Source organism: Paraburkholderia sp. 31.1 (assembly GCF_014397645.1).
Taxonomy (GTDB): domain Bacteria; phylum Pseudomonadota; class Gammaproteobacteria; order Burkholderiales; family Burkholderiaceae; genus Paraburkholderia; species Paraburkholderia tuberum.
Genome location: NZ_VZQN01000001.1, coordinates 1 through 57138, shown reverse-complemented (window position 1 = coordinate 57138; position 57138 = coordinate 1). Strand labels below are relative to the sequence as shown.

General features: G+C 65.6%; 52 protein-coding genes and 1 pseudogene (1 of these 53 only partly in view). 35 read left to right on the top strand and 18 right to left on the bottom strand.

Annotated elements, in window-relative coordinates; translation table 11 throughout:
• The 6 genes from F6X37_RS00265 to F6X37_RS00240 all read left to right on the top strand — a co-directional run.
• Positions 1-8, top strand: partial view of a DUF2889 domain-containing protein gene (locus F6X37_RS00265; RefSeq protein WP_187609924.1) — the 3' portion only. 667 nt of this gene lie to the left of the window's left edge; the window shows 8 of its 675 coding nt (coding positions 668-675); its start codon lies off the left edge, out of view; the stop codon is at positions 6-8.
• Positions 9-63: 55 nt separating this feature from the next.
• Positions 64-1233: an ADP-forming succinate--CoA ligase subunit beta gene (gene sucC / locus F6X37_RS00260; protein WP_013090442.1), complete on the top strand. Its 1170-nt coding sequence runs from the start codon at positions 64-66 to the stop codon at positions 1231-1233.
• 130 nt (positions 1234-1363) lie between these two features.
• A complete protein-coding gene (sucD, locus tag F6X37_RS00255) occupies positions 1364-2245 on the top strand; it encodes a succinate--CoA ligase subunit alpha (RefSeq protein WP_013090441.1) in 882 nt (293 codons plus the stop codon).
• Positions 2246-2410: 165 nt separating this feature from the next.
• A complete protein-coding gene (locus F6X37_RS00250) occupies positions 2411-3115 on the top strand; it encodes a TerC family protein (RefSeq protein ID WP_184006616.1) in 705 nt (234 codons plus the stop codon).
• A 157-nt stretch (positions 3116-3272) separates the two neighbouring features.
• A complete protein-coding gene (locus F6X37_RS00245) occupies positions 3273-3896 on the top strand; it encodes a pilin (protein WP_187609923.1) in 624 nt (207 codons plus the stop codon).
• Between the two features lie 163 nt (positions 3897-4059).
• Positions 4060-5844 carry a PglL family O-oligosaccharyltransferase gene (locus tag F6X37_RS00240; protein ID WP_187609922.1) on the top strand — a complete coding sequence of 595 codons (1785 nt, stop codon included), beginning with the start codon at positions 4060-4062 and terminating at the stop codon, positions 5842-5844.
• A 53-nt stretch (positions 5845-5897) separates the two neighbouring features.
• Here the strand turns inward: F6X37_RS00240 and F6X37_RS00235 are convergent, their stop codons facing one another.
• The gene (locus F6X37_RS00235; protein WP_184051401.1) at positions 5898-6248 is read right to left on the bottom strand and encodes a nucleotide pyrophosphohydrolase; all 351 of its coding nucleotides are present in this window, start codon (positions 6246-6248) and stop codon (positions 5898-5900) included.
• Positions 6249-6279: 31 nt separating this feature from the next.
• A complete protein-coding gene (gene moaC, locus F6X37_RS00230) occupies positions 6280-6759 on the bottom strand; it encodes a cyclic pyranopterin monophosphate synthase MoaC (RefSeq protein ID WP_187609921.1) in 480 nt (159 codons plus the stop codon).
• 373 nt (positions 6760-7132) lie between these two features.
• Between moaC and F6X37_RS00225 the strand changes: the two are divergent.
• A pseudogene (locus tag F6X37_RS00225) lies at positions 7133-7519 on the top strand (M48 family peptidase); the annotation flags it as partial.
• Positions 7520-7549: 30 nt separating this feature from the next.
• Here the strand turns inward: F6X37_RS00225 and F6X37_RS00220 are convergent.
• From F6X37_RS00220 to F6X37_RS00195, 6 genes are all read right to left on the bottom strand, one after another.
• Complete coding sequence (locus tag F6X37_RS00220; RefSeq protein ID WP_187609920.1) at positions 7550-8125, bottom strand: DUF2946 family protein; 576 nt, start codon at positions 8123-8125, stop codon at positions 7550-7552.
• Positions 8118-9170, bottom strand: a complete 1053-nt coding sequence (locus F6X37_RS00215; protein WP_187609919.1) for a hydrolase — start codon at positions 9168-9170, stop codon at positions 8118-8120. Before F6X37_RS00215 ends, F6X37_RS00220 begins: the two co-directional genes overlap by 8 nt.
• A gap of 52 nt (positions 9171-9222) precedes the next feature.
• On the bottom strand, positions 9223-9669 hold the full coding sequence (locus tag F6X37_RS00210) for a nuclear transport factor 2 family protein (protein ID WP_018421709.1): 447 nt from the start codon (positions 9667-9669) through the stop codon (positions 9223-9225).
• Between the two features lie 165 nt (positions 9670-9834).
• Entirely contained in the window at positions 9835-10860 is a 1026-nt protein-coding gene (gene waaF, locus F6X37_RS00205) for a lipopolysaccharide heptosyltransferase II (RefSeq protein WP_184058338.1), read from the bottom strand.
• Positions 10861-11106: 246 nt separating this feature from the next.
• Positions 11107-11301: a zinc-finger domain-containing protein gene (locus F6X37_RS00200; RefSeq protein WP_008920434.1), complete on the bottom strand. Its 195-nt coding sequence runs from the start codon at positions 11299-11301 to the stop codon at positions 11107-11109.
• 73 nt (positions 11302-11374) lie between these two features.
• On the bottom strand, positions 11375-12298 hold the full coding sequence (locus F6X37_RS00195; protein ID WP_184058336.1) for a branched-chain amino acid transaminase: 924 nt from the start codon (positions 12296-12298) through the stop codon (positions 11375-11377).
• A gap of 225 nt (positions 12299-12523) precedes the next feature.
• Between F6X37_RS00195 and F6X37_RS00190 the strand changes: the two genes are divergently transcribed.
• The 9 genes from F6X37_RS00190 to F6X37_RS00150 all read left to right on the top strand — a co-directional run bounded on the left by F6X37_RS00190 (position 12524) and on the right by F6X37_RS00150 (position 22207).
• On the top strand, positions 12524-13279 hold the full coding sequence (locus F6X37_RS00190) for an AzlC family ABC transporter permease (RefSeq protein ID WP_184051416.1): 756 nt from the start codon (positions 12524-12526) through the stop codon (positions 13277-13279).
• Positions 13276-13599: an AzlD domain-containing protein gene (locus tag F6X37_RS00185; protein WP_018421704.1), complete on the top strand. Its 324-nt coding sequence runs from the start codon at positions 13276-13278 to the stop codon at positions 13597-13599. The genes F6X37_RS00190 and F6X37_RS00185 overlap by 4 nt, the downstream gene beginning before the upstream one ends.
• Before the next feature lie 278 nt (positions 13600-13877).
• A complete protein-coding gene (locus F6X37_RS00180) occupies positions 13878-15071 on the top strand; it encodes a phosphoglycerate kinase (protein WP_187609918.1) in 1194 nt (397 codons plus the stop codon).
• Positions 15072-15558: 487 nt separating this feature from the next.
• Complete coding sequence (pyk, locus tag F6X37_RS00175) at positions 15559-16995, top strand: pyruvate kinase (protein WP_018421702.1); 1437 nt, start codon at positions 15559-15561, stop codon at positions 16993-16995.
• Between the two features lie 187 nt (positions 16996-17182).
• A complete protein-coding gene (fba, locus tag F6X37_RS00170) occupies positions 17183-18247 on the top strand; it encodes a class II fructose-bisphosphate aldolase (protein ID WP_187609917.1) in 1065 nt (354 codons plus the stop codon).
• Positions 18248-18380: 133 nt separating this feature from the next.
• Positions 18381-19271 (top strand): phosphoribosylaminoimidazolesuccinocarboxamide synthase, encoded by an 891-nt coding sequence (locus tag F6X37_RS00165; protein WP_187609916.1) that lies wholly within the window; start codon positions 18381-18383, stop codon positions 19269-19271.
• Positions 19272-19327: 56 nt separating this feature from the next.
• The gene (gene purE, locus F6X37_RS00160) at positions 19328-19846 is read left to right on the top strand and encodes a 5-(carboxyamino)imidazole ribonucleotide mutase (protein ID WP_018421699.1); all 519 of its coding nucleotides are present in this window, start codon (positions 19328-19330) and stop codon (positions 19844-19846) included.
• A gap of 104 nt (positions 19847-19950) precedes the next feature.
• A complete protein-coding gene (locus F6X37_RS00155) occupies positions 19951-21147 on the top strand; it encodes a 5-(carboxyamino)imidazole ribonucleotide synthase (RefSeq protein WP_184023007.1) in 1197 nt (398 codons plus the stop codon).
• A 10-nt stretch (positions 21148-21157) separates the two neighbouring features.
• Entirely contained in the window at positions 21158-22207 is a 1050-nt protein-coding gene (locus F6X37_RS00150) for an L-threonylcarbamoyladenylate synthase (RefSeq protein ID WP_184051424.1), read from the top strand.
• Positions 22208-22358: 151 nt separating this feature from the next.
• On the opposite strand, the gene F6X37_RS00145 is transcribed toward F6X37_RS00150, so the two are convergent.
• From F6X37_RS00145 to dacB, 3 genes are all read right to left on the bottom strand, one after another.
• Positions 22359-23582, bottom strand: coding sequence for an SGNH/GDSL hydrolase family protein (locus F6X37_RS00145; RefSeq protein ID WP_184058320.1), 1224 nt, complete (start codon positions 23580-23582; stop codon positions 22359-22361).
• A 95-nt stretch (positions 23583-23677) separates the two neighbouring features.
• Positions 23678-24595 (bottom strand): sterol desaturase family protein, encoded by a 918-nt coding sequence (locus F6X37_RS00140; protein WP_187609915.1) that lies wholly within the window; start codon positions 24593-24595, stop codon positions 23678-23680.
• A 188-nt stretch (positions 24596-24783) separates the two neighbouring features.
• Positions 24784-26367 (bottom strand): D-alanyl-D-alanine carboxypeptidase/D-alanyl-D-alanine-endopeptidase, encoded by a 1584-nt coding sequence (gene dacB, locus F6X37_RS00135; RefSeq protein ID WP_410451180.1) that lies wholly within the window; start codon positions 26365-26367, stop codon positions 24784-24786.
• A 317-nt stretch (positions 26368-26684) separates the two neighbouring features.
• Between dacB and F6X37_RS00130 the strand changes: the two genes are divergently transcribed.
• The 6 genes from F6X37_RS00130 (at position 26685) to F6X37_RS00105 (ending at position 32394) form a co-directional block, all read left to right on the top strand.
• Positions 26685-27347: a response regulator gene (locus tag F6X37_RS00130; RefSeq protein ID WP_027198735.1), complete on the top strand. Its 663-nt coding sequence runs from the start codon at positions 26685-26687 to the stop codon at positions 27345-27347.
• A gap of 4 nt (positions 27348-27351) precedes the next feature.
• Positions 27352-28650 carry an ATP-binding protein gene (locus F6X37_RS00125; protein WP_184051432.1) on the top strand — a complete coding sequence of 433 codons (1299 nt, stop codon included), beginning with the start codon at positions 27352-27354 and terminating at the stop codon, positions 28648-28650.
• Positions 28651-28818: 168 nt separating this feature from the next.
• Entirely contained in the window at positions 28819-30336 is a 1518-nt protein-coding gene (locus F6X37_RS00120; protein WP_184051652.1) for a DegQ family serine endoprotease, read from the top strand.
• A 278-nt stretch (positions 30337-30614) separates the two neighbouring features.
• Positions 30615-31109 (top strand): carboxypeptidase regulatory-like domain-containing protein, encoded by a 495-nt coding sequence (locus tag F6X37_RS00115; RefSeq protein ID WP_187609913.1) that lies wholly within the window; start codon positions 30615-30617, stop codon positions 31107-31109.
• A gap of 147 nt (positions 31110-31256) precedes the next feature.
• Entirely contained in the window at positions 31257-31637 is a 381-nt protein-coding gene (locus F6X37_RS00110; RefSeq protein WP_090801710.1) for a DUF427 domain-containing protein, read from the top strand.
• A gap of 34 nt (positions 31638-31671) precedes the next feature.
• The gene (locus F6X37_RS00105) at positions 31672-32394 is read left to right on the top strand and encodes a CoxG family protein (RefSeq protein WP_018421687.1); all 723 of its coding nucleotides are present in this window, start codon (positions 31672-31674) and stop codon (positions 32392-32394) included.
• A gap of 107 nt (positions 32395-32501) precedes the next feature.
• Here the strand turns inward: F6X37_RS00105 and F6X37_RS00100 are convergent, their stop codons facing one another.
• Positions 32502-33497 (bottom strand): helix-turn-helix domain-containing protein, encoded by a 996-nt coding sequence (locus tag F6X37_RS00100; protein WP_187609912.1) that lies wholly within the window; start codon positions 33495-33497, stop codon positions 32502-32504.
• A gap of 171 nt (positions 33498-33668) precedes the next feature.
• Here F6X37_RS00100 and F6X37_RS00095 point away from each other — a divergent pair, with 171 nt between their 5' ends.
• Complete coding sequence (locus F6X37_RS00095) at positions 33669-34307, top strand: cysteine hydrolase family protein (RefSeq protein WP_090801705.1); 639 nt, start codon at positions 33669-33671, stop codon at positions 34305-34307.
• 92 nt (positions 34308-34399) lie between these two features.
• Here the strand turns inward: F6X37_RS00095 and F6X37_RS00090 are convergent, their stop codons facing one another.
• The gene (locus F6X37_RS00090) at positions 34400-35041 is read right to left on the bottom strand and encodes a TetR family transcriptional regulator (protein ID WP_187609911.1); all 642 of its coding nucleotides are present in this window, start codon (positions 35039-35041) and stop codon (positions 34400-34402) included.
• A gap of 428 nt (positions 35042-35469) precedes the next feature.
• Here F6X37_RS00090 and F6X37_RS00085 point away from each other — a divergent pair, with 428 nt between their 5' ends.
• Genes F6X37_RS00085 through F6X37_RS00075 form a run of 3 tightly spaced genes read left to right on the top strand, consistent with a single transcriptional unit; the run spans position 35470 to position 41464 of the window.
• Positions 35470-36693: an efflux RND transporter periplasmic adaptor subunit gene (locus tag F6X37_RS00085; RefSeq protein ID WP_187609910.1), complete on the top strand. Its 1224-nt coding sequence runs from the start codon at positions 35470-35472 to the stop codon at positions 36691-36693.
• Positions 36694-36711: 18 nt separating this feature from the next.
• Positions 36712-39942 carry an efflux RND transporter permease subunit gene (locus tag F6X37_RS00080; RefSeq protein WP_187609909.1) on the top strand — a complete coding sequence of 1077 codons (3231 nt, stop codon included), beginning with the start codon at positions 36712-36714 and terminating at the stop codon, positions 39940-39942.
• 1 nt (position 39943) lies between these two features.
• Complete coding sequence (locus tag F6X37_RS00075; RefSeq protein ID WP_187609908.1) at positions 39944-41464, top strand: efflux transporter outer membrane subunit; 1521 nt, start codon at positions 39944-39946, stop codon at positions 41462-41464.
• A 115-nt stretch (positions 41465-41579) separates the two neighbouring features.
• On the opposite strand, the gene F6X37_RS00070 is transcribed toward F6X37_RS00075, so the two are convergent.
• On the bottom strand, positions 41580-42989 hold the full coding sequence (locus F6X37_RS00070; RefSeq protein WP_187609907.1) for a nucleobase:cation symporter-2 family protein: 1410 nt from the start codon (positions 42987-42989) through the stop codon (positions 41580-41582).
• A gap of 466 nt (positions 42990-43455) precedes the next feature.
• Between F6X37_RS00070 and F6X37_RS00065 the strand changes: the two genes are divergently transcribed.
• The 3 genes from F6X37_RS00065 (at position 43456) to fghA (ending at position 47115) form a co-directional block, all read left to right on the top strand.
• Positions 43456-44922 carry a xylulokinase gene (locus tag F6X37_RS00065; RefSeq protein ID WP_187609906.1) on the top strand — a complete coding sequence of 489 codons (1467 nt, stop codon included), beginning with the start codon at positions 43456-43458 and terminating at the stop codon, positions 44920-44922.
• A gap of 219 nt (positions 44923-45141) precedes the next feature.
• Positions 45142-46248 (top strand): S-(hydroxymethyl)glutathione dehydrogenase/class III alcohol dehydrogenase, encoded by a 1107-nt coding sequence (locus F6X37_RS00060; RefSeq protein WP_187609905.1) that lies wholly within the window; start codon positions 45142-45144, stop codon positions 46246-46248.
• 15 nt (positions 46249-46263) lie between these two features.
• Entirely contained in the window at positions 46264-47115 is an 852-nt protein-coding gene (gene fghA, locus F6X37_RS00055) for an S-formylglutathione hydrolase (RefSeq protein ID WP_187609904.1), read from the top strand.
• A gap of 82 nt (positions 47116-47197) precedes the next feature.
• Here fghA and F6X37_RS00050 read toward each other — a convergent pair whose 3' ends face one another.
• The 4 genes from F6X37_RS00050 to F6X37_RS00035 all read right to left on the bottom strand — a co-directional run bounded on the left by F6X37_RS00050 (position 47198) and on the right by F6X37_RS00035 (position 50498).
• A complete protein-coding gene (locus tag F6X37_RS00050; RefSeq protein ID WP_090801692.1) occupies positions 47198-47980 on the bottom strand; it encodes a metal ABC transporter permease in 783 nt (260 codons plus the stop codon).
• Positions 47973-48923, bottom strand: a complete 951-nt coding sequence (locus tag F6X37_RS00045; protein WP_187609903.1) for an ABC transporter ATP-binding protein — start codon at positions 48921-48923, stop codon at positions 47973-47975. The genes F6X37_RS00050 and F6X37_RS00045 overlap by 8 nt, the downstream gene beginning before the upstream one ends.
• A complete protein-coding gene (locus F6X37_RS00040) occupies positions 48920-49909 on the bottom strand; it encodes a metal ABC transporter solute-binding protein (protein ID WP_187609902.1) in 990 nt (329 codons plus the stop codon). Before F6X37_RS00040 ends, F6X37_RS00045 begins: the two co-directional genes overlap by 4 nt.
• Positions 49910-50000: 91 nt before the next feature.
• On the bottom strand, positions 50001-50498 hold the full coding sequence (locus F6X37_RS00035; RefSeq protein WP_187609901.1) for a Fur family transcriptional regulator: 498 nt from the start codon (positions 50496-50498) through the stop codon (positions 50001-50003).
• 298 nt (positions 50499-50796) lie between these two features.
• Here F6X37_RS00035 and F6X37_RS00030 point away from each other — a divergent pair, with 298 nt between their 5' ends.
• From F6X37_RS00030 to F6X37_RS00005, 6 genes are all read left to right on the top strand, one after another.
• Positions 50797-51576, top strand: a complete 780-nt coding sequence (locus F6X37_RS00030) for an L-iditol 2-dehydrogenase (RefSeq protein ID WP_184006440.1) — start codon at positions 50797-50799, stop codon at positions 51574-51576.
• 97 nt (positions 51577-51673) lie between these two features.
• Positions 51674-52996, top strand: a complete 1323-nt coding sequence (locus F6X37_RS00025; RefSeq protein ID WP_187609900.1) for an ABC transporter substrate-binding protein — start codon at positions 51674-51676, stop codon at positions 52994-52996.
• A 168-nt stretch (positions 52997-53164) separates the two neighbouring features.
• Positions 53165-54100, top strand: coding sequence for a carbohydrate ABC transporter permease (locus F6X37_RS00020; protein ID WP_026226016.1), 936 nt, complete (start codon positions 53165-53167; stop codon positions 54098-54100).
• Positions 54097-54972, top strand: a complete 876-nt coding sequence (locus tag F6X37_RS00015) for a carbohydrate ABC transporter permease (protein WP_187609899.1) — start codon at positions 54097-54099, stop codon at positions 54970-54972. Before F6X37_RS00020 ends, F6X37_RS00015 begins: the two co-directional genes overlap by 4 nt.
• Positions 54969-55670, top strand: coding sequence for an HAD family hydrolase (locus F6X37_RS00010; protein ID WP_187609898.1), 702 nt, complete (start codon positions 54969-54971; stop codon positions 55668-55670). The genes F6X37_RS00015 and F6X37_RS00010 overlap by 4 nt, the downstream gene beginning before the upstream one ends.
• Before the next feature lie 87 nt (positions 55671-55757).
• Complete coding sequence (locus tag F6X37_RS00005; RefSeq protein ID WP_184058275.1) at positions 55758-56867, top strand: ABC transporter ATP-binding protein; 1110 nt, start codon at positions 55758-55760, stop codon at positions 56865-56867.
• Positions 56868-57138: the final 271 nt, after the last annotated feature.

Here is a 57138-nt window from a genome sequence, read left to right as displayed (position 1 = left end):
CGGCCTGAACGGCGGCAACGGAATCGAAGTTCTATCCAACTCTCAGACTGAAGGGAATCACGCATGAAGATTCACGAGTACCAGGGTAAGGAAATCCTGCGGAAATTCGGCGTCGCGGTACCGCGCGGCAAGCCGGTCTTCTCGGTGGATGATGCGGTCAAGGCCGCGGAAGAGCTGGGCGGCCCGGTGTGGGTCGTGAAGGCTCAGATCCACGCGGGTGGCCGTGGCAAGGGCGGCGGCGTCAAGGTCGCCAAGTCGCTGGAACAGGTTCGCGAGTACTCGAACCAGATCCTCGGCATGCAGCTCGTCACGCACCAGACCGGTCCGGAAGGCCAGAAGGTGAACCGCCTGCTGATCGAAGAAGGCGCCGACATCAAGAAGGAACTGTATGTCGGTCTCGTGATCGATCGCGTTTCGCAGAAGATCGTCGTGATGGCGTCGAGCGAAGGCGGCATGGACGTCGAAGAAGTCGCGGAAAAGACGCCTGAGCTGATCCACAAGGTCGCCGTCGATCCGTCGACTGGCCTGAAGGACTCGGAAGCAGACGACCTCGCGAAGAAGATCGGCGTGCCCGACGCTTCGATCCCGCAAGCTCGCGCGATCCTGCAAGGCCTGTACAAGGCATTCTGGGAAACCGACGCATCGCTCGCCGAAATCAACCCGCTGATCCTGACCGGCGACGGCAAGGTCATCGCACTCGACGCGAAGTTCAACTTCGACTCGAATGCGCTGTTCCGTCACCCGGAAATCGTCGCGTACCGCGATCTGGACGAAGAAGATCCGGCTGAAATCGAAGCGTCGAAGTTCGACCTCGCGTACATCTCGCTCGACGGCAACATCGGCTGTCTGGTGAACGGCGCCGGCCTCGCAATGGCAACGATGGACACCATCAAGCTGTTCGGCGGCGAACCGGCGAACTTCCTCGACGTCGGCGGAGGAGCTACGACCGAGAAGGTCACCGAAGCGTTCAAGATCATGCTGAAGAACCCGAACCTGACCGCGATTCTGGTCAACATCTTCGGTGGCATCATGCGCTGCGACGTGATCGCGGAAGGCGTGATCGCGGCGTCGAAGGCCGTGTCGCTGAAGGTGCCGCTCGTGGTCCGCATGAAGGGCACGAACGAAGACCTGGGCAAGAAGATGCTCGCCGAATCCGGCCTGCCGATCATCTCGGCGGACAGCATGGAAGAGGCGGCTCAGAAGGTCGTCGCGGCTGCTTCGGGCAAGGCGTAAGCCAGCTGTCCACGGCGCATTTACCAGCTCATTTGCCAGGTTTACGAGTGGCGGCGCGCAAGCGACACAGGCGTGAAGCATCGCGCCGAGTGGCGCTACCGCGCGACGCCAAACGAACAGAGGTCAATACATGTCGATTCTGATCAACAAAGACACCAAGGTCATCACGCAGGGCATCACCGGCAAGACCGGTCAGTTCCACACGCGTGCTTGCCGTGAATACGCAAACGGCCGCGAAGCGTACGTCGCGGGCGTGAACCCGAAGCGCGCCGGCGAAGATTTCGAAGGCATCCCCATCTACGCGAGCGTCGCTGAAGCCAAGGCTGAGACGGGCGCGACCGTGTCGGTGATTTACGTTCCGCCGGCAGGCGCTGCCGCCGCAATCTGGGAAGCAGTCGAAGCCGACCTGGATCTCGCAATCTGTATCACGGAAGGCATTCCCGTCCGCGACATGATCGAGATCAAGGACCGTATGCGTCGCGAAAACCGCAAGACGCTGCTGCTCGGACCGAACTGCCCGGGCACGATCACGCCGGACGAGCTGAAGATCGGCATCATGCCGGGTCACATCCATCGCAAGGGCCGCATCGGCGTCGTGTCGCGTTCGGGCACGCTGACGTATGAAGCAGTCGGCCAGCTGACCGCGATCGGCCTCGGCCAGTCGTCGGCAGTCGGTATCGGCGGCGACCCCATCAACGGTCTGAAGCACATCGACGTGATGAAGATGTTCAACGACGATCCGGATACGGACGCCGTCATCATGATCGGCGAAATCGGCGGTCCGGACGAGGCGAACGCCGCGCACTGGATCAAGGACAACATGAAGAAGCCGGTGGTTGGCTTCATCGCTGGCGTCACGGCGCCTCCGGGCAAGCGCATGGGCCACGCCGGCGCGCTGATCTCGGGCGGTGCGGACACCGCCGAAGCGAAGCTGGAAATCATGGACGCGTGCGGTATCAAGGTCACGAAGAACCCGTCGGAAATGGCGCGTCTTCTGAAGGCGATGCTGTAAATCGAATTCGCGTGCCGTTGGCGCGCGATTTTGATACGCTTACGAACTCCTTTCGTGAGCTGGCGGTCCCAAAAAGCGGGGGAGTGCAGACTCCCCCGTTTTTTTTCGTCCGCGCTTGCGCCGCGGTTCTGCCCGCGCGGTCGATTTTTTCTTATGCTTTTTTCCATGCTCGAATTCTTCACGACCCTCCATTGGGGCTCGGTCTTTCAGATCATCGTCATCGACGTTCTGCTCGGCGGCGACAACGCGGTCGTGATCGCGCTCGCCTGCCGCAATCTGCCGCAGTCGCAGCGCATGCGTGGGATCGTGTGGGGGACCGCCGGCGCGATCGCGCTGCGCGTCGTGCTGATCGCGTTCGCGGTCGTGCTGCTCGACGTGCCGTTCCTGAAGTTCGCGGGTGGCTTGCTGCTGCTGTGGATCGGCGTGCGCCTGCTCGCGCCGGCGCACGACGCTCACGACAACGTGAAGCCGGCCGACAAGCTGATCTCGGCGGTGAAGACGATCATCATCGCGGATGCGGTGATGAGCGTCGACAACGTGATCGCGATCGCGGGCGTGGCCGAAGCCGCGGAGCACGAGCACCGGTTGGCTTTGGTGATCTTTGGCCTCGTCGTGAGCATTCCGCTGATCGTGTGGGGCAGCCAGCTGATTCTGAAGCTGCTCGATCGCTTTCCGGGCATCGTACTGTTCGGCGCGGGCCTGCTCGGCTGGATCGCGGGTGGTCTGATGGTCAACGACCCGGCCGGCGACCGCTGGCCGATCCTCGACACGCCAGTCGCCGAATACGGGATGAGCATCGCGGGCGCGCTGTTCGTCGTGATCGTCGGTTATCTGTTGAAGCGCCGTAACGCGAAACGTGCGGCGGTGTGAGCATGGTGCTGACGGTGCATCGCTGCCTGATTCGTGATGCCGTCCGAATGCAAGCCTGGCCATCCGGCTGACTGTGACGCGCGAGCTTCGCTCGCTACGATTGAAACGCCTGTTCCCGATCCACGGGCCAGGCGTTTCTCGTATCAGGAGTCTGCCGATGATCGTTACCCTGCCATATTCCCCTTACTCTCAATCGACGCAATCCCCGCGTAGGTCGCGCCGCGCACGCTGGCGCGCGAGCTGGTTCGCGCGCATCTGCCGCCGCTGCGGCGTCGGCTTCACGCTGATCGAGTTGATGATCGTGCTCGCGATCGTCGGCGTGATCGCGGCCTACGCGATTCCCGCGTATCAGGACTATCTGGCGCGCAGCCGGGTCGGCGAGGGCTTGTCGCTCGCGGCGTCGGCGCGGCTCGCGGTGGCCGAAAACGCCGCGAGCGGCAACGCGTTCAGCGGCGGTTATGCGTCGCCGCCCGCCACGCGCAACGTCGAGTCCATCCAGATCGACGACGACACTGGTCAGATCACGATCACGTACTCGACGCGTGTCGCGCAGGCCGGCGCAAACACCATGACGCTGGTGCCGTCGGTCCCGGACAACGTCGATGCGCCGAGCGCGCGAGTCGCGTTGAGCAAGGACGCGGTGCAGACCGGTGCGCTGACGTGGGAATGCTTTGCGAGCGGCAAGAGCGCGTCGTCGTTGCCGGCGCCCGGTTCGGGGCCGATGCCAAGCGAGGCGCCGACGCTCGCCGCGAATCTGGCGCCGCCCGAATGCCGTTCATAAGGGGCAAAATGAGTGAGTGAACGAGACAGCAGCCGAGCGCTGACTGGATGAGTCGAAGCCACAACGTAAAGGGCTGATTTTCAGCCTATTTCGGCCGGACCGGCGCACAGTGCAACGAAATTTTTGTATAGTGCGCCGGTTGCTGACGCCCACTGTTGATTCGATGCCCACCCCTTTCGCGCGCTACCTGTCTCTCGTACTGCTGGCTCTTGCGTTGATCCTGCCCTACGCGGTTGCCAACCATACGTATCCGATCCCAACCTTCTACGCCGAATTCACCTCGCTCGCGCTGTTTCTGCTGACCGGGGCGGCCGTCGTGCTGCTGGTCGCGACCACCCGGCCGCGCGTGAGCTTCGCGTCGCCCACGGTCGCGCTCGTGCCTTTGCTGTTCGGCCTCGTGCTGGTCGTGCAGACGCTGGTGCTGCCGGTCGCGGAGCCATCGATGAACTGGCTCGGCGCGGGCTTCCTGCTCGCTGCGTGGATGGCCGTGCATGTGGGCTACGGCTTCGCGCGCGTGAAGCTCGACGAGACCGCGTTGCGCTGGGCGGCGGGGGCGTTGATCGTCGGCGGTCTGTTCGCGGTGTTCAGTCAGGTGATCCAGCTGTTTCACCTCGAGGCGCGCGTGGCTCCGCTCGTCGTCGCGTATAACGTGACCGTCGAGCGCCGGCCGTTCGGCAACATGGCGCAGGCGAACCACCTCGCGACGTATATCGCGTTCGCGATGGCGGGCGCGCTGTATCTCGTGCAGACGCGCCGCATCGCGGTGCCGATCTGGCTGCTCGTGTCGACGATTTTCTCGGTCGGCCTCGCGCTGACCGTGTCGCGGGGTCCGTGGCTGCAGATGGGCGTGATTGTCGTGGCCGGCTTCTGGATGGCCTTCGCGCAGACTCGCAACGAAGCGCAATTGCGCCGTAGCAACCGTGAATGGCTGGTGCCGATCGCGCTCGCGGTGCTGTTTTTCGTGGTCAATGCGCTGATCCGCTGGGCCAACGTGCGCTATCACCTCGAACTCGGGCAGTCGGCGGCCGAGCGCTTCCAGGATGCCGGCCAGATCGCGCCGCGCCTCGCGCTGTTGAAATACGGCTGGACGATGTTCAAGCAGCATCCGCTGCTCGGCGTCGGCTGGGGCGAATTTCCGAGCCATCAGTTCGAGCTCGTCAAGCAGCTTGGCGGCGTCGAAATCGCCAACAACTCGCACGACATTTTCGTCGACCTGCTCGCGAAAACCGGTCTGATCGGTCTCGCGATCGTGCTCGTGGGTCTCGTCGCGTGGCTCGTGCGCGTCGCGCGTGCGCCGCAAAGCGCCGCGCGCGTGTTCGGCATCGCGCTGATCGGCGTGCTGACGATGCATGCGCTCGTCGAGTATCCGCAGCAGTACATGTTCTTCCTGTTGCCCGCGATGTTCGTGTTCGGCCTGCTCGAAACGCGGCCGTTGCGCGCGGTGCCGGCGAATCTGTCGCTCGGCGCGTTCGCGGTGGTGGTGTTCGGCGGACTCGCCGCGCTGTATCCGGTGTATCGCGACTATGCGCGCGCCGAGGTGCTCTACTACGGCGCGCGTCCGGCCGAGCAGTACGGCGCCGATCCGTCGTTCCTGTTCGGCGCGTGGGGCGAATACGGTCTCGCGACGCTGCAGCCGATGAATCCGCTGAACCTGCAGCGCAAGCTCGCGATGCACAAGCAGGCGATCGCGCTGTTGCCGGGCGAGACGGTGCTGCGTCGCTACGCGGTGCTGCAGGCGCTGACCGGCGATACCGCGGCGGCGCTCGATACGGTCGAACGCTTGCGGATCTTCGCCGAGGAATTGAAAGACTGGCCGGCGCAGCTCGGTTATCTCTACCAGCTCGTCGACGAGCAGAAGTCGCTCGCGGGCTTCAGGCAGCAGTTGGTGAAGCGCTACGGCACACCGGCGGCCGATGCGACGCCGGATGACGACAGTGACGACGATTGATCGGACCGCGGAAGCTTAGGCGTGCTGGCGCCGCGGCTTCCTCCCTTCAAAGTTCAAAGCTCGGAATACTTCGCGGCCGTGCCTTTTGCCTTGTCGACGGGGTAGCGCGCTTCGTTCAGCTTCAGTTTTTCCGCTGCCGCGTCGACGAGATCGAAGCCGGCGGTATGGGCGACCAGCAGCAGGTACATGAACACGTCGGCGCACTCGTGCCTGAGGTTCGTCGATTGCGCGGGATCGCCGAGCAGCGCGTCGATCTGCGCATCGGTCTTCCACTGAATCGTCTCCAACAGCTCACCGGCTTCGATGCCGGTGGAGACGATCAGGTTGCGCAGCGTGTGAAACTGCCGCCAGTCGCGCGCGTCGCGAAACGCCAGTAGCTGCTCGAGCAGTTCGTCGATGGTCATGTTGCTATCCGGATAGTTGTCGAACCGCACGTCAAGCTTGCGCGACCCAATCCCCCGACTTCCCGCCATGCTTTTCCATCACCTTCACATCGGTGATGGTCATGCCGCGATCCACCGCCTTGCACATGTCGTACACGGTCAGCAGCCCGATCTGCACGGCGGTAAGCGCCTCCATTTCGACGCCCGTGCGTCCAAACGTCTCGACCTGGACCGTGCAATGCACGCCGGGCATCTGCTCGTCGAGTTCGAAATCGGCCTTCACGCGTGTCAGCGCGAGCGGATGACAGAGCGGAATCAGATCGGCGGTGCGCTTCGAGGCCTGGATCGCCGCGATCCGCGCGACGCCGATCACGTCGCCCTTGTTGGCGTTGCCGTCGCGGATCAGCGCGAACGTGTCGGGCAGCATGCGGATCGAGCCACGCGCGATCGCGATGCGCCTGGTCTCCTGCTTGCCGCCGACGTCCACCATATGCGCGTCACCGGCCGCATCGAAATGAGTGAGTTCAGGCATGGTTGACTCCTTCAGAGGGCGCCTATCATAGCAGTGCGGCGCGGCCTCGAATCGTCGCGGCGACTGATTACATTTGCGCTGTGTCGTGCTCTGAGTTTCGCCTCGTACGCGTCCTGCGACGCCCTTGCCCGTTATCTTAGTCCGGGCCACGGGCGGCGTTTTTCGACTTCGTCAGACCGGCTTCGCGTTGCATCGAAAACGATTCCTCGCTGCGTCGCTATCCGTCGCGCATCGTCCGAGGCGCCGCTCGCGAGCGGCCCGAGCGACGCGCATGCCGATCCGATCCTGCCGCCCGACATCGCGCGCGGCGTGTTCGGCACCTACGGCGGCGCGCAGAGCCGCTTTTCCAATGGCGGCGGTAGCGGTCGCACTGGAAGCCGCGCGTCTCGCCGAGCTCGCGCAAAAGCGCTGGCCGCAATCGAACGCGGCGATCGACATGCATATCCGCACGCGGTTGACGCTGCATCGCTTCACCCACGCGCAGGCGCTCGCGAAGCAGGAGACCCGGGCGCATCCCGATCAACCCGCGTGGTGGCTCTATCTCGCGCAGGCGAGCGCGGGCAGTGGCGATGCATTGACGCAGCATCGCGCGATGGCGGAGAAGTTCGCGCTGGAGGGCGGGTGGCCATCGGCGATTCGGCAGCTGAAGGACGCGCGCGACCTGAAGACGATCGGCTATTACGACCTCGCGACCGTCGACGCGCGCCTGCACGAGCTGGAGAGCCGCTACAAGGACGAGCGGCTCGACGAGAAAGGGTAGGGTGGACGTGAACGCGCGCCGCTGCGCGCGTCAGACTTGCGCCGCCGGGCTCGCAACGAAGCCAAAGCGCGCGGCCACCTGATCGCGTCGCACGCTTTGCAGCGGCAAGGTGCGCTGAACACTCCAGTGGAACGCACCGCTCAATGAGCCATCGTCGGCGAGCGTCGCGTGATCGGAGAAGAGCTCGAGGTCGTGATCGTGCAGCACCGCGATACGTGCTGGCTGCGAGCGATCGGCAAACAGAATGCCGCCGTCTTCATCCGCGAACACCGCCGCCGGCTCGAACGCGCCGCCGCCCTGGTCGTGCAGCGCGAGCGTTCCATCCGCGTGCGCGGACAATCTGACCACCCACGGCGTATAAGCCAGCTCGACATACACGCGCTGTGGTCCGTTCTGAAAAAACCACTGCCCGCGCTCATCGGCCTCGTAGTTTCGGTTGATGAAGCCAAGCAGCGCCTCATGCCGGATCGGCACGCCGGGCGCGCCGCTCGCCTGGGCCGCTTCGTCGCGCATGCGCCAGTTGCCGCGCCGGTCGAGCATCAGCCAGCCGGTGCAGCTCGGCACGTTCGGCCATTTGGCGAGCGCCTGTTTGACGATGTCATCCATGATCGACGTGTCGCTCCAGATAGCCGAACACGCGCCGCGACAGCCAGTCGATGCGGCCCGGGAACGGCCCGGTCATGAAGCCCGCGTGGCCGCCGTGCTCAGGCTGATAAAGCTCGACCGCCGCCGACACCTCGTGCCGCGACGGCAGCGCTTCGGCCGGCAGGAACGGGTCGTTGCGCGCGTTGAGCACGAGCGTCGGCACCTGAATGTGCGGCAGCAGCGGGCGGGTGGTTGCGGTGCTCCAGTAGTCGTCGGTATCGCGAAAGCCGTGCAGCGGCGCGGTCACGACGTTGTCGAACTCGTACATCGTGCGGCTCGCGAGCATCGCGTCGCGATCGAACAGGCCCGGGAACTGCTCGAGCTTCTGGTTGGCCTTGTGTTTCAGCGTCTTCAGGAAGCTGCGCGTGTAGACGAGGCCGAAGCCCTGCGACAGCGCGCGGCCGCCCGCATGGACGTCGATCGGTGTCGAAATCGCGGCAGCGGCGGCTACCACCCGCGCCGCATCGGCCTGCCGCTCACCGAGCCAGCGCAGCAGCACGTTGCCGCCGAGCGACACGCCCGCCGCGACCACCGACCCGCGATGCGCGGCGCGCAGGCGGCGCAGGATCCAGTCGACCTCGTTGCTGTCGGCGAGATGGTAGAAGCGCGGCAGCCGGTTCAGCGGGCCGCTGCAACTGCGAAAGTGCGGCACCACGCCGTGCCAGCCGTATTCGCGCGCGGCGGCCATCAGCGCGACCGCGTAGTGCGACGACGAACTGCCTTCCAGGCCGTGAAACAGCACGAAGAGCGGCGCGGTGTCGGTGGGCGGAGTATCGTGCGCGACCCAGTCGAGATCGATGAAATCGCCGTCCGGGGTGTCCCAGCGCTCACGGCGAAACGATACCGCGGGGCGGCGCGCGAACAGCGACGGGACGATCGTCTGCACATGCCGGTTCGGCAGCCAGAGCGGCGCGCGGTACAGCAGCTCGACGGCCGCCTCGACGGCGGCCGCCACCTTGGCGGGGGCCGTACCGGAGGAAGCGGGTTTATGTGGCGTCGAACTCATACCGGCGGAAAAGCGAGAAAACGTGATTCTGAATCTGTCGTGGTGCCGCGCGTCAGTGCAGCGGGCCCTGGCCATGCCGCATCTTCGTTGCGAACTGGCTGGCGGTCTCGTTCGGCATCGGGCTTGCGTGAATATGCGCAATGCGCCATTCGCCGCGTTCATGGACCATCACGTAGGTGGTGAAGACCATCGCGGGCGTGGCGGTCGGGTCGGCCGGACGATGTGCTTCGGCAATCGCATAGACGACGGTGCCGAGGCTGTCGTAGACGCGGATGTCGAGCGGCTCGATCGACACCGGCAGCGCTTCGAGCTGGACCTGCAAGCCATTGCGGATGCTCTCGAGGCCGTGCAGATGCGAGCCGTCCGCGCAGATGCAGCTGACGAACTCCTCGTCGATCCACAAGCCCATCAAGCTGTCGATATTGACCTCGGCGACGGCCTGATAGTAGGCGTTCAGGGTATCGGCGGCGGCTTCGAAGATGTGGGCAAAACGTGGCATGGCTTGTCAGTCTCTTGTGCGCGGCGCGCGGTTGCGGGTCAGCGGTAGCGGGACGGTCCAGAGCGCCGGACCATCGCCCCCGGCGTCAGCTTGCCCGTGCCGCAAGGCGCGAACATGACGCGACGCGCTCGGGGCGTGCGGTGTTGCGTGCAAGTACCAGTCGGCTCAGCGCTGCGCGAGCAGCATGCCGCGCAAATCGCCGAAAACCTGCTCGGCGCTCAGCTGCTTCAGACAGTTCAGATGACCGAGCGGGCACTCGCGCTCAAAACAGGGGCTGCATTCGAGATGAAGCCATTGTACCTTCGCGAGCTCGGACAAGGGCGGGGTGTGGCGCGGATCGGTCGAACCGTAGACGGCCACGAGCGGGCGGCGCAGCGCGGCGGCGACGTGCATCAGTCCGGAGTCGTTGGTGACGACCGCGTTGGCCCGCGAGATCAGCGCGCAAGCCTCGCCGAGTGCAGTCTGGCCGCACAGGTTGCGCACGTTCGGCGCTTTCTCGGCGATCGCCTGCGCGAGCGGCGCGTCTTTCGGCGAGCCGAGCGCGACGATTTGCGTGTACGGGAACGACTGGCCGACCATCTGCGCGAGCGACGCGAAGTGCTCGGGCGGCCAGCGCTTCGCGGGACCGTATTCTGCGCCGGGGCAGAACACCAGCAGCGGCACGCGCGTATCGAGATTGAAGCGCGCCGACACGCGCGAGGCCTCGTTCAGGTCCGTGTCGAGGCGCGGCATCGGCAGATCTTCGGGGACCTTGGCGGCTGGCGCGTAGGCGAGGGCGGCGTAGTGGCCGACCATCGGCGGGCGGGCGTCCTTGCGCGGATTCGCGTGACGCACGTTCAGCACGCCGTAGCGACTCTCGCCGGTGTAGCCGATGCGCAGCGGAATGCCCGCCAGCCACGGAATCAGCGCCGACTTGAACGAATTCGGCAGCACGTAGGCCGCGTCGTAGCCGACGTCGCGCAGATCGCTCGACAGCTGCCAGCGGCGCAGCATCTGCAGCTTGCCGTGGGCGAGATCGGTCGCGTAGACGTCGCGGATTTCCGGCATGCGTTCGAGCACGGGTGCGACCCAGCTGGGCGCGACCGCGTCGATGACGATGCGCGGATGCAATTTCACGAGGCGCGCAAACAGCGGCTGCGCCATCAATGCGTCACCGATCCAGTTCGGTGCGATAACCAACGCGCGACGCATCAGAGTGAGTGTCCGGTGTCGATAACAAGCGCCGCGCGCGCGATGCGCGCGGCACTCGAATAGGTAAATGGGGAAAGCGGAGAGCCGCACGGCGCGATGCCGTTTGGCCACACGCGCCGCGATGGCGGCGCGGCGGCGGTGCGGCCGCACGGGTCGTGCGGTCGAGCCTGCGGCGCGGCGAGCGCGTGATTCAAAACGCGCGCCTCGTGCCGTGCAAGCTGGCTCAGAACCGCTCGATGCGTTGGATCAATGGCCCTTGATCACTTCGCCGTCGCGCAGCTTGTAACGCGTGCTGCAATACGGGCAACGCGCTTCGCCGTGCGACACGTCGATGAAGACGCGCGGATGCGCGCTCCAGCGCGGCATCGCCGGGTTCGGACAATACGCCGGCAGATCTTTTGCCGACAGTTCGACCAGCGGCATTTCCTTGATTTCGCTCATGAGACTTTCTCTTTGTATGCGGGGTGCTTGCAGTGCGCCGCCGTTGGCTGCGCGGGGCATCTCGAAACGTCGCTCAGATCTTCGTGAGCCAGTGCGCGTATTTCGCGCTCCTGCCATTCACGACGTCGAAGAAAGCCGACTGCAGCTTTTCGGTGATCGGGCCGCGCGCGCCAGCGCCGATCGTGCGGTTGTCGAGCTCGCGGATCGGCGTGACTTCGGCCGCCGTGCCGGTGAAGAACGCTTCGTCGCAGGTATAGACTTCGTCGCGCGTGATGCGCTTTTCGATCACCTGCAGGCCCATGTCGCACGCGAGCGTGATGACGGTGTCGCGCGTGATGCCGTCGAGGCACGACGACAGATCAGGCGTGTACAGCTTGCCGTTGTTGACGAGGAAGAAGTTCTCGCCCGAGCCTTCCGACACGTAGCCGTCGACGTCGAGCAATAGCGCTTCGTCGTAGCCGTCGGCGATCGCTTCCTGGTTCGCGAGGATCGAGTTCACGTACCAGCCCGACGCCTTCGCGCGCACCATCGACACGTTCACGTGATGGCGCGTGAACGACGACGTCTTTACGCGGATGCCCTTAGTGATGCCGTCTTCGCCAAGGTATGCGCCCCACGGCCACGCGGCGATCGCGACGTGAATCGTGTTGCCCTTGGCCGACACGCCGAGCTTTTCCGAGCCGACCCAGATGATCGGGCGCAGATAGCACGACTCGAGCTTGTTCTGGCGGACCACTTCGCGCTGCGCGGCGGCGAGCGTTTCATGGTCGAACGGCACGGCCATCTGGAAGATCTTCGCCGAGTTCAGCAGGCGCTTGGTGTGCTCCTGCAGGCGGAAAATCGCGGTGGCGCCGTCGGCGGTCTTGTAAGCGCGCACGCCCTCGAACACGCCCATGCCGTAGTGCAGCGTATGGGTGAGCACGTGGATTTTGGCATCACGCCACTCGATGAGCTTGCCATCCATCCAGATCTTGCCGTCGCGGTCGGCCATTGACATACGGTTCTCCAGCAGGTGCGTTTGAGGTGCGGCCATGAGCGCAGGACATAGCCGGGAGCGCTATTTTAGCGTCTTTTGCACACACCACGGGCATTTGGGCGCGCCCCGGACGCTATAATCCAGCGCACGCATAAATCAAATCCGGATGCGCCAGCGGGTGGTCTCGCAAGTTGGCGCCGACCTGGCCTTCTTGACGGCGTTTCCTGCGCCCGCACCCTTCGCCCGATGCTCGCTCGACTGTCCGACACCGATCGCCGCGCTTTTCGTGAAGGCGCGCGCGCCTATGCCCCCACGCTGATGGCGATTTTTTCCTGGGGCCTCGTGACCGGCATCGCGATGAGCAAGTCCGTGCTGACGCTGCCGCAGGCGCTCACGATGTCGCTGCTGTGCTACGCCGGATCGTCGCAGCTGGCGGTGTTGCCGCTCCTCGCCGCGAAGCTGCCGGTGTGGACGGTGCTGCTGACCGCGGCGATGGTCAACACCCGTTTCGTGATCTTCAGCGCCGGCCTCGCGCCGCACTTCTCGTATCTGTCGATGTGGCGGCGCATCGTGCTGGGCTATTTCAACGGCGACGTGATCTATCTGCTATTCGTCAAGAAGAGCTTTCCGACCGGCTACGTGCCGGGCAAGGAGGCGTACTTCTGGGGCATGGCGGTATCGAGCTGGCTGTCGTGGCAGGTGTCGTCGATCATCGGCATCCTGCTCGCGAGCCTGATTCCGGACAACTGGGGGCTCGCGCTGGCCGGCACGCTCGCGCTGCTGCCGGTGATGGTGTCGGCGATCGCCACCCGCTCGACGCTGGTCGCGGTCAGCGTGGCCGGCATCGTGTCGCTGCTCGCGCTCGATCTGCCGTACCGGCTGGCGTTGCTGCTCGCGGTGATCGCGGCGATCGCGGCCGGCAGCGCGGCCGACCTGATGATCGAGCGCGCCGACCTGCGCCGCATTCGTGGCGTGAACGATCGCGCCGGAGACTCGCGATGACCTCCACGCAAATCTGGCTCGCCATTTTCGGCATGACCTTCGTCACCGCGCTCACGCGCGCGATGTTCCTGATCGGCGGCGAGCGCACGGTACTGCCGGCGCGCGTGCAGAAGATGCTGCGCTACGCGCCGGCCGCCGCGCTCGCCGCGGTGGTGGTGCCCGACGTGCTGACGACGCCCGACGGGCTGTCGTTCGCGCCTTCCAACCACGAGCTTTACGCGACGCTCGCCGGCCTCGGCTGGTTTTTGTGGCGGCGCACCATGCTCGGCACGATCGTGACCGGAATGGTCGTGTTCACGCTGATGCGCGTCTTCCTGTGAGGGCCGGGCCCGGGGTGCGGCGATGAATGCTACGCCGCGGCATCTGCGGCCTTGCGATCAAATGCGCGACATTCGCCGTGTCGCGGATCAGAAGGCCGTTGGGATCGGTTAAAATGCCTTTTCCGGGTTGAGCGCGCCGCGGCAAGGCGCCTGGTGCCGCGGCCGGCCGCCGGCGCCCGATCCTGCGGAGCCGTTGGGCCGAAGCGCTGGAGTTCGCTGCGCCTCGTCCCCGCGCGCTGTCCGTCACCGCCTTCTCATCAACTCGCATACTCAAGCCCATGAACAAGGTATTGCGTCTCTCCGACCTGATCGCCGAAGGCAAGCTGTCCGGCAAACGCGTGTTCATCCGCGCCGATCTGAACGTGCCGCAGGACGATCAAGGCAACATCACCGAAGACACCCGCATCCGCGCTTCCGTGCCGGCCATCAAGGCCGCGCTCGACGCCGGCGCCGCGGTGATGGTCACCTCGCACCTTGGCCGTCCGACCGAAGGCGACTTCAAGCCGGAAGATTCGCTCGCACCGGTGGCGAAGCGTCTCGCGGAGCTGCTCGGCCTTGACGTGCCGCTCGTCGCGAATTGGGTCGAAAACGGCGTGAACGTCGCGCCGGGCTCGGTCGTGCTGCTCGAAAACTGCCGCGTCAACAAGGGCGAAAAGAAGGATTCCGACGAGCTCGCGCAGAAAATGGCCAAGCTCTGCGATATCTACGTGAACGACGCGTTCGGCACCGCCCACCGCGCCGAAGCGACTACGCACGGCATCGCGAAGTACGCGCCGGTTGCCTGCGCGGGTCCGCTGCTCGCCGCTGAGCTCGAAGCGCTCGGCAAGGCGCTCGGCGCACCGAAGCGTCCGCTCGTGGCGATCGTCGCGGGCTCCAAGGTGTCGACCAAGCTGACCATCCTGAAGTCGCTCGCGGAGAAGGTCGACCAGCTGATCGTCGGCGGCGGCATCGCCAATACGTTCATGCTCGCGGCCGGCCTGAAGATCGGCAAGTCGCTCGCCGAAGCCGATCTGGTCGACAAAGCGAAGGCGATCATCGACGCGGCCAAGGCCCGCGGCGCCTCGGTGCCGATCCCGACCGACGTCGTCACGGCCAAGGAGTTCTCGCCGACCGCGAAGGCAGAAGTAAAGGCCGTCGCCGATGTGCAGGACGACGACATGATCCTCGACATCGGCCCGGAAACGGCCAAGGTGCTCGCCGCGCAACTCGAGAAGGCCGGCACGATCGTGTGGAACGGCCCGGTCGGCGTGTTCGAGTTCGACCAGTTCGGCAACGGCACGGAGACGCTCGCGGACGCGATCGCGCGCTCGGCGGCGTTCTCGATCGCAGGCGGCGGCGATACGCTCGCGGCAATCGCCAAGTACGGCATCCACGACCAGGCGAGCTACATTTCCACGGGCGGCGGCGCATTCCTCGAGTTCCTCGAGGGCAAGAAGCTGCCGGCGGTAGAAGTTCTGGAATCGCGGGCTTAACGTGGCGACGCGCTCCCCAGCGGCGAAGTCGACCAAGGCGCGTGGCGTGAAAGCGCAGCGCGGTAACGCGGCAACGCCGGCAGGGGAGCGCGCGACACGCGCGGCCGCTGCGTCGGCAGCGGCCGGACAGGACGTGGCTGCCGAAGCGCCGATAGCGCCCGCGGCCACCGAACCGGCGCTAGCCGCCGGAGCGCCCGCGGAACCGGTTGCAGCGCAAGCTCCGACCGGCGACGCGGAGCAGCCCCCAACGGCACAGGTCGAAGCTGCTCAACACGATTCGGCCCAGCCGGAACAGCCTTCCGGCAAGCAGGGCAGCAAATCTCAGGCGCGCGAGGCGCCGCTCTCGAATGCCGCATCACCCGCATCACTCCACAAAGCGACACCGGCCACAACCGGCGCGCGACCCCAGGCAGCATCTTTCGATGCGCGAACTCCGCAGCAGCCCCGCAGCGCTCTTACCAGCGATCCTATCCAGACGAGGAGACTCATGCATCGCGCCACCAAGATTGTCGCTACTATCGGTCCGGCTTCCAGCACGCCGGAAATCCTGCTGCAAATGATTCAGGCGGGATTGGACGTGGTGCGGCTCAATTTCTCACATGGCACCGCGGACGACCATCGCCAGCGCGCCGAATTCGTGCGCGAGGCGGCCCGTCAGGCCGGCCGCGAAGTCGCCATCATGGCTGACCTGCAAGGCCCGAAAATCCGCGTCGGCAAATTCGAGAACGGCCGCACGACGCTCGTCACCGGCAATCCGTTCGTCCTCGATGCCGACTGCGAGCTCGGCAACGACGAGCGCGTCGGCCTCGACTACAAGGATCTGCCGCGCGACCTGAAGCCGGGCGACGTACTGCTGCTCAACGACGGCCTGATCGTGCTGAACGTGCAGCGCCTGATCGGCAACGAGATCCACACGGTCGTCAAGATCGGCGGCGAGCTGTCGAACAACAAGGGCATCAACCGCCAGGGCGGCGGTCTGTCGGCGCCCGCGCTGACCGCGAAAGACATGGAGGACATCCGCACGGCGATGTCGCTCGGCGTCGATTTCGTCGCGGTGTCGTTCCCGAAAAACGCGACCGACATGGAAATGGCCCGCCAGCTCGCGAACATCGCCGGCGCGCCGTACGGCATCAAGCCGAAGATGATCGCGAAGATCGAGCGCGCGGAAGCGATTCCGGCGCTGCAAGGCATCCTCGACGCGTCGGACGGCATCATGGTCGCGCGTGGCGATCTGGCTGTGGAAGTGGGCAATGCCGCGGTGCCGGCGCTGCAAAAGCGCATGATCCGGATGGCGCGCGAATCGAACAAGTTCGTGATCACCGCGACGCAGATGATGGAGTCGATGATCCACGCGCCGGTGCCGACCCGCGCGGAAGTGTCGGACGTCGCCAACGCGGTGCTCGACGGCACGGACGCGGTGATGCTGTCGGCGGAATCGGCGGCGGGCAAGTACCCGGTGCAGACCATCGAGACGATGGCCGCGATTTGCGTCGAAGCGGAAAAGTCCGAGCAGTCGGAGCTCGACAAGGACTTCCTCGACCGCACGTTCACGCGGATCGACCAGTCGATCGCGATGGGCGCGCTGTTCACCGCCTATCACCTGGGCGCCAAGGCCATCGTCGCGCTGACCGAATCGGGCTCGACCGCGCTGTGGATGTCGCGTCACTGGACCCACGTGCCGATCTTCGCGCTAACGCCGCGCGTCGGCAGCGAACGGGCGATGGCGCTGTATCGCAACGTGACTTCGCTGCATCTGGACACCAACACCGACCGCGACACGGCGCTGCAGCAGGCGCTCGAAACGGTGGTCGGCAAGGGCTACGCGTCGCACGGCGACATGGTCGTGCTGACGGTCGGCGAGCCGATGGGTCAGGCGGGCGGCACCAACACGTTGAAGATCGTGCGGGTCGGTGAACCGTACTGATCAGGCAGGACTGCTCGATCGGCACAGGCTCGATTGAGCGAAGCAGGGCAGCGAAACCCGCACGGTCCATGTGCGACGGCGCACCAAAGCGCCGGTGTCATCGCGGGAACGCCGCCTGCTTCGCGATAAAATCGCCGCAAAAGATGCCGACGGCAAAAGAATTCGTTTCAATCTAAGGAGTTTCAGCATGCCTCTCGTATCAATGCGTCAACTGCTGGACCATGCTGCGGAAAACGGCTATGGCCTTCCGGCATTCAACGTGAACAACCTGGAGCAGGTGCAGGCGATCATGGCCGCGGCCGACAAGGTCAACGCCCCGGTCATCATGCAGGCGTCGGCCGGTGCGCGTAAGTACGCGGGCGAGCCGTTCCTGCGTCATCTGATCGAAGCGGCGGTCGAGTCGTATCCGCACATTCCGGTCGTGATGCACCAGGACCACGGTCAGTCGCCGGCGGTGTGCATGGCGGCGATTCGCAGCGGCTTCACCAGCGTGATGATGGACGGTTCGCTCGAAGCCGACGGCAAGACGGTCGCATCGTACGAGTACAACGTCGAAGTGTCGCGCAAGGTCGTCGAGGCGGCGCACTCGATCGGCGTCACCGTGGAAGCGGAGCTGGGCGTGCTCGGTTCGCTCGAAACGATGAAGGGCGACAAGGAAGACGGCCACGGCGCCGAAGGCACGATGACGCGTGAACAACTGCTGACCGATCCGGAGCAGGCCGCCGACTTCGTCAAGCTGACCCAGTGCGACGCGCTGGCCATCGCGATCGGCACCTCGCACGGCGCCTACAAGTTCAGCAAGAAGCCGACGGGAGATATTCTCTCGATCCAGCGCATCAAGGAAATCCATCAGCGCATTCCGAACACGCACCTCGTGATGCACGGCTCGTCGTCGGTGCCGCAGGAGCTGCTCGCGGAAATCCGCGAATTCGGCGGCGACATGAAGGAAACCTACGGCGTGCCGGTCGAAGAAATCCAGGAAGGCATCCGTCACGGCGTGCGCAAGGTCAACATCGATACCGACTTGCGTCTGGCGATCACGGGCGCGATCCGTCGCTACATGGGGACCAACCCGGGCAAGTTCGATCCGCGCGATTACCTGAAGCCGGCGCGCGAAGCGGCGATGAAGATCTGTATCGACCGTTACATGCAATTCGGCTGCGAAGGCCAGGCCGGCAAGATCAAGCCGGTTTCGCTTGATAAAATTGCGCAGAAGTACAAGTCGGGCGAGCTCGCGCAAGTCGTCCGTTAAGCTGTAGTTTTGGCTCCGCGCCTGGCCGTTTGGCCAGGTTGTCGTCCGATCGCCGTTCCCGCATCATCGGGGGAACGGCGTTTCCCTTTTGTTCCGGTCACATTTTTTGCACCACTTTTAGCGAACCACGACGATGTCTACCCTCTACGAATCCACGCTCCGCTCGCTGCCGCTGCTCGGCCGCGGCAAAGTCCGCGACAACTATGCCGTGGGCAACGACCAGTTGCTGATCGTCACGACCGACCGTCTGTCGGCGTTCGACGTGATCATGGGCGAGCCGATTCCGAACAAGGGTCGCGTGCTCAACGCGATGGCGAACTTCTGGTTCGAGAAACTGAAGCACGTGGTGCCGAACCACCTGACGGGCGTCGCGCCGGAGTCGGTGGTCGCGCCGGTCGAAGTCGAGCAGGTCAAGGGGCGCGCGGTGGTCGTCAAGCGTCTCGAGCCGATCCTCGTCGAAGCGGTGGTGCGCGGCTATCTGGCCGGCAGTGGCTGGAAAGATTACCAGGCCACCGGTTCGGTCTGCGGCGTGCAACTGCCGCCGGGTCTGCAGAACGCGCAGAAGCTGCCCGAGCCGATCTTCACGCCGGCCGCCAAGGCCGAGATGGGCCACCACGACGAAAACATCACCTACGACGAGATGGAGCGCCGCATCGGCACCGAACTGTCGGCCACGATCCGCGACATTTCGATCCGTCTGTATAAGGAAGCCGCTGATTACGCGGCCACGCGCGGCATCATCATTGCGGACACGAAGTTCGAATTCGGTCTGGACAACCACGGCAAGCTGTATCTGATGGACGAGGCGCTGACCGCCGATTCGTCGCGCTTCTGGCCGGCGGACCAGTACCAGGTCGGCACGAACCCGCCGTCGTTCGACAAGCAGTTCGTGCGCGACTGGCTCGAAACCCAGCCGTGGAAGAAAGAGCCGCCGGCGCCGAAGCTGCCGGACGACGTGGTCGCGAAAACGGGCGAGAAGTACCAGGAAGCGCTCGAGCGCCTGACGGGCCACAAGCTCGACTGATGTGATCGCGCGCGCCGTGTCAGGCGCGCATCGCCGGGAAACAAGGAAGCCGTAAGATGAGTGAAGCACAAACCGCCCATACGCATGATGCGCCGGTCGTCGGCGTATTGATGGGCTCCAGTTCCGACTGGGAAGTGATGAAAAACGCCGTCGCGATTCTGCAGGAATTCGGCGTGCCGTACGAAGCGAAGGTCGTGTCCGCGCACCGCATGCCCGACGAAATGTTCGCCTATGCTGAAAGCGCGCGCGAGCGCGGCATTCGCGCGATCATCGCGGGTGCGGGCGGCGCCGCGCATCTGCCGGGCATGCTGGCCGCGAAGACCACGGTGCCGGTGCTTGGCGTGCCGGTCGCGAGCAAGTATCTGAAGGGCGTCGATTCGCTGCATTCGATCGTGCAGATGCCCAAGGGTGTGCCGGTCGCGACGTTTGCGATTGGCGAGGCGGGTGCCGCGAACGCGGCGCTGTTCGCGGTGTCCCTGCTCTCCGGCACCAGCGCCGAATACGCGGACAAGCTCGCTGCATTCCGTGTGCGCCAGAACGAAGCGGCTCACGCGATGGTATTGCCGGCGCTGTAAGCGCGCTGTTTGTTTTATAAGACGTTTCCTGTCCGACCCCCGGCCGGATGCCCGCCGCTCGCTGTGCGAGCGCGGCGCGTATCCGGCCGCGACCGACCACCAAGATGAACCCTGACAACACACCGGTTTCACCGATTCTGCCCGGCGCATGGCTTGGCATGGTCGGTGGCGGCCAGCTCGGCCGCATGTTCTGTTTTGCCGCCCAGGCGATGGGCTATCGCGTCGCCGTGCTCGATCCGGACGAAACCAGCCCGGCCGGCGCGGTCGCCGACCGCCACCTGCGCGCGGCCTACGGCGACGAAGCGGCGCTGACCGAACTCGCGCGGTTGTGCGCGGCGGTGTCGACCGAATTCGAGAACGTGCCGTCCGCGAGCCTCGACTTTCTCGGCAAGACCACCTTCGTGAGCCCGGCGGGGCGTTGCGTCGCCGTCGCGCAGGACCGGATCGCCGAGAAGCGCTTTATCGCGTCGTCGGGTGTGACGGTTGCGCCGCACGTCGTGATCGAGTCGTCGGATGCGCTTGCGGCGCTGGGCGATGGCGAGCTCGAAGCGGTGCTGCCCGGCATCCTGAAAACGGCGCGCATGGGTTACGACGGCAAAGGCCAGATTCGCGTGCGCAACGCCGAGGAAGTGCGCGAGGCGCATGCGTCGCTCGGCGGCGTGCCGTGTGTGCTCGAGAAGCGCCTGCCGCTGAAGTTCGAGGTGTCGGCCCTGATCGCGCGCGCGGCGAGCGGGGCGTCGGTGGTCTATCCGCTCGCGCAGAACACCCATCGCGACGGCGTGCTGTCGCACACCATCGTCCCCGCGCCGGACGCGTCGCCGGCGCTCGTGCAGCAGGCTCAACAGGCCGCGCTGCAGATCGCCGAGAAGCTCGGCTACGTCGGCGTGCTGTGCGTCGAATTCTTCATTCTCGAAGACGGCTCGCTGGTCGCCAACGAAATGGCGCCGCGCCCGCATAACTCCGGCCACTACACGGTCGACGCCTGCGCGACGAGCCAGTTCGAGCAGCAGGTGCGCGCGATGACCAGCATGCCGCTCGGCGACACGCGCCAGCATTCGCCGGCGGTGATGCTGAACATCCTCGGCGACGTGTGGTTTCCGGACGGTCCGAAGCGCGCGGCGGTCACGCCGCCGTGGCAGGAAGTCGCCGCGATGCCGTCAGCGCGCCTGCATCTGTACGGCAAGGAAGAGGCGCGTTGCGGCCGCAAGATGGGCCACGTGAACTTCACCGCGCCGACCCTCGAAGAAGCCCGCACCGCGGCGCGCGATTGCGCGCGGCTGCTGCACATCGCTACCAGCTGACGCGCGCGCCATGCCGGATCAACAGAAACCCGCCGAGGACGCTACCAACGCGTTGCCGGTCAGCGCCGCGCAGATCGAGCACGCGGCGGCCTTGCTCGACGCGGGGGGGCTGGTCGCGTTTCCGACGGAAACCGTGTACGGCCTCGGCGGCGATGCCGAGAACCCGGACGCGGTCGCGCGCATTTACGCGGCGAAGGGGCGGCCGGCCAATCATCCGGTGATCGTGCATCTCGCGCCGCATGGCGATCCGAACTACTGGGTCGAGTATTTGCCGGCGGATGCGCAGCGTCTGATCGACGCGTTCTGGCCGGGACCGCTCACGCTGATCCTCAAGCGCGCTGCGCGCATTCCGGCGGCGGTCAGCGGCGGGCAGGACTCGGTGGGACTGCGCTGCCCGTCGCATCCGGTTGCGCAGGCGTTGCTCGATGCATTCAGCGCGTTGCGCGGCGGGCATGGCGGCGTCGCCGCGCCGTCGGCGAACCGCTTCGGGCATGTGAGCCCGACCACCGCGCAGCATGTGCGCGACGAGTTCGGCAGCGCGATTCATGTGCTCGATGGCGGCGCGTCGGATGTCGGTATCGAGTCGACGATTCTCGATCTGTCGCGCGGCTTTCCGGCGCTGCTGAGGCCCGGTCGCGTGACGCCGCAGGATATCGCCGACGTGCTCGGCGAGGCGCCGCGTCTGCCCGACGGGTCGGACGCGACCGCGCCGCGCGCGTCGGGCACGTTGAAAGCGCATTACGCGCCGCGCACGCCGCTCGTGCTGCTGCCACTCGGCGAGCTCGAGCCGCTGCTCGCGGTGCGCGAGCCGGGCGAGCGCGTTGCGCTGGTCGCGCGCGCGTCGCGTGCGGGACAGTGGGCCGATGTCGACGGCGTGCATTTCGTCGCCGCGCCGGAAGATCCGCACGTCTATGCACGCGAGCTCTATGGCTTGCTGCGCGCGCTCGATCGCGCGAACGTCACGCGGATTCTGATCGAGAAGCTGCCGGACACGATCGAATGGATCGCGGTCAACGATCGGCTCGGGCGCGCGGCGGCGGCGTTCGAAGCGCAGCACTGACGCAATCGGATCGCTGCGCTGCATGGCACGGCCACCGGAAAAGGCAAAGGCCCGGCTCGTTCAACGAGCCGGGCCTTTTGCCATCTAGCCAGCCTTAGCGACGCCGGTTAGCTGTCATGTGAATACCGCTAACCCCACGGCCAACGCCGCGTTACTTGCCAAGCCCGCTAGCAGCGATCTGCGTCTCGACCTGCTGTGCGAACAGCGCTTGCAGATGCGTGGTCGGATGCACGAGGTCGGCGAACATGTAGCTCTGGTCTGCGCCGGCCACCGTGTAGGTTTGCGGCGAGCAGAACAGCGACGACGCAAGCGCGCTGCCGAAGTCCGCCGCCGTCTGGCCGGAGGCGAGCACGCTCGGATTGTTCGTCGCGTACGTGGTCGCGCTTTGGGCCATCGACGTCAGGTTACACGCGGTGCCCGTATTCGACACGGTGAAACCGAGCGACTGATAGTTCTGCAACGTCTGGTCGATCCACGCGAATGCGCTCACGTAGATGACCTGCTTGCTCGACGCGAGGCCTTGCTGCAGCACGCCGTTGTAGGTCTTGACGAGCGCGTTGATGAGCGCCTGGCCTTGCGCGCCCGCGGCGAGACCTTGCGGCGTCTGCGCGATGTCCGGCACGTCCGACACCACCACGTGCGTCGCGCCCGACGCGACGACCTTCTGCACCGTGCCGACGAACGTGGTCGCCGCGGTGGTGATGTCCTGCAGCGCGGCCAGCGTGGCCGTCTGCGACGCGGCGGCTGCCGCCGTCTGCGCGTCGGCCGGGGTACCGCCGTTCAGGAGCGCCTGCGTCGCCGCTGCCGTACCGGCAGCCGAGACCGCTTGCACCGCGACGAAGATGTCGTTCGCGCCGCCGTTCATCAGCACGAGCTGGTTCGAATTGAAGCTGTTATTGTGCCCGGCCAGATACTCGGCGACCTGCGTCGTGACCGGCACCGTCGTCGCGGCCATGTTGTTCGGCGCGTAGCCTTCGCCCGGCTGCAGATCGACACGCGAGCCGCCCTGCGCGTAACCGAGGCCGCCCGTCGCGGTGAGCGGCATGCCGAAGCCGCCGACGTACGCGGCGGTGAGCGTGCCGCCGTAGTACTCGGCGACCTTCTGCGTCCAGACCTCACCCGGATTCGTCGTGAAGCGGCCGCCGCCCGTGCCGACGTTCGCCTGGACCGCCGGCATGTATGTGCCGACATCCGACAGGCTGTCGCCGAATGACACGACCTGCAGCGTGACGCCCCCCGGCGGCGTGTTGCTGCTGCTCGAACTATTGTTGTCGCTGCCACCGCCGCATGCCGCGAGCGCGGCGAACGCTGCGCTCGCCACTGCGATCTGCGTGACGCGCAACCATTGCTGTTTCTTCGAAGCGGTTTGATTCATGTTGACTGCATCTCCTCGTATGTGTGGCCCTTGATGCCATGTGTTGCAGGCGGCGTCCACCGCGTTGGCGGCGTGACGACAGCTTACAGAATCTTCTACGGCCTGCGCGATGTCCGAAGCGCGACCGTATGGTTTGAGTTCAAGCCGGCTCCCTTCGCGTGCTGCGCATGATGAGCGGCGGCCCAGGCGGGCGGCGCGAACAGCGCACGCCATTTGTTGCGCCAGCCGTGCACGCTCGCGAAGTCGGCGGCCATCGATGCCCATTCGTGAAACGTCGTCTTCAGCGGGTTGTACGTGTGCAGCGGCTCGACGATGCCGTACCGCGGCGCCTCGTGCGGATCTTCTTCGACGTAGCTGCCGAGCAGGCGATCCCAGATCACCAGTACACCTGCGTAATTGCGATCGATGTAGCGATCGTTGCGCGCATGATGCACGCGATGGATCGACGGCGTATTGAACACGTATTCGAGCCAGCCGAGCTTGCCGATCGCCTGCGTGTGCACGAAGAACTGGAAGCCGAGATTGATCAGCACGATCGCGACGATCTGCTTCGGAGCAAAGCCAGCAATGGCGAGCGGAATCCAGAACACCCACATGCCGGCCATCGGGTACATCAGGCTCTGGCGGAACGCGGTCGAAAAATTCATCCGCTCCGACGAGTGATGCACGACGTGGGCGGCCCACAGCCAGCGCACGCGATGACTGCAGCGATGAAAGACGTAATAGAGCAGGTCCTGCGCGACGAACAGCACGACGAACGACAGCCATGTCGCCGGCCATGTATGAAAGCGGTAATGCTCGTAGAAAAACGCGTAGACAGGGATGATCGCGAGCCACGCGAGCTTGTCGGTGGCCTGCTGCAGCAGCGCGAGCGCGGCGTTGCACAGCGTGTCGCGCCAGCTGTAGAGCCGCTCGGCCGGGCGCGTGCGGCTCACGTGCCACGCCTCCCAGCCGATGCAGGCAAGAAAGACGGGTGCCATGGCGAGCAGCAGCAATTCGGCATCGAATTGCATCTTGTCTCCCTTCCTGGTCCCTGACCGCCGCGCGGGACGCAGCGGGTGGTGTCGTTATCGTTCGTGAGGTCGCGCGGTCTGCACGACCGGCGCCCTGCGCGGCAAGCCCGTGATGTCGCGCGCCGCATGCTGCCCGACAGCGTACACGGTTAGGAGCTTGCCGCGCGCGGCATCGCTAGAAGGAATACTCAGTGGCCGCCGCGCTTGCGCGGGTTTTTCCTGGGCTTCTCGCGCGCTTCCTCGATGGGCGCGGAAACCTTCGTAAAGCCCTGCGACGGGCCTTCGTACACCCATTCGAGCAGCGCGTCGTGCGCGGCGCGCGCCGCTTCCGAATGCGGATCGTTGATCAGGCTGACGACGACATAGCTGTTGCCGTCGGCCGACGCGACGTAGCCGGCGATCGCGCGTACGTCGCGCAGCGTGCCGGTCTTGATGTGCGCGTTGCCGCCCGCGCCCTGGCTGGTCAGGCGATTGCGCATCGTGCCGTCGACACCGGCGATCGGCAGCGAGTCGACGAACACCTGCGCGACTGGGCTCGCGTTCGCGCGTTGCAAAACATCGGCGAGCGCGAGCGCGGTGATGTGTTCGTCGCGCGACAGGCCCGAGCCGTTATCGAGCGACAGGTATTCGGTGTTCAGGCTGTCGCGCGTCAGGAAAGCTTCGACCGCGTGCGCGGCTTTCGCGGGCGTGGCGGGCGGCCTTTCCTCGGCGGCGCCGATTGTCAGGAACAGGTTGCGTGCCATCGTGTTGTTGCTGAACTTGTTGATGTCGCGAACGATGTCCGACAGCATCGGCCCTTCGTGCCTGGCGACGAGCTTCGCGCCGGCGGGCACTGCGCCTTCGCGGGTCGCGCCCGTGAATGTGCCGCCGGTTTGCTGCCACAGCGCGAGGAAGCCGCGCGCGAAGAACGTCGAGTGATCGAGCACGGCGACGTTGATCGTGCGCGCGTCGCAGCGCACCGGAAAGTCGCCGATGAACGACGCGACGAGCGTGCCGTCAGGCTCCGGCGTGACGGTCGGCGTCGGCAGCTCGCCCCGGCATGGGCCGCTCGTCGCACGCAGCTGGTTGTCGATGCGCAGTTGCGCGAGCGCGGGCAGCACGTCGATCGCCACCGTGCCATCGGGCGACGGCGTCAGCGTGAACGACAGCGATTTGAACGCGTACAGCAGCGGATCGGGGCCGACGTTGTACGGCGCGTTCACGTCGTCGTCGAACGCGGGCAGGTCGCGAGTCGACGGATCGAAGTAGCGCTTGTCGAGCACCAGCGCGCCGTCGATACCGTTGATGCCCGCCTTGTGAATCTTCTGCACGAGGTCGATCAGTTCTTCGGGCACGAGCTTCGGGTCGCCGGTGCCCTGGATGTACAGATTGCCGTGCAGCACGCCGCTCGCGTCGAGCGGGCCCTCCGCGTACGCGCTGGTGCGCCAGCGGTAACCGGGACCGAGGATCGACAGGCCTGAGTAGGTGGTGACGAGCTTCATCGTCGAGGCGGGCATCATCGGCTTGCCGGCGTTTAGCGCGAGGATCGGCGTGCGATCGCCGACCTTTTCGACGACCACGCTGATCGACGACAACGGCACGTGCGCGCGCTGCAGACCGACCATCACCGGCTGCGGCAGTACCGTCGTGACGTTGACGCTCGGATGCGTGGCCTTGACGCGGGCCTCCCCGGTCAGCGGCAGCAGGGTGCCTGCGCCGAGCGCGGCGGCGCAGAGCCAGACGGCCGCGCGCGGCACGACACGGTTAGGCATGAAGGCTGCGCGATCGAACATACGGCGCGAGTGCAGCGCCATACGGCGTGCGACGGAAGACAGAAAAGTGTGCGTCATGAACGGGTGAACGGGCAAACGGACGAGCAGGATTTCAAGGTGTGCGGCGAGCGGCGTGCGGCGTGCGAGGGACGATGGAACGGCAAGCTGGGCGCCTTGACGGCGCGGTAGCGCGCCGCAGTCTACCGGCCGTCGCGCGACGCAAAGCGCCCATTGTAGTGACATCCCGCGAGGCTGCGGTGAAAAAAGCGCCACACGCCGCACGGGTCGGAAGCGGGCGCTAGAATGCGGCATCATCGAATGTTTTGGAACGGACAACCATGCGCATCCTGCTAGTCGAAGATGACCGGATGATCGCCGAAGGCGTGCGCAAGGCGCTGCGCGGCGAAGGCTTCGCCGTCGATTGGGTCGAGGACGGCGAAGCGGCGCTGCGAGCGGCGGCGGCCCAACCTTACGACCTCGCGTTGCTCGACCTCGGTCTGCCCAAGCGCGACGGTCTCGAGGTGCTGCGCGCACTGCGTGCGCGCGGCCATGCGCTGCCGGTGCTGATCGTCACCGCGCGCGACGCGGTCGCCGATCGTGTCAAGGGCCTCGACGCGGGCGCTGACGATTACCTTGTCAAACCTTTCGATCTCGACGAACTCGGTGCGCGGATGCGCGCGCTGATCCGGCGCCAGTCCGGCCGCAGCGATTCGACGATTCGCCACGGCAATTTGACCCTCGATCCCGCGTCGCACCAGGTGACGCTCGATGGCGCCCTGGTCGCGCTATCCGCGCGCGAATTCGCGCTGCTCGAGGCGCTGCTCGCGCGACCCGGCGCGGTGCTGTCCAAGAGCCAGCTAGAGGAAAAGATGTATGGCTGGGGCGAGGAGATCGGCAGCAATACCGTCGAGGTCTATATTCACGCGCTGCGCAAGAAGCTCGGCGCCGATCTGATCCGCAACGTTCGCGGGCTTGGCTACATGATCGCGAAGGACGCCTGAGCCGATGCGCTCGATTCGCCGACAACTGTTGTTCTGGCTGCTCGCGCTCGTGCTGCTCGGCGTCGGCATCGCGGGCTGGCTGATCTACCGGCAGGCACTCGCCGAAGCGAACGAGCTGTTCGACTACCAGCTCGAGCAGATCGCCGCGGCGCTGCCGGCGGAACCGTTCTCGCAGGTGCTCGGCCGCGATACCGGCGACGAGGGCATCGTGCTGCAGATCTGGAACCGCAACGGCATGCTGATGTATTACTCGCGGCCGCGTGCGCCGCTCGCGCCGCGCGCCGAACTCGGTTTTTCGACCGAGCGCACCGACCGCGGCGAATGGCGCGTATATGGCGCGATCGTCGGCGACAACGTCGTGCAGCTCGCGCAGCCGCTGTCGGTGCGCAACCGGCTCGCCGCCAATGTCGCGCTGCGCACGCTGTGGCCGCTGATCGTGCTGCTGCCGCTGCTCGGACTCGCGGTATGGGTGATCGTCGGTCGCGGGCTGCGGCCGCTGCGGCGCGTGACGAGCGCGCTCGACACCCGTCATCCCGAAGCGCTGGATCCATTGCCTGATCAGCGCCTGCCGCTCGAAGTGCGGCCGCTCGTGCGTGCGCTGAACGGGCTGCTGCAGCGGCTCGCGACCGCGCTCGATATCCAGAAGGCGTTCGTCGCCGATGCCGCGCACGAATTGCGCACGCCGCTTGCCGCGGTACAGATTCAGGCGCAACTGGTCGCGCGCGCGAAGGACGACACAGCCCGCAGCGAGGCGCTCGCCGATCTGCAGGCGGGTGTCACGCGCGCGACGCGCCTCGCCGAGCAACTGCTCGCGCTCGCGCGCGCCGAGCCGGACGGCGCCGCCGGCGCAGTGATGCTCGATCTGCGCGAGCTGCTGCAGGAGTGCGTCGCGACCTACGCGCCGCTCGCGATGAATCGCGGCGTCGACCTCGGCATCGAGGCGAGCGAGGCCGCCAGCGTGACCGGCGACGCCGAAGCGCTGCGCGTGATGTTCAACAACCTCGTCGACAACGCGACCAAGTACACGCCGCGTGGCGGCCGCGTCGACGTCAGCCTGCGTGTCGAGGACGGCCATCCGGTCGTGCGGATCGCCGATAGCGGCCCCGGTATCGATCCCGCCGATCGCGAGCGCGTGTTCGACCGGTTCTATCGCGCGGGAGCGGGCGCGAATCGCGCGCGCACCGACGTGGCGGGCAGCGGCCTCGGTCTCGCGATCGTGCGTCGGATCGCCACCCAACATCATGCGCAAGTGTCGCTCGACGACTCGCCGGCCGGTGGTTTGCAGGTCATCGTACGCTTCTGATCATGGTGATTTACTGTTCGGCCAACGCCGGCGTTCATGCTGGCGCGGCGGTCCGTAGCGGACGGTCCGATAAGGTTCCCATGATCTGGCGCTGCTTAAGACTCTTTTAAGTGATGCCCCTTACGCTCCTCGACATCCCAAGTCACTTTCTCCAGTCAGGAGCTCATGATGAACGCGAAAACCTTGTCCCGCGGCGCCGTTGCGGTAGCTGTGGCCGCTGCGCTTTCAGCCGGCTATGTGGCGGGCCATCGCGATGTGCCAGCACCGCAGATCATCTCGCCGGCGCAAGCCGCCGCAATGATGCCAGCCGAAGCAGCCGCCAAAACCGGTATCCCCGATTTCTCCGGTCTCGTCGAAACCTACGGTCCGGCCGTCGTCAACATCAGCGCGAAGCACGTGGTCAAGCAAACCGCGATGCGTGGTAATGGCGGCAACCTCAACGGCAACCAGCTGCCGATCGATCCGAACGATCCGTTCTATCAGTTCTACAAGCGGTTCTTCGGCGGCGTGCCCGGCATGCAGGGCGGCGATGGCGGAGACGCGCCCGACCAGCCGAGCGTGAGCCTCGGCTCGGGCTTCATCATCAGCAACGACGGCTACATTCTGACGAACGCGCACGTGGTCGATGGCGCGAACGTCGTCACCGTGAAGCTCACCGACAAGCGCGAATTCAAGGCGAAGGTGGTCGGTGCCGACAAGCAGTCCGACGTCGCCGTGCTGAAGATCAACGCGAGCGATCTGCCGACGGTGAAGATTGGCGATCCGCGCCAAAGCAAGGTTGGTCAGTGGGTCGTCGCGATCGGCTCACCGTACGGCTTCGACAACACCGTGACCTCGGGCATCATCAGCGCGAAGTCGCGTTCGCTGCCCAACGAGAACTACACGCCGTTCATCCAGACCGATGTGCCGGTGAACCCTGGCAACTCGGGCGGTCCGCTCTTTAATCTGCAAGGCGAAGTGATCGGCATCAACTCGATGATCTACTCGCAGACGGGCGGCTTCCAGGGCCTGTCGTTCGCGATCCCGATCAGCGAGGCGATCAAGGTCAAAGACGATCTCGTCAAGACCGGTCACGTGAGCCGCGGCCGCCTCGGCGTCGCAGTACAGGGCTTGAACCAGACGCTCGCCGAGTCGTTCGGCATGCAGAAGCCGCAAGGCGCGCTGGTCAGCTCGGTCGACGCCAACGGGCCGGCGGCCAAGGCTGGCTTGCAGCCGGGCGACGTGATCCTGTCGGTGAATGGCGACGAAGTGAGCGATTCGACGGATCTGCCGGCGAAGATCGCAGGTCTCGCGCCGGGCAGCTCGGCGACGCTGAAAGTGTGGCGTGATAAGGCCAGCAAGGACGTGAAGGTGACGATCGGCTCGTTCTCGGACGCAAAGGTTGCGTCGGCGAACAAGACCGATCAGCAGACCCAGTTGCAAGGCCGTCTCGGCGTCGCGGTGCGGCCGCTGACGCCGGAAGAGAAGAGCAGCGCGTCGGTGTCGCACGGTCTGCTCGTACAGCAGGCAGGCGGCGCGGCGGCGAGTGCCGGCATCCAGGCGGGCGACGTGATTCTCGCGGTCAATGGCCGTCCGGTCACGAACATCGATCAGCTGAAGCAGATGATTTCGGGCGCAGGCAACAGCATTGCGCTGCTGATCCAGCGGGACAACGCGCAGATTTTCGTGCCCGTAGATCTCGGCTGATCCAGTACCCGGGCGGTTCGAACGGATCGCCCATCCCAGTTTGAGCTGTAGTAGCGATTGCCGGTCCTTTGCATTTACTGCAAGGACCGGTTTTTTTTCGCCTGTCCGCACCGTGCTACGGCGAGCAGCGCGGGCAGGGCGAAACGCGCCACGCAGCTTGTTGTCACGGTCGCGCATGTCCAGTCGACGCAACCGGATGGCTGGCACGCAGGTTGCTTCGACCTTGATTTGGGCCTGTTCGGGGACTGGGCAAGGACTGCAACAAGGAGAGCGAACCGATGAAAACCCAACGCAATCAGCAAAGGATCGTAGCCGTCGCGCTGTGGGCGGCGCTCGCGCTCGGACTGGCGGGCGGTGCGTACGCGCAGCAGGCGGGCGTGACCGGTGGCTCGACGACCGACAACACCAGCGCGGGCAACACCAACGGCGGCGGTCTGCCGCAAGTCCAGCAGCAGGGCGACGTGTCGTACGTGTCGGGCGGCGTCGGCCTCGACGAATCGCGGGCGTTGCGACAAGCGCAAAGCCAGTGGCCACTGACGTTGCGCTTCACCGGACCCAACGCCGAGTTTCTCGCGGATGTGCACGTGCGTATCGTCGATGCCCATAACGGCGAAGTGCTGAACACGACGTCGCGCGGACCGTTCATGCTGGTGCGCTTGAGCCCCGGCCGCTATACGGTGCACGCGAAATACAACGACAGCGAGCAAACCCGCTCGGTTAGCGTGCCGGCGCACGGCAACGTCAAATCCGCGTTCATCTGGAACGCGAAGTAACGGGTCGATCGGTCCGCCGCCGCGCAGCAAGCTTGCGCAATCGGCCGAAGTTTGGCCGATAATGAAGCCACGGGCAGCTCCCGTGGCTTTGCCGTTCCGGCGGCAACAGCCGGCAGTGCAGCACCCACCCCATCACGGAGCCTGGACATGAGCGATGCGTCGACATCTGCGGGACGGCTGGACGGCCATACCATCGTGATCCGCGACAACGGTCACCGCGTGCGCGTGATTCACGGCGGCGTGACGATGGCCGACACCAAGGCCGCGCTGACGCTATCGGAGACCGGCCTCGCCGACGTGTTCTATTTCCCGCGCGAGCACGTGAACATGGCCCGGCTCGAACGCTCGACGCACACGTCGCATTGTCCGTTCAAGGGCGACGCGTCGTACTTCCATCTGCGCACCGAAGATGGCGTGATCGAGAACGCGGTGTGGTGCTACGAGGCGCCGTTCGAGCAGGTCAGTCGCATCAAGGGCTATCTCGCTTTTTACGCATCGCGCGTCGACCGCATCGATCAGACGTCCTGATCCCGCAGTCGGCGCGTTCATCGGGGAGGTTGTCATGGAACTGAACGACGCGTTACGGATTCCGCTGGCGCCGTCCGAGGTCTGGGACGCGTTGCAGGACCTCGCGCTGTTGCGTGCCAGCCTCGACAACTGCGAGTCGTTCGTGCGTCTCGCCCACGGCGAATACGCGCTGACGATGACCGTGCCGCTCGGCCCGTTGCGCGCACATTATCAGGCGCGCGCGCACGTCGCCGGCCAGGATTCCGGCCCGGCGGACGCGCAGCGCCGCACCATCAACTTCAAGGCCCTGGCCGAGGGCATCGGCGCGTTGCGCGGTCAGATCGAAGTGCGTTTGCGCGCGGACGAGGGGCGGGAGCGCGGCACGCGCATCGACTACACACTGTGGGCGACGTCGTCGGGACCGCTCGCCGAGCTGCCGACGCGCCAGCTCGAGAACGCCTTGCGTCAGATCGCCGACGATTTTTTCGCCGAGTTCGACGCCGTCGTGCGCGCCAAGCACGGCAAAGGGCCGAACCGCGCGCGTGGCACGGCGCCGCGTCGCCAGTACGTGTTTTTGCGGCCGATCACGCTCGGCGGCATCGCGCGGCGAGCGCGCATCGAGCACAGCCATGCGCTGTCGGGGCGCGCGGCGAGCGCGTCGCATAGCTGGTCGCATCACGAGCCCGGTCAGCATGTCGTGCCGTACTGGGCGTGGGCCGGGATGATCTTTCTGGTCGCACTATTGTTGTATGTCGCGCGCTGGTTCAGCGAGCATTGAGGCCGCGAGCCGCGCGCAGCCCCTGATGGAACGCGCGACAAACGTCCCGCGCGACTACGAAATCCCGGTGACGCACTACGAAATAGCGGTGCTCCCGCCGCCTTCATCTAATCCCCGCGAAACTCCCGCCGCCACGCGCTCGGCGACGTGCGAAACGCGTCCGCGAAATGCTGCCGCAGCGATGCGGCCGAGCCGAATCCGGCGCTCGCCGCGATCGCTTCGACCGACCCGTCGGTGCTTTCCAGCAGCTGTTGCGCACGCGCGAGCCGCTGCGCGAGCAGCCACGTGCCGACGGTGGTGCCGGTCGCGAGCCGGAAGCGCCGCGTGAAGGTGCGGCGGCTCATCAACGCGCGCGCGGCGAGCGTGTCGAGCGTATGCGGCGTGGCCAGGTTGCCGCTCACCCAGTCGAGCAGGCCGGACAGGCGATCGCCGCGCGGCTTCGGCGGCATCGGCTGCTGCACGTATTGCGCCTGGCCGCCCTGGCGATGCGGCGACACGACCAGCCGGCGCGCGACGTGGTTCGCCATCCGCGCGCCGCAGATCTTGCGCAGCACGTGCAGGCAGCAGTCGAGGCCGGCGGCGGTGCCGGCCGAGGTCAGCACGTTGCCGTCGTCGACGTACAGCACGTCGGCGTCGAGCCGCACGCGCGGGTAGCGGCGCGCGAAGTCGTCGGCCCAGGCCCAGTGCGTCGAAGCGGGCCGTCCATCGAGGATGCCCGCGGCGGCCAGCACGAAAGCGCCGAGGCAGAGGCCGACGAGCAGCGCGCCGCGCGCATGCGCGGCCCTCAGCGCGTCGAGCAGCGCGGCGGGCGGGGTTTCGGCGGGATCGCGCCAGCTCGGCACGATGATCGTCTGCGCGTCGGCAAGCGCTTCGAGTCCGTGCGTGACCGCGATCGAGAAGCCCGCGGTCGTCGCCAGCGCGCCTGTCTCCGCGGCGCAGACGCGGAAGTCGAAGTCGGGAACACCGCCGGCGCGACGGTCCTCGCCGAAAACGACGCACGGCACCGACAGATGGAACGGGCTGATGCGGTCGAATGCGACGACGGCGACGACGTGGCGCGGCGCCTGAACGGAGACGTCGTCGGAAGATGCGAAGGTGGTCATGCCGGGCGCCTCATGAAAGCCATAAGTATGGCCCGATTCTAGCGAAGGTTGTCATCCGGGCCGCTGTCGACAGGCGGGCAGCGGAGCAACAATGCCGTCATTGCCGTTGCGCCACGGCCACCGCGCTGGGCGCGCGCCATCGACCGCTTTTTTCTGACAAGGAGCCTTGCCATGAGCACACCCGCGCCGCGCCGTGCGCTGATCGTCATCGACGTGCAGAACGAATACGTGAGCGGCGACCTGCCGATCGAATTTCCGGACGTGCGCACGTCGCTCGCCAACATCGGTCGCGCGATCGATGCAGCGCGCGCCGCCAGCGTGCCGGTCGTGATCGTGCAGAACGTCGCGCCCGCCACCTCGCCGCTGTTCGCGCGCGGCAGCGCGGGCGCGGAACTGCACACGGTCGTGAGCTCGCGCGCTCATGATCATTTCGTCGAGAAGTCGCTGCCGAGCGCATTCGCTGGGACCGATCTGGCCGACTGGCTCGCCGCCCGGCAGATCGATACGCTGAGCGTCACCGGCTACATGACCCACAATTGCGATGCCTCGACGATCAACCACGCGGTGCATGCTGGCCTCGCCGTCGAGTTCCTGCACGACGCAACCGGCTCGGTGCCGTATGAAAACAGTGCGGGCTTCGCGAGCGCGGAGGAGATTCATCGCGTGTTCAGCGTGGTGCTGCAGTCGCGCTTCGCGGCGGTCGCGAGCACCGATCAATGGATCGCGGCGCTAAAGAGCGGCGCGCCGCTCGAGCGCGGCAACATCTATGCGTCGAATCAGGCGGCGCGAGCACGCCGGGCGGTTGCCTGAACCCGGCGCAGGGGCGGTGGTCCGGTCCAAAAACAGAAACGGGCGGTCCACCGAACCGCCCGCTGTTCCAATCCGTCACCCTGGCGCGCCTTCTACGCCGCCTTCCTGCGCAACGCCGGACTCAGGCGCAAGCCGTCGAACATCGCTTCCACCATCTGCTGCGCTTGCGCGCCGAAGTCGGTCGCGTCGGGCAAAAACAGCATGTCGCGCAACGAGCCGCCGACGAACGCGTGGACCATCGCCGCGGCAAGCTTCGTGTCGAGGTCGGCGGGCATCTGGCCTTTGGAGATCGCATTGCGCAGACCGCCCTCGATCTTCGCGAGTCCCTCGCGCATATTGGTCTGATACCGTTCCATCACCGGCCCCATATCTTCGACCAGCTCGCACTTCAGAAACAGAATGTCGAACACGCGGCGGCGGCGGGGATCGTTGGCAGTGTCGCGCAGGCAGACCACGCAGATTTCAATCAGGCGCCCGAGCGGATCAGCTTCGTTGGGATCGAGCGACGCCGCCTTCAGTTCGTCTAGCGGCAGCAGCACGCGGTCGAACATTTCGGTGAACAGCTCGCTCTTATGCGCGAAATGCCAATAAATGGCGCCGCGCGTGACGCCCGCGGCCTGGGCGATATCGGCCAGCGACGTGCGCGATACACCCTTCTCGAAGAAGACCAGTTCGGCTGCGTCGAGAATCCGGTTGCGCGTCTCCAGCGCCTCTTCTTTGGTTCTTCTGACCATATTGGTGTAGCCTGCGCTGATCCTGGGGTTTATGCGGACAGTTTTAAGTCAGTCTGATGACGCTTTGACTACTTCTGAAGCGAATTGCGACGCGAATCTGCGGTACCCCAGCCTCGGAAGATATAAATGCACTTTTACATGCATTCATGAATGTATATATAATAGCACCCCACGATCGGATAGCCCAAGCCGTGACGAGCAGTTAATATCCGTCACTGTTGCCTTTCGAAAGCGCTTTCGCGGCCGCCAAACGGCGGCGCTGCGCGGCATTCCCCGGTATGGCGCATTCGTAGCAGGGTGCCCTGCAGGCGCAGGTTTGCATCCATGGGCTTCCGGTCGAGCGTCGCGAGACGCTTGTGTGCGCTGTCGTCCCCGGGGTAGGGATGCGCGCACTTTTTCATTACTCAGTCTTTGACAGAGGTCGCTCCATGCGCGTCGAACGGGTTCCATTCCGCTTAATCAGTGCCGCGACGGCTGCCATCTTGCTGGCGGCGTGCGGACCAAAACAATCTGCCCCGCCGCCACAGACGCCCGAAGTCGGCGTCGTCACCCTCCAGCCGACGACCGTGCCCGTCGTCACCGAACTTCCCGGCCGTACCAGTGCCTTCCTCGTCGCGCAGGTGCGCGCGCGGGTCGACGGCATCGTGCTGCGCCGTGAGTTCACCGAGGGTAGTGAGGTCAAGGCCGGCCAGCGTCTGTACAAGATCGATCCGGCGCCGTACATCGCGTCGTTGAACAACGCGAAGGCATCGCTCGCGAAGGCGCAGGCGAACCTGGTGACGACCACCGCGCAGGCCAATCGCTACAAGGTGCTGGTCGCGGCGAACGCGGTCAGCAAGCAGGATTACGACAACGCGGTCGCCGCCGAAGGCCAGGCCGCCGCCGACGTCGCCGCGGGCAAGGCCGCGGTCGATACCGCGCAGATCAACCTCGGCTATACCGACGTGACCTCACCCGTGACCGGCCGGATCGGCGTGTCGCAGGTCACGCCGGGCGCATTCGTGCAGCAGAGTGCGGCCACGCTGATGGCCACGGTTCAGCAGCTCGACCCGGTGTACGCCGACCTCACGCAATCGAGCCTCGAAGGTCTGAAGCTGCGCCGCGACATGCAGGAAGGGCGTCTCAAGACGACCGGTCCGGGCGCCGCGCAGGTCACGCTGGTGCTGGAAGACGGCCGCGTCTACTCCGAGAAGGGCAAGCTGCAGTTCACCGACGTGACCGTCGACCAGGGCACCGGCTCGGTCACGGTGCGCGCGATCTTCAAGAACCCGAACCACGTGCTGCTGCCGGGCATGTTCGTGCGCGCGAAGATCGACGAGGGCGTCAACCAGAACGCGCTGATCGTGCCGCAAGTCGGCGTCACGCACGACCAGAAGGGTCAGCCCACCGCGCTCGTCGTCGACAACGACAACAAGGTCGAGCTGCGTCAGCTCGTCACCTCGGGCACCTTCGGCTCGTACTGGGTGGTCTCGGACGGCCTGAAGCCGGGTGACCGCGTGGTCGTCCAGGGCACCGACAAGGCGCGTCCCGGCCAGCAGGTCAAGCCCGTGCCGGCGCAGCTGCCCGGCAACCCGGCTTCCGACGCCGCGGCAAACGGCGCCCAGACAGGTCAACCCGCGGCTCAGCCTGCCTCCGCCGCTTCGGGCGCGTAATAACAGGGAGCCCGCCTCATGGCAAAGTTCTTTATTGATCGCCCGATTTTTGCATGGGTGATCGCCATCATCCTGATGCTCGCGGGTCTCGCGTCGGTGTTCACGCTGCCGATCGCGCAATACCCGACCATCGCGCCGCCGTCCATCCAGATCAGCGCAACCTACCCGGGTGCTTCGGCGAAGACGGTGGAAAACACCGTTACGCAGGTGATCGAGCAGCAGATGAGTGGTCTGGACCACCTGCTGTACCTCGCGTCGACCTCGGACGACTCGGGCACGGCCACCATCACGCTGACGTTCGCGGCCGGCACCAACCCTGACATCGCGCAGGTGCAGGTGCAAAACAAGCTGCAGCTCGCCACGCCGCTGCTGCCGCAAGCGGTGCAGCAGCTCGGCACCAAGGTCACGAAGTCGAGCAGCAGCTTCCTGCTGGTGATGGCGTTCGTGTCGACCGACGGCAGCATGAACAAGTACGACCTCGCGAACTACGTCGCGTCGAACATTCAGGATCCGATCAGCCGTATCGACGGCGTGGGCACGGTGACGCTGTTCGGCTCGCAGTACGCGATGCGCATCTGGCTCGACGCGAACAAGCTGAATAACTTCGGTCTGACGCCGCTCGATGTCGAAACCGCGCTGCAGGCGCAGAACGTGCAGGTCGCGGGCGGCTCGCTCGGCGGCACGCCGTCGGTGCCGGGCCAGGTGCTGCAGGCCACGATCACGCAGGCCACGCTGCTCAATACCCCCGAGCAGTTCGGCAACATCCTGCTGAAGGTGAATCAGGACGGCTCGCAGGTGCGTCTGCGCGACGTGTCGCGCGTCGAGCTCGGCGGCGAAAACTACAACTTCGACACCAAGTACAACGGTCAGCCGACGGCAGGCTTCGGTATCCAGCTCGCCACGGGCGCGAACGCGCTCGCCACCGCGAAGGCGGTGCGCACGAAGATCGCCGAACTGTCGAAGTACTTCCCGCACGGTCTGGTGGTGCAGTACCCGTACGACACGACGCCGTTCGTGCGCCTGTCGATCGAGGAAGTGGTCAAGACGCTGCTCGAAGGTATCGTGCTGGTCTTCCTCGTCATGTACCTGTTCCTGCAGAACCTGCGCGCTACGCTGATCCCGACGATCGCGGTGCCGGTGGTGCTGCTCGGTACGTTCGCGATCATGAACGTGGTCGGTTTCTCGATCAACACGCTGTCGATGTTCGGTCTCGTGCTCGCGATCGGCCTGCTGGTGGACGACGCGATCGTGGTGGTGGAAAACGTCGAGCGGGTGATGCAGGAGGAGGGCTTGTCGCCTCGCGAGGCAACCCGCAAGGCGATGGACCAGATCACCGGCGCTCTCGTCGGCGTGGCGCTCGTGCTGTCGGCGGTGTTCGTGCCGGTGGCATTCTCGGGCGGCTCGGTCGGCGCGATCTACCGGCAGTTCTCGCTGACGATCGTCGCGGCGATGGTGCTGTCCGTGCTCGTCGCGTTGATTCTGACGCCGGCGCTGTGCGCGACGATCCTGAAGCCGATTCCGAAGGGTCATCACGAAAAAGCGACCGGCTTCTTCGGCTGGTTCAACCGTACCTTCAACACGAGCCGCGACAAGTACCACTCGGGCGTGCACCACGTGATCAAGCGCTCGGGCCGCTGGCTCATCATCTACATGGTGGTGATCTTCGCGGTGGGGCTGCTGTTCGTGCGTCTGCCGAAGTCGTTCCTGCCTGACGAAGACCAGGGCACGATGTTCGTGCTGGTGCAAACGCCGTCGGGTTCCACGCAGGAAACCACCGCGCGCGCCCTCAAGGACGTGTCGGACTACCTGCTGAACGAAGAAAAGGCGATCGTCGAATCGACCTTCACGGTGAACGGCTTCAGCTTCGCGGGTCGTGGCCAGAACGCGGGTCTCGTGTTCGTGCGGATGAAGGACTACGCGCAGCGCCAGCACGCGGACCAGAAGGTGCAAGCGCTGGTGGGCCGTCTCTACATGCACTTCAGCACCTACAAGAACGCGACGGTGTTCCCGGTCAATCCGCCGTCGATTCCTGAACTCGGCACCGCGGCGGGCTTCGACTTCCAGCTGCAGGACCGCGCGGGTATCGGTCACGCGAAGCTGATGGAAGCGCGCAACATGCTGCTCGGTCTGGCGGCGAAAGATCCGACGCTCGCGCAGGTGCGTCCGAACGGCCTGAACGATACGCCGCAGTTCAAGGTGAGCATCGACCACGAGAAGGCTTCGGCGCAGGGTGTTTCGCTCGCCTCGATCGACCAGACGTTCTCGATCGCGTGGGCCTCGGCGTATGTGAACAACTTCCTCGACACCGACGGCCGGATCAAGAAGGTCTACCTGCAGGGCGACGCGCCGTTCCGGATGAAACCGGAAGACGTGAATGCCTGGTTCGTGCGCAACGGCGCGGGCGCGATGGTGCCGTTCTCGGCCTTCGCGAGCACCGAGTGGACCTTCGGTTCGCCGAAGCTCGAGCGCTACAACGGTATTTCGTCGGTGGAAATCCAGGGTGCGGCCGCGCCGGGCAAGTCGACCGGTCAGGCGATGGCGGCGATGGAACAGCTCGTCACCAAGCTGCCGGCGGGAGTCGGCTACGAGTGGACGGGTCTGTCGCTGCAAGAGCGTCAGTCGGGTTCGCAGGCGCCGATCCTGTACGGCATCTCGATTCTCGTCGTGTTCCTGTGTCTCGCGGCGCTATATGAAAGCTGGTCGATCCCGTTCTCGGTGATCATGGTGGTGCCGCTCGGTGTGATCGGCGCACTGCTGGCCGCGACGCTGCGCGGGCTCGAGAACGACGTGTTCTTCCAGGTGGGTCTGCTGACCACCGTGGGTCTGTCGGCGAAGAACGCGATTCTGATCGTGGAATTCGCGCGAGAACTGCAGCAGGGTGGAGGCATGGGACCGATCGAAGCCGCGCTCGAAGCGGCGCGTCTGCGGTTGCGTCCGATCCTGATGACCTCGCTCGCGTTCATTCTCGGCGTGCTGCCGCTCGCGATCAGTAACGGCGCGGGCTCGGCCAGCCAGCACGCGATCGGTACCGGCGTGATCGGCGGCATGTTGACGGCGACCTTCCTCGCGATCTTCATGATCCCGATGTTCTTCGTCGTGATTCGCGCGAAGTTCGGCGGTGAGAAGGAAGACCCGGATGAGGCGCTGCGCCACTATGAACAGCACCATCCGCACGATCCGCAAGGCGGCGCGGCGGGTGGCACGACCGACGGGTCGGATGGCAATGGCTCGGGCAAGGATGGGCATTGAGATGCAAAAACACTCTTTGATTGCAGTAGCGGTCGCGCTGCTCGCCGCGGGTTGCACGCTGGCGCCGCACTACCAGCGGCCCGCCGCGCCCGTGACGGCGACTTTCCCGACGGGCGGCGTGTACGACCAGCAGCCGGGCGCGCAGGGCGCGCGCGGCGCGAACGGCCTGGCTGCCGGCGACATCGGCTGGCGCGACTTCTTCGTCGATCCGCGTCTGCAGCAGCTGATCGAAATCGCGCTGAAGAACAACCGTGATCTGCGTGTGTCGGTGCTGAACATGCAGGCGTCGGCGGCGCAGTACCGTATCGTGCGCGCGGGCCTGTTCCCGACGCTCGACGCCGCGGCTTCGCAAAGCCGGCAGCGCACGCCGCGCGATCTGCTGGCGTTTCCCAACGGCCCGACGATTACCAACACGTATTCGGTGGGCTTGAACGCGTCGTGGGAAATCGACTTCTTCGGGCGCGTGCAGAGCCTGAAGGATCAGGCGTTGGCCACGTACCTCGGCACCGCGCAGGCGCGCAAGTCCGCGGAAATCGCGCTGGTGTCGCAGGTGGCGAACCAGTACATGACGGTGCTCGAACTGGACGATCTGCTGAAGGTCACGCAGAACACGCTGAAGACGGCGCAGGAGTCGTTTCGGATCACCAAGCTGCAGTTCGACAACGGCACCGGTTCGGAACTCGATCTGCGCCAGTCGCAAACGGTTGTCGAAACCGCGAGCGCGGACCTGCAGGCGCAGATGCGTTTGCGGGCTCAGGCTGACAACGCGCTGGTGCTGCTGATCGGCGAGCCGTTGCCGGCTGATCTTGCGCCAGGCCTGCCGCTGAGCGACCAGAGCCTGCTCACGGATATTCCGGCGGGCCTGCCGTCCGATCTGCTGACGCGCCGTCCCGACATCATGGAGGCCGAGGAAAATCTGCTCGCGGCCAACGCGAACATCGGCGCGGCGCGCGCCGCGTTCTTCCCGAAGGTCACGCTGACCGGCAGCGCCGGCACGCTGAGCCCGACGCTCGGCGGGCTGTTCAAGCCGGGTTCGGCGGCGTGGAGCTTCGCGCCGTCGATCACGCTGCCGATCTTCGAGGGCGGTCAGAACATGGCCAACCTCGATCTCGCCAACATCGAGAAGAACGTGCAGATCGCCACGTATGAAAAGGCGATCCAGACGGCCTTCCGCGAAGTGGCGGACGGACTGGCCGCGCGCGGCACGTACGACAAGCAGATCGCGGCGCTCGAGCGGGATGTCGCGGCCGAGCAGCGCCGGCTGGATCTGTCGACCCTCCGTTATACGAGCGGTGTCGACAGCTATCTTTCGGTGCTGACCGCGCAGACCTCGTTGTACTTGGCTCAGCAGGCGCTGGTCACCGCGCGCATGGAACGTCTGCAGAACCTGGTCACGCTGTACCAGGCGCTCGGCGGCGGCTGGATCGAGCACAACGGCGAGCAGCCGCGTCCCGCCGACGCGCCGGTCGACTACGGTGCGGCGAGTGCACCGGTCGCGGCTTCGGCGGCGACGGCAGGGTAAGCGCTGCGGCTCGATGAACCGCTGAAGTAAAGCAAAAACGCCACGGCATGCCGTGGCGTTTTTGTTGATTCGCGGCGTTCGGTGCCGCTCGCCGCATCATCGCTGCATCAAAAGCTCAATGCAGATCCGCTGCCCGCAGCATCTCGTTGCTCTGCGGTGCGCCGCCCGCGCTGGCGTCGAGATCGTGCCCGGCGCGGCGAAGCTCGCTCTTCGCCATCTTCTCGCCCTTCACGCCGTTGAAGATCAGGTTCAGCGCGACCGCCGACACCGACGCGAGCAGAATCCCGCTATGTAGCAGCGGCGACAACGCCGGCGGCAGTTGCGAGAAGAAGTGCGGCGAGACGACCGGCACGAGGCCGAGCCCGATGCTGACCGCGACGATGAAGAGGTTGTGCTGATTCCTCACGAAGTCGACGCGCGACAGCACCTTGATGCCGTTCGCCGCGACCATGCCGAACATCACGATGCCCGCGCCGCCGAGCACGAACGCCGGCACCGACGCGACCACCTGCGCCATCTTCGGGAAGAGGCCGAGCAGCACGAGGATCACGCCGCCCATCGCGCACACGAAGCGGCTCTTCACGCCGGTCACGCCGATCAACCCGACGTTCTGCGAGAACGACGTATGCGGGAACGAGTTGAAGATGCCACCGATCAGCGTGCCGAGACCGTCGACGCGCAAGCCACGCACCAGCGTTTTCTGATCGACCGGACGATCGACCATGTCGCCGACCGCGAGAAACATGCCGGTCGATTCGATGAACGTGACGAACATCACGGTGACCATCGTCGCGATCGACAGCGCATCGAAGTGCGGCAGACCGAAGTGGAACGGCATCACGAAGCCGACCCACGGCGCGTGCATGACGCCGTCCAGGTTGACGCGGCCGAGCATCAGCGCGATCGCGAAGCCCGCGACGATGCCGAGCAGCACCGAGATATTGGCGACGAACCCCCTGGCAAACTTGTTGATCAGCAGGATCAGCGTCAGCACGAGCAGCGCCAGGCCGAGATAGACCGGATTGCCGTAGTCGGGATTGCCGACACCGCCGGCCGCCCAGTTGATGCCGACCTCCATCAGCGACAGGCCGATCACCGAAATCACGACGCCGATCACGACCGGCGGGAAGAAGCGCAACAGCTTGCCGACCGCGGGCGCGAGCAGAATGCCGATCACGCCGGCCGCGATCGTCGAGCCGAAGATGTCGAGGATGCCGAGCGAAGGATTGGTGCCGATCGCGACCATCGGGCCGACGGCCGCGAACGTGCAGCCCATGATGACGGGCAGGCGGATGCCGAAGATCCACAGTCCGAGCGTCTGGATCAGCGTGGCGATGCCGCAGGAAAACAGATCGGCGCTGATCAGGAAGGCGACCTGGTCTTTCGGCAGCTTCAGCGCCGCGCCGATGATCAGCGGCACCGCGACCGCGCCAGCGTACATGACCAGCACGTGCTGGATGCCGAGAGTGAGCAACTGGCCCGCCGGTAGGCGCTCGTCGCACGGGTGAACCGCGTTCGCTTGCATATCGTCTGTCTCCACCATCTCGTTTTGGGATGACTCCAAGGTATCGGGGACGAAAAGTCGCAACAAGACCATACGTGGCTATTCCGGCATTCCCGGCGACGATATGCAGAGACCTGTTTTGAAAGGCAAATTAAAGCCGCGAGTGGGACGGATCGGCCGTCGGACGCCAGAGAACCCTATGCAGTGGGGGCTGCGGGCGGTGCATGGCGTGCGCGGCGCGGGTTCGTCGCGCGAGGGGATATGTGTGAGAATCAATGACGTGTATCACGCTTCACGCATAGTCCTGTTTTGATGACGCTCGCAGCACGGCGGGGTTAACCCGCGAATGGTTTTTTTTCGCGTGTTTTCCGAGCTGTTTGTTCAACGTTCGCGGCGTCTGTGCAGCTTCGCCTTTGAGCTTCGCTTTCCCACTTCGTCGCCAGTCTCGCTGGCTCCTTCTTCACCTCGTTTCAACGTCCCTGCGCTCATGAGTTTTCTCGGCATCGATCTCGGCACCGGCTCCCTGAAAGCGGCAATCGTCGACGAACATGGACGCGAGCAGGCGGTATCGAGCGTCGCTTATGCGCTCGTTACGCCGCACGCGGGTTGGGCCGAAATCGACGTCGAGACCTGGTGGAACGCGCTCGTCCATGCGATGGCGGGCCTGCCGCGCGAGCTGCGTGACGGCGTGCGCGCGATTGGCTTCTCTGGCCAGATGCACGGCGTCGTGCTGCTCGATGCAAACGGCGCAGCGGTGCGGCGCGCCATGCTGTGGCCGGACTCGCGCGCGCTCGCCATGCTCGACGCGTGGCCCGAGCCGCAACCGAATCCGGTCGCGCCCGGCATGGCCGGACCGCTGCTGCGCTGGCTCGTGCTGCAAGAACCGGAAGCCGCGCGCCGCACGCGCTGGGCGCTGCAGCCGAAGGACTGGCTGCGCGTCGCGCTCGGCGGCGCGTGCGTGACCGATGCGTCCGACGCGTGCGCGACCGCGCTCGCCGATCCCGCCGGCGCGTGGGACACGGCGCTGCTGCAACGCCTCGAGATTCCGCCTGAGTGGTTCGCGCCTGTGGCGCCGTCGTATGCGGCGGCGGGCGCGCTGTCGCCGCAGGCCGCGCAGGCACTTGGCTTACGGGCCGGTATCGTGCTCGCAACCGGCGCCGCGGATACGCCGTGCGCGGCGCTCGGCAGCGGACTCGTGCGTGACGGCGACGCGCTGCTGACGACCGGCACCGGCGGACAGATCGTCGTGCTCGCGAACGACGAGCCTGCGCCGCTGAAGGGCTTGCATCGCTATCGCGCGGCGAGCGATCACTGGTATCGGATGGCGGCGATGCAGAACGTCGGCATCGCGCTGGAGCGGGTGCGCGGGTGGCTGTCGTTTGGGTGGGCGGAGGCTTACCGAGAGGCATTTGACGATGCGGCTGATGCAAGCGCTCATGCCGCCGCTGAAGTGGCGTCGACGCTGAGCTTCCTGCCGTACCTGACCGGCGAGCGCACGCCGTGGCTGAACCCGCAGGCGCGCGGCGGCTGGCTCGGTTTGTCGCTCGAGCATACGCGCGGCGCGATGATGCGTGCGGCGTTCGAGGGCGTCGCGTTCTCGTTGCGCGCGGGGCTCGACGCGATTCGCGCGAGCGGCGCGCCGGTGACGGCGCTCAAGCTTGCGGGCGGCGGCTCCGTCGACGTGCGCTGGCGACAACTGCTCGCCGATGCGCTCGACGTCGACCTGCATGCGGTCGATTGCCCGAACGCGGCGCCGCGCGGCGCGGCGATCCTCGGCGGTCTCGCGTGCGGCCACTGGCAGACGCGCGATCTCGCCGCGCTCGCGCCGGGCGCGACGCGCGTCGCGGGTCCACGCGGCGATGCGGCGCTTGCTGAACGCTATGCGCGCTTCGTCGATCTGTATGGCCGGGTCGAGCCGTGGTTCGGTGGTCGCGCGCGGGGCGAAGCGAAGTGACAGCGACGGCGTTGAACACGGTGCCGAGCGCAGCCATCGGCGAGGCAGCCTTCACGCGCTATGCAATACCATGACGCTTTTCGCGCGCCACCTAGTCGCCGGCACGCGATGCCATTTCGCATTCACGCACTCACGGACTCACGCACTCACGGACTCACGCACTCACGGACTCACGCACTCACGGACTCACGCACTCACGGACTCACAGGAGCATTGACGATGAAGACCAAAGCAGCAATCGCATGGAAAGCCGGCGCCCCGTTGACGATCGAGGAAGTCGATCTCGAAGGTCCGCGCGCCGGTGAAGTCCTGATCGAAGTGAAGGCGACGGGCATCTGCCACACCGACTACTACACGCTGTCGGGCGCCGATCCCGAAGGCATCTTCCCGGCGATTCTCGGCCACGAAGGTGCGGGCGTGATCGTCGATGTCGGGTCGGGCGTCGGCACGCTGAAGAAGGGCGATCACGTGATTCCGCTCTACACGCCCGAATGCCGTCAGTGCAAGTTCTGCCTGTCGCGCAAAACGAATCTCTGCCAGGCGATCCGCGCGACGCAGGGCAAAGGTCTGATGCCCGACGCGACCTCGCGCTTCTCGCTCGATGGCAAGCCGCTGTTTCACTACATGGGGACGTCGACGTTCTCGAACTACATCGTCGTGCCGGAGATCGCGGTCGCGAAGGTGCGTGAAGACGCGCCGTTCGACAAGATCTGCTACATCGGCTGCGGCGTGACGACCGGCGTCGGCGCGGTCGTGTATTCGGCGAAGGTCGAGGCGGGTGCGAACGTGGTGGTGTTCGGGCTCGGCGGTATCGGGCTGAACGTGATTCAAGGCGCGAAGATGGTCGGCGCGGACAAGATCATTGGTGTCGATCTCAACCCGGGCCGCGTCGAACTCGCGAAGAAGTTCGGCATGACGCACTTCATCAACCCGAACGAAGTCGAGAACGTCGTCGATCACATCGTGCAGCTGACCGACGGCGGCGCCGACTACTCGTTCGAATGCATCGGCAACGTGAAGGTGATGCGCCAGGCGCTCGAATGCACGCACAAGGGTTGGGGGCAGTCGTTCATCATCGGCGTCGCGGCGGCGGGCGAGGAGATCAGCACGCGGCCGTTCCAGCTGGTGACGGGCCGCGAGTGGAAGGGCTCGGCGTTCGGCGGCGCGCGAGGCCGCACCGACGTGCCGAAGATCGTCGACTGGTACATGGAAGGCAAGATCAATATCGACGATCTGATTACGCACCGCCTGCCGCTCGAGCGCATCAACGAGGGCTTCGAGCTGATGAAGAAGGGCGAGTCGATCCGCTCGGTCGTGCTCTACTAAGCGAGGAGCGTCGCGATGCTCGAACTACTATCGTCGCACGCCTGCCACGGCGGCGAACAGCGCTTTTACCGGCACGAGTCGCGCACCATCGGTCTGCCGATGCGCTTCTCGGTCTATCTGCCGCCGCAGGCGTTGCGGGGCAATGCGAAGGTGCCCGCGCTGTTCTACCTCGCGGGGCTGACCTGCACAGAAGAGACGTTCGCGATCAAGGCCGGCGCGCAGCGCTTCGCGGCCCGGCACGGCATCGCGCTGATCGCGCCGGATACGAGCCCTCGCGGCGCGGGCGTGCCAGGCGAGAGCGATGCGTGGGACTTCGGCGTCGGCGCGGGCTTTTATGTCGACGCGACCGCGGAGCCGTGGGCGCGGAACTACCGCATGTACTCGTACGTGCGCGACGAGCTGCGCGAAACGGCGCTTGCGAACCTGCCGATCGATCGCGCGCGTCTCGGCATCTTCGGTCATTCGATGGGCGGGCACGGTGCGCTGATGCTCGCGCTGCGCAATCCGGACATTTATCGGTCGGTGTCGGCGTTCGCGCCGATCGCGGCGCCGATGCGTTGTCCCTGGGGCGAGAAGGCGTTTAGCGGTTATCTCGGCGAGAACCGTGAAGCGTGGAAGCAGTACGACGCGAGCGAGCTGGTTTCGCACGCGACGCACAAGTTCGCGGAAGGGATTCTCGTCGATCAGGGGCTCGCGGATCAGTTCCTGCCCAGGCAGCTCAATCCCGACGTGTTCGAAGTGGCGTGCAAGGCCGCGGGTCAGCCACTGACGTTGCGCCGGCATGCGGGTTACGACCACGGCTACTACTTCATCTCGACGTTCGTCGAGGATCATCTCGCGCATCACGCGAAGGTGTTGCTCGGCTGAACAACGTCGTAAAACGCGGGGCAAAAAAAACGGCGGCACTTCATGTGCCGCCGTTTTTTCATTTGATCGGCGTAAGCGCCGCTCAATGCCGCTTCAACAGACTCCCGCCATACACCACCGCCGACAGCGCGGTGATCCAGAAGCTCGTCGGGCAATCGGTATAGAACGCGAGCGTCAGCCCGAGCCACGCCTGCGCGAGCGCGAACACGGCCGCGAGCACGAGACCCGTCGACAGCCGCGTGCTCAGGTTCTGCGCGGCGGCGGCCGGCCCCACCATCAGCGTGAACACGAGCAACACGCCGACGATCTGCGTGCAAGCGGCGACGGCCAGCGCGGCGATCGCGAGAAACAGCACCGACACGCGGCGCAGCGACACGCCCTTCGCTTCGGCCAGCTCCGGTTGCAGCGACGCGAACAGCAGCGGCCGCATGATGGCCGCGAGCGCGGCCAGACTGACGACGCCCAACGCCGCGAGCACACCGAGCGTCGCTGCATTGACGCCGAGCACGTTGCCGAACAGCAGCGCCGTCACCTGCGTCGCGTAGGCGGTGAAGAAATGCAGAAACAGCAGCCCAAAGCCGAGCGACAAGGAAAGGATTACGCCGATCGCGACGTCGCGGCCGGCGAGCCGCTCGCCGAGCGCGCCCATGCCCACACCGGCCGCGAGCGTGAAGCCGATCATCCCCCAGATAGGCGAGATGCCGATCAGCACCGCGCCGGTCGCGCCGGTGAAGCCGACGTGCGACAGCGCGTGGCCCGCGAACGTCTGTCCGCGCATCACCAGAAAATAGCCGACCACGCCTGCCAGCACCGCGACGATCCCCGAGGCCGCGAAGGCGTTCACCATGAAATCGTATTCAAACATCGTGCGTGTGTCCGTCGCGTGAGTCGTGCGGGTCTGGGTGACTGGGTGAGTGGCTGTGCGAATGCGTAGGTCCGCCGTCCTCGTCGTGTTCGTGATCGTGATCGTGCTTCTCGACTTCGACGCCGCCCGACATCACGAAGATGCGGCCGTTCACGCGCATCACGTCGATCGGCGAGCCGTACAGACGCGACAGCACCGGCCGCGTGATCACTTCGTCGACGGTGCCGAGCGCCGCGACGCCGCTGCCGAGATACAGCACGCGATCGATCGAGTTCAGCAGCGGATTGAGTTCGTGCGCGGAGAACAGCACCGCGATGCCGAGCTCCTGCTGCACGCGCCGCACCAGTTCGACGACGCTCTTCTGGTGATGCGGATCGAGACTGATCAACGGTTCATCGAGCAGCAGCAGTTTCGGATTGCCGAGCAGGCATTGCGCGAGCAGGAGCCGCTGCCGTTCGCCGCCCGACAACTCCGACAGTGGCCGCTTCGACAGAGTCGTCCCGCCGACGAGCTCGAGCACCCGATCGACATCCGCGCGCGTTTTTGCATCCGCATGCGGCAAGCCCCAGCGATGACCATCGGCTGCCATCGCGACCAGATCGCGGCCGCGCACGCGACGGCCGGCGAGCGCGCTGCGCGTCTGCGGCATATAGCCGATCGACGCGTTGCCGCGCTCGACCGTCTGCCCGAGCACGCGGATCGCGCCGCCCGCGGCCGGCACGAGGCCGAGCACCGCGCGCATCAGCGTCGTCTTGCCCGCGCCGTTGGGCCCGAGCACGCCGATGAACTCGCCCTGGTTCACGACGAAGCTGGTGTCGCGCAGGATCGTGCGGCCGCCCAGATCGAGCGTCACGTTGTCGAGTTCGAGCACGGGCCGGTCGCCGCGCGCGGTGGGTGCGCCTGATTGCGCACCTGCTGGCGTTTGATGGCCAGTCGGAATCATGGAGCCTTGCCTTTCGCGCTCGCGCTGGTCGCGCCGATCGCGCCGTTCGTGTCACCCGCCGCGAGCGCTTTCTGCAACGCATCGAGCTGCGTCAGCATCCACGTCTGATAGGTCTTGCCGGGCGGCAGGGTTTCGGTGACGCTCATCGTCGGTACCTTCGATTGTTGCGCGAGCTTCAGCATGCGTTTGGTCAGCGCCTCGGTGGCCTGGCTGTTATAGATCAGCACGCGCACGCGCCGCTCACGCAGATCGCGTTCGAACGCGGCGATATCGGCCGCGCTCGCTTCGGTGTCGTTCATCGTGGCGAGCTGGAAGCGCTGGTTGCGCATGGCGAGGCCAATCGCGTCAGACATATAGCCGAACACCGGCTCCGTCGCCGTGACCGGCAAGCCCGCATAGCGGCCGTGCAGCTCGGCGACCTTCGCGTCGATCGGCTTCAGCGAATCGAGAAACTTCGCGAGGTTCGCATCGTACGCCGGCTTGTGCACCGGGTCAGCAGCGCCGAGTGCGTCGCAGACCGCGCGCGCGACTTTCGGCATCGTCGCCGGGTCGTACCACAGGTGCGGATTGTCGCCGCCTTTTTTGCCGACGAGGTCGGCCGCAATGATCACCGTGCGATGCGCGCCTTTCGACGCGGCCAGCAGCTTCACCATCCACGGATCGTAGTCGGCGCCGTTGTAGACGACGAGGCTCGCATGCTGCAACGCGCGCGCGGTGGCCGGGCTCGCTTCGAACAGATGCGGGTCCTGGTCCGGGTTGCTGAGGATGCTGGTCACGTCGACGCGATCGCCGCCGAGTTGCCGCACCACGTCGCCATAAAAGTTCTCCGCGGCGACGACCGGAATTTTCGCGTCGGCGGCGAACGCGTTGTGGCCGAAGCCGAGCGCCGCGATCGCGAGCAGGTAGGTGCACAGATGGGTGCGCACAGACGTCGAACGCTTCAGCGCGCGGTGCGCTCTGGACAACATCAAGCCGATTGTTTTCATCGTTGTTTCCTGCTGGGTGAGAGTTGAATCAGCCACTCGCGGTGGCAAGGCCAAATACGGGGTGGCGCTTAGCGCGGCGCCGCGCGCCTGATCACGACGAATTGCCTGCTGCGCCGCCGGCGCCGCCAGGCTTCGCCGCTCGCGCACATGGCCCGCACAGTCCACTTAGCTCGATCACCTGACGATGCACCTCGAAGCCATGCGCGGGTGCGCTGTGCGACAGGCGGTCGGCGAGCTCGTCGCCGGGAATCTCGACGGTCGCGCCGCAACCGTCGCACAGCAGGAACTGGCTGCGATGCGGCACGCCGATTTCGCAGCAGGCGACGAACGCGTTCTTCGATTCGATCCGGTGCACGAAGCCGTGCGCGACGAGGAAGTCGAGCGCGCGATAGACGGTGGTCGGCGGCATGCGACCGCGCTCGGGGGCGAGCGCGTCGAGCAACTCGTACGCGCCGACCGGCCGCTCGCTCGCGACGATCGCCGCGTACACCTGGCGGCGCAGCGGCGTCAGCGCGAGCCCCTGCGCCGCGGCGTGCGCGTCCGCATGCGCGAGCCGCATGGCGTGCTGTTCGGCGAGCGAGGTAGTCATCGGCGTGAATCTCCTGACATGGTGGCCCCCGAGCGGGCTGCAAGGTCGAAATGATATAACGTAGCGCGATTTTTTGTCAGCGGTGCGAATCTTTGCACGGCGGCACGCAGCGAACGCGTCGTGGCGACCCATGGCGCAATGGGCTTGCTCCTGCCGCGCTGCACCATCGAAATTCGTCCGCGTGCCTTGACATGATCCGGTCCGTATCCGATCATTCGATCACCAGTCGAGCAATTGTTCGCGTGACGAGCGTTCGCTCACCGCGCGCCAAAATGTAAAAACGAAGCGGAGACAGGCAGTGGCACGATTGCAGGACAAAGTCGCCATTCTGACGGGCGCGGCCAGCGGTATCGGTGAAGCGGTAGCCCTGCGCTATCTCGACGAGGGCGCGCGCTGCGTGCTGGTCGACGTGAAGCCGACCGACAGCCTCGGCGGCGCGCTGCGCGGCATCTACGGCGAGCGCGTGTTGAGCGTCAGCGCCGACGTTCGGCGCCGCGAGGACATCGAGCGCATCGTCACGAGCACGCTCGGCTGCTTTGGCCAGATCGACATCCTGTTCAATAATGCGGCGCTGTTCGACATGCGCCCGCTCCTCGACGAATCCTGGGACGTGTTCGACCGCCTGTTCGCGGTCAACGTGAAGGGCATGTTCTTCCTCATGCAGGCGGTCGCGCGGCAGATGGTCGAGCAGGGCCGCGGCGGCAAGATCATCAACATGTCGTCGCAGGCCGGGCGGCGCGGCGAGGCGCTCGTGTCGCACTACTGCGCGACCAAGGCGGCGGTGTTGAGCTATACGCAGTCCGCGGCGCTCGCGCTCGCGCCGCATAAGATCAATGTGAACGGCATCGCGCCGGGCGTCGTCGACACGCCGATGTGGAACGAGGTCGACGCGCTGTTCGCGCGCTACGAGAACCGGCCGCTCGGCGAGAAGAAGCGCCTCGTCGGCGAGGCCGTGCCGCTCGGCCGCATGGGCGTGCCCGACGACCTGACCGGCGCCGCGCTGTTCCTCGCGTCGGCCGATGCCGACTACATCACCGCGCAGACGCTGAACGTCGACGGCGGCAACTGGATGAGCTGAATAAAGAGCAGGGAGCGGGCACGTTGACTGCTCTGAGCGGCGCGTCATTCCGTCAAACGAACGCAGCATCACATAACGTACGAGAAAGGAGACAACGATGAAACCAGCTTTCAAATTCGCGCTGAAGGCAGCCGGTGCCGGCGCTGCCACCTGCTTCGCGCTGAGCGCATCGGCGGCGACGGTGACGATCGCGACGCTGAACAATCCGGACATGATCGAGTTGAAGAAGCTGTCGCCCGCGTTCGAAAAAGCGAATCCGGACATCAAGCTGAACTGGGTGATCCTCGAGGAAAACGTGCTGCGTCAGCGCGCGACGACCGACATCACGACCGGCAGCGGCCAGTTCGACGTAATGACGATCGGCGCGTATGAAACCCCGCAATGGGGCAAGCGCGGCTGGCTCGCGCCGATCACCAACCTGCCGGCGAGCTATGACCTCAACGACGTCGTGAAGACGGCCCGCGACGGCCTGTCCGCGAACGGCCAGCTGTACGCGCTGCCGTTCTACGTCGAAAGCTCGATGACCTATTACCGCAAGGATCTGTTCGACAAGGCCGGTCTGAAGATGCCCGACCAGCCGACCTACGACCAGATCGCCCAATTCGCCGACAAGCTCACCGACAAGTCCAAGGAGCAATACGGCATCTGCCTGCGCGGCAAGGCGGGCTGGGGCGAGAACATGGCGTACGCCACGACGGTCGTGAACACCTTCGGCGGCCGCTGGTTCGACGAGAAGTGGAACGCGCAGCTGACGTCGCCGGAATGGAAGAAGGCGATAACGTTCTACGTCGATCTGCTGAGGAAGGACGGTCCTCCGGGAGCAAGCTCGAACGGCTTCAACGAAAACCTGACGCTGATGTCGTCGGGCAAGTGCGCGATGTGGATCGACGCGACGGTCGCGGCCGGCATGCTCTACAACAAGCAGCAGTCGCAGATCGCCGACAAGGTCGGCTTCGCGGCCGCGCCGATCGAGGTCACGCCGAAGGGCTCGCACTGGCTGTGGGCGTGGGCGCTCGCGATTCCGAAGTCGTCGAAGCAGCAAGATGCGGCGAAGAAGTTCATCGAGTGGTCGACCTCGAAGGAGTACATTGAAATGGTCGCGAAGGATGAGGGCTGGGCCTCGGTGCCGCCGGGCACGCGCGAGTCCACCTACGCGCGCCCCGAGTACAAGCAGGCCGCGCCGTTCGGCGACTTCGTGCTAAAGGCGATCCAGACCGCCGACCCGGATCATCCGACCTTGAAGCCGGTCCCGTACACGGGTGTGCAGTTCGTCGGAATTCCCGAATTCCAGTCGTTCGGCACGGTGGTCGGGCAGAGCATCTCCGGCGCGATCGCCGGTCAGATGACGGTCGACCAGGCACTCGCGGCCGGCAACGCGGCCGCGAATCGCGCGGTCAAGCAGGCGGGTTATCAGAAGTAACCCGGCAGGTCCGCCGCATCGACCGATGCGGCTCATGCAGCAGGGCGGCCGTTCGTCTGCGCCCGATGCGATGCGGCGCGTGTCGTGCGCCATTCAGGCACGGCACGCCGCGTCGCACATACGCGGCTCCGGCGAACGCTCCGCGCATTACCGAACAGGTGGTCCATCATGCGTCCTTTGCGCCTACCTCTGATGCAAACCCATCCCCAGACAGAAAAAGAACGCGAGGAGCGTAAGGCCAATTCGGCCCGCTGGCTCGTGGCGCCGTCGGTCGGCGTGCTCGTGCTGTGGATGGTCATCCCGCTCGCGATGACGATCTGGTTCTCGTTCTCGCACTACAACCTGCTCAATCCCGATCTGCGCGGCTTCGCCGGCTTCGACAACTACCGCTATCTCGCGACCGATCCGTCGTTCGGTCCGTCGATCGCGCATACGATCGAGCTGATCGTGTGGGTGCTCGTGATCACCGTGGGCGGCGGCGTGCTGATGGCGATCCTGTTCGATCGCAAGTTCTACGGGCAGGGTGTGGCCCGCCTGCTCGCGATCGGCCCGTTCTTCGTGATGCCGACGGTCAGCGCGCTGATCTGGAAGAACATGATCCTGCACCCGGTGTACGGCCTCGTCGCGCAGGGCATGCGCGCGCTCGGCATGCAGCCGATCGACTGGTTCGCCGACTATCCGCTCACCGCGGTGATCATGATCGTCGCGTGGCAGTGGCTGCCGTTCGCGTTCCTGATCCTGTTCACGTCGATCCAGTCGCTCGACCAGGAGCAGAAGGAAGCCGCGAAGATCGACGGCGCCGGTCCGTTCTCGATGTTCTTCTACATCACGCTGCCGCACCTGCGACGTGCGATCGCGGTCGTCGTGATGATGGAGACGATTTTCCTGCTGTCGATCTTCGCCGAGATCTATACGACCACGGGCGGCGGTCCGGGCAACGCGACCACCACCCTGTCGTACCTGATCTTCGCGCTGGGCCTGCAACAGTTCGACGTCGGTCTCGCCTCGGCGGGCGGTATTCTCGCGGTCGTGCTGGCCAACATCGTGTCGATCTTCCTCGTGCGGATGCTCGCGAAGAACCTGAAAGGGGAGTACGAAAAATGAGCCACGTTGCCTCCACTACGGCATCGACGACGCAGCCGGTCGCGGTGCCGACCAAATCGCCGTTCGACACGATTCGTCGCGGCATTCCCGGCGTGATCGCGTGGCTCGTCGCGCTGCTGCTGTTCTTCCCGATCTTCTGGATGACGATCACCGCGTTCAAGACCGAGCAGCAGGCCTATGCGTCGTCGCTGTTTTTCGTGCCGACGCTCGACAGCTTCCGCGAGGTGTTCGCGCGCAGCAACTACTTCGCGTTCGCGTGGAACTCGATACTGATCTCGGTCGGCGTCACACTGCTGTGCCTGATCCTCGCGGTGCCGTGCGCGTACGCGATGGCGTTCTTCCCGACGCGCCGCACGCAGAAAGTGCTGCTGTGGATGCTGTCGACGAAGATGATGCCGTCGGTCGGCGTGCTGGTGCCGATCTATCTGCTGTGGAAAAACACCGGCCTTCTGGATACCGTGTCGGGCCTGATCATCGTCTACACGCTGATCAATCTGCCGATCGCGGTCTGGATGGCGTTCACGTACTTCGCCGAGATTCCGCGCGACATTCTCGAAGCCGGGCGCATCGACGGCGCGGCGACGTGGCAGGAGATCGTCTATCTGCTGATGCCGATGGCGCTGCCCGGGCTCGCGTCGACCGCGCTGTTGCTCGTGATCCTGGCGTGGAACGAGGCGTTCTGGAGCATCAACCTGTCGAGCTCGAACGCGGCGCCGCTGACCGTGTTCATCGCGTCGTATTCGAGTCCTGAAGGTTTGTTCTGGGCCAAGTTGTCGGCCGCTTCGTTGCTGGCGGTCGCGCCGATCATGATCGTCGGCTGGCTGTCGCAGAAGCAGTTGGTGCGCGGGCTCACGTTCGGGGCCGTCAAATGACGGCTGGCCCGGGCATCGTGCGCTATGCGTTGATCTGCGATTGCGACGGCGTGCTGATCGACAGCGAAGCGGTGGCCGCGCGCATGCTGGTGCGCGAACTCGAGGCGCGCTGGCCCGGCATCGACGCCGCGCCGGTCGTGCTGCCGCTGCTCGGGCTGCGCATCGAGCGCGTGTTGCAGGACACCGCGACTCAGCTCGGCAAACAGCTCGGCGCCGACGATATCGATGCGATCCGCCGCGCGGTCGAAGCGGCGGCGATCGAGGCGCCCGCGGTCGACGGCATCGAGATGGCGCTGACCCAGGTGCCGCTCGTCAAAGGCTGCGCGAGCAATAGCTTCCGGCCCTACGTCGAGACGGTGCTGGCGCGCACGGGCCTGAAGCGTTTCTTCGGCGAGCGGCTGTTCTGCGCCGACGCGGTGCCGAATCCGAAGCCCGCGCCGGACGTGTATCTGGCGGCGGCGCAAGGCTTCGGGCTCGCGCCGGGTGCGTGCCTCGTCGTCGAGGACAGCGTGACCGGCGTCACGGCGGCGGCCACGGCGGGCATGGCGGTGCTGGGGTTTATCGGCGGCGGTCATGCGAGCGATGCGCAGATCGATCGATTGCACGCGGCGGGCGCGCGTCATGTGTTCGAGGACATGCGGCAGTTGCCCGACCTCGTCGCGCAATGGACGCTCTCCGCGACGGCCGCGGCGCCATGAGCGCACGAATGCACGCGACACGACACGGCATCAGGTAGCAGCACGAAGTAACGAGCAGCATCGAACAGCATTACACGGAGACACATCATGGCAAGCGTAACCTTGCGCGACATCAGAAAGGCCTACGACGACAACGAAGTGATGCGCGACATCAATCTCGACATCGCCGATGGCGAGTTCGTCGTGTTCGTCGGGCCGAGCGGTTGCGGCAAATCGACCCTGATGCGGATGATCGCGGGCCTCGAGGACATCACGGGCGGCGATCTGAACATCGACGCCGTGCGCATGAACGACGTGCCGCCGGCCAAGCGCGGCATCGCGATGGTGTTCCAGTCGTACGCGCTGTATCCGCACATGACGCTGTACGACAACATGGCGTTCGGCCTGAAGCTCGCCGGCGCGAAGAAACCGGAGATCGACTCAGCCGTGCGCAACGCGGCGAAGATCCTGCACATCGACCATCTGCTCGATCGCAAGCCGAAGCAGTTGTCGGGCGGGCAGCGTCAGCGCGTCGCGATCGGCCGCGCGATCACGCGCAAGCCGAAGGTGTTTCTGTTCGACGAGCCGCTGTCGAATCTCGACGCCGCGCTGCGCGTGAAGATGCGCCTCGAGTTCGCACGCCTGCACGACGAGCTGAAGACGACGATGATCTACGTGACGCACGACCAGGTCGAGGCGATGACTTTGGCCGACAAGATCGTCGTGTTGTCGGCGGGCAATCTGGAGCAGGTCGGCAGTCCGACGATGCTGTATCACGCGCCGGCGAACCGCTTCGTGGCCGGCTTCATCGGCTCGCCGAAGATGAACTTCATGGAAGGCGTCGTGCAGTCGGTGTCGCATGACGGCGTCTCGGTGCGTTACGAGACCGGCGAGACGCAGCGCGTGTTGGTCGAGCCGGGCGCGGCCAAGCAGGGCGACAAGGTGACGGTCGGCATCCGCCCCGAGCATCTGCACGTCAGCACGACCGAGGATGGTATCGAGGCACGCACGATGACGGTCGAATCGCTCGGCGATGCCGCGTATCTGTACGCGGAGTCGAGCGTCGCGCCCGATGGTTTGATCGCGCGGATTCCGCCGCTCGAACGGCATGCGAAGGGCAATACGCAGAAGCTGGGCGCGACGCCCGAGCATTGCCATCTGTTCGACAGCGAAGGCAAGGCGTTCCAGCGCAAGATTGTTGAGGTGCTGGCGGCGTGATCGCGCGATGACGCTTTGCATAAGCAGGCGGCGCACGCGCCGTCTGTTGCGGGCAAGGTTTGCGCTTTCAGGATGGCGGGCGGCGAGCCCGCACGCGCGTTGGCGCGCCTTGGCGGTGCGTGAGGCGCACGCAAAGCGCTGTCGCTAGATGCTATGTGGGAGGGCAGTGGCAGTAAGCCCGACTGGAGTAAAACGGGAGTTGCACACTCGTTTTCTCCGAAGGAGCACGCAAATGGATACGCCTGACACAGCCCTCCGTGGGCAGAATACG

Coding starts and splice junctions, on each gene's coding strand:
- sucC (WP_013090442.1), top strand. CDS start 64: ATGAAGATTCACGAGTACCAGGGTAAGGAAATCCTGCGGAAATTCGGC.
- sucD (WP_013090441.1), top strand. CDS start 1,364: ATGTCGATTCTGATCAACAAAGACACCAAGGTCATCACGCAGGGCATC.
- F6X37_RS00250 (WP_184006616.1), top strand. CDS start 2,411: ATGCTCGAATTCTTCACGACCCTCCATTGGGGCTCGGTCTTTCAGATC.
- F6X37_RS00245 (WP_187609923.1), top strand. CDS start 3,273: ATGATCGTTACCCTGCCATATTCCCCTTACTCTCAATCGACGCAATCC.
- F6X37_RS00240 (WP_187609922.1), top strand. CDS start 4,060: ATGCCCACCCCTTTCGCGCGCTACCTGTCTCTCGTACTGCTGGCTCTT.
- F6X37_RS00235 (WP_184051401.1), bottom strand. CDS start 6,248: ATGACCATCGACGAACTGCTCGAGCAGCTACTGGCGTTTCGCGACGCG.
- moaC (WP_187609921.1), bottom strand. CDS start 6,759: ATGCCTGAACTCACTCATTTCGATGCGGCCGGTGACGCGCATATGGTG.
- F6X37_RS00220 (WP_187609920.1), bottom strand. CDS start 8,125: ATGGATGACATCGTCAAACAGGCGCTCGCCAAATGGCCGAACGTGCCG.
- F6X37_RS00215 (WP_187609919.1), bottom strand. CDS start 9,170: ATGAGTTCGACGCCACATAAACCCGCTTCCTCCGGTACGGCCCCCGCC.
- F6X37_RS00210 (WP_018421709.1), bottom strand. CDS start 9,669: ATGCCACGTTTTGCCCACATCTTCGAAGCCGCCGCCGATACCCTGAAC.
- waaF (WP_184058338.1), bottom strand. CDS start 10,860: ATGCGTCGCGCGTTGGTTATCGCACCGAACTGGATCGGTGACGCATTG.
- F6X37_RS00200 (WP_008920434.1), bottom strand. CDS start 11,301: ATGAGCGAAATCAAGGAAATGCCGCTGGTCGAACTGTCGGCAAAAGAT.
- F6X37_RS00195 (WP_184058336.1), bottom strand. CDS start 12,298: ATGTCAATGGCCGACCGCGACGGCAAGATCTGGATGGATGGCAAGCTC.
- F6X37_RS00190 (WP_184051416.1), top strand. CDS start 12,524: ATGCTCGCTCGACTGTCCGACACCGATCGCCGCGCTTTTCGTGAAGGC.
- F6X37_RS00185 (WP_018421704.1), top strand. CDS start 13,276: ATGACCTCCACGCAAATCTGGCTCGCCATTTTCGGCATGACCTTCGTC.
- F6X37_RS00180 (WP_187609918.1), top strand. CDS start 13,878: ATGAACAAGGTATTGCGTCTCTCCGACCTGATCGCCGAAGGCAAGCTG.
- pyk (WP_018421702.1), top strand. CDS start 15,559: ATGCATCGCGCCACCAAGATTGTCGCTACTATCGGTCCGGCTTCCAGC.
- fba (WP_187609917.1), top strand. CDS start 17,183: ATGCCTCTCGTATCAATGCGTCAACTGCTGGACCATGCTGCGGAAAAC.
- F6X37_RS00165 (WP_187609916.1), top strand. CDS start 18,381: ATGTCTACCCTCTACGAATCCACGCTCCGCTCGCTGCCGCTGCTCGGC.
- purE (WP_018421699.1), top strand. CDS start 19,328: ATGAGTGAAGCACAAACCGCCCATACGCATGATGCGCCGGTCGTCGGC.
- F6X37_RS00155 (WP_184023007.1), top strand. CDS start 19,951: ATGAACCCTGACAACACACCGGTTTCACCGATTCTGCCCGGCGCATGG.
- F6X37_RS00150 (WP_184051424.1), top strand. CDS start 21,158: ATGCCGGATCAACAGAAACCCGCCGAGGACGCTACCAACGCGTTGCCG.
- F6X37_RS00145 (WP_184058320.1), bottom strand. CDS start 23,582: ATGAATCAAACCGCTTCGAAGAAACAGCAATGGTTGCGCGTCACGCAG.
- F6X37_RS00140 (WP_187609915.1), bottom strand. CDS start 24,595: ATGCAATTCGATGCCGAATTGCTGCTGCTCGCCATGGCACCCGTCTTT.
- dacB (WP_410451180.1), bottom strand. CDS start 26,367: ATGTTCGATCGCGCAGCCTTCATGCCTAACCGTGTCGTGCCGCGCGCG.
- F6X37_RS00130 (WP_027198735.1), top strand. CDS start 26,685: ATGCGCATCCTGCTAGTCGAAGATGACCGGATGATCGCCGAAGGCGTG.
- F6X37_RS00125 (WP_184051432.1), top strand. CDS start 27,352: ATGCGCTCGATTCGCCGACAACTGTTGTTCTGGCTGCTCGCGCTCGTG.
- F6X37_RS00120 (WP_184051652.1), top strand. CDS start 28,819: ATGAACGCGAAAACCTTGTCCCGCGGCGCCGTTGCGGTAGCTGTGGCC.
- F6X37_RS00115 (WP_187609913.1), top strand. CDS start 30,615: ATGAAAACCCAACGCAATCAGCAAAGGATCGTAGCCGTCGCGCTGTGG.
- F6X37_RS00110 (WP_090801710.1), top strand. CDS start 31,257: ATGAGCGATGCGTCGACATCTGCGGGACGGCTGGACGGCCATACCATC.
- F6X37_RS00105 (WP_018421687.1), top strand. CDS start 31,672: ATGGAACTGAACGACGCGTTACGGATTCCGCTGGCGCCGTCCGAGGTC.
- F6X37_RS00100 (WP_187609912.1), bottom strand. CDS start 33,497: ATGACCACCTTCGCATCTTCCGACGACGTCTCCGTTCAGGCGCCGCGC.
- F6X37_RS00095 (WP_090801705.1), top strand. CDS start 33,669: ATGAGCACACCCGCGCCGCGCCGTGCGCTGATCGTCATCGACGTGCAG.
- F6X37_RS00090 (WP_187609911.1), bottom strand. CDS start 35,041: ATGGTCAGAAGAACCAAAGAAGAGGCGCTGGAGACGCGCAACCGGATT.
- F6X37_RS00085 (WP_187609910.1), top strand. CDS start 35,470: ATGCGCGTCGAACGGGTTCCATTCCGCTTAATCAGTGCCGCGACGGCT.
- F6X37_RS00080 (WP_187609909.1), top strand. CDS start 36,712: ATGGCAAAGTTCTTTATTGATCGCCCGATTTTTGCATGGGTGATCGCC.
- F6X37_RS00075 (WP_187609908.1), top strand. CDS start 39,944: ATGCAAAAACACTCTTTGATTGCAGTAGCGGTCGCGCTGCTCGCCGCG.
- F6X37_RS00070 (WP_187609907.1), bottom strand. CDS start 42,989: ATGCAAGCGAACGCGGTTCACCCGTGCGACGAGCGCCTACCGGCGGGC.
- F6X37_RS00065 (WP_187609906.1), top strand. CDS start 43,456: ATGAGTTTTCTCGGCATCGATCTCGGCACCGGCTCCCTGAAAGCGGCA.
- F6X37_RS00060 (WP_187609905.1), top strand. CDS start 45,142: ATGAAGACCAAAGCAGCAATCGCATGGAAAGCCGGCGCCCCGTTGACG.
- fghA (WP_187609904.1), top strand. CDS start 46,264: ATGCTCGAACTACTATCGTCGCACGCCTGCCACGGCGGCGAACAGCGC.
- F6X37_RS00050 (WP_090801692.1), bottom strand. CDS start 47,980: ATGTTTGAATACGATTTCATGGTGAACGCCTTCGCGGCCTCGGGGATC.
- F6X37_RS00045 (WP_187609903.1), bottom strand. CDS start 48,923: ATGATTCCGACTGGCCATCAAACGCCAGCAGGTGCGCAATCAGGCGCA.
- F6X37_RS00040 (WP_187609902.1), bottom strand. CDS start 49,909: ATGAAAACAATCGGCTTGATGTTGTCCAGAGCGCACCGCGCGCTGAAG.
- F6X37_RS00035 (WP_187609901.1), bottom strand. CDS start 50,498: ATGACTACCTCGCTCGCCGAACAGCACGCCATGCGGCTCGCGCATGCG.
- F6X37_RS00025 (WP_187609900.1), top strand. CDS start 51,674: ATGAAACCAGCTTTCAAATTCGCGCTGAAGGCAGCCGGTGCCGGCGCT.
- F6X37_RS00020 (WP_026226016.1), top strand. CDS start 53,165: ATGCGTCCTTTGCGCCTACCTCTGATGCAAACCCATCCCCAGACAGAA.
- F6X37_RS00015 (WP_187609899.1), top strand. CDS start 54,097: ATGAGCCACGTTGCCTCCACTACGGCATCGACGACGCAGCCGGTCGCG.
- F6X37_RS00010 (WP_187609898.1), top strand. CDS start 54,969: ATGACGGCTGGCCCGGGCATCGTGCGCTATGCGTTGATCTGCGATTGC.
- F6X37_RS00005 (WP_184058275.1), top strand. CDS start 55,758: ATGGCAAGCGTAACCTTGCGCGACATCAGAAAGGCCTACGACGACAAC.